The sequence below is a fragment of the Mammaliicoccus sp. N-M50 genome, from assembly GCF_022386995.1.
Classification (GTDB): Bacteria; Bacillota; Bacilli; order Staphylococcales; family Staphylococcaceae; genus Mammaliicoccus; species Mammaliicoccus sciuri_A.
Genome location: NZ_JAJNJA010000004.1, coordinates 1 through 57,671, shown reverse-complemented (window position 1 = coordinate 57,671; position 57,671 = coordinate 1). Strand labels below are relative to the sequence as shown.

The window sequence follows — 57,671 nt, the reverse complement described above, 5'->3', positions numbered from 1 at the left end:
ATATGATAGAACATGTGATACATTCATTAGAAGATAAAGGAGTGCTCGGATTAATAGAAGCACCATTGTTTGGTGTTCCATATAAACTTTATGCAATGATGAGCTATCACGAAGGTATATCATTTATTGTATTTATACTCGTAAGTTTCATTGCAAGACTTTTGAGATTTATATTAACGAGCTATCTAGCATATGTACTCAGTCATATTGTGTTTAAAAACGTTAATCGATATATCAAAATATTACTATGGTTAATCGTATGGATCATCGTCTATTGGGTATATTTTTCGATACATGCGTTTTAGTTTATGAAAATAAGACAATCAAAAAGGCACCATTCATTGATTTAAACAATGAATGGTGCCTATTTTAATTATTTTTCTTCTTCTTCACGTTCTTCTAATGATTTAGAGAAATCTGTGTCATCATCTATATAAGTCATTTTGAAATGTTTAGATGGTTCTCTACGTAATGCTTTCATAATAGAGAACATCATTAAGAATAGTATAAATGCGAATGGTAGGCCGGCTACGACAGAAGCGGTTTGTAAACTTTCTAAACCACCTGCTAATGTCATGGCAACTGAAATGGCACCAATTAATGTTCCCCAAACTAATTTATACTTGAATGGCGGTACGATTGAACCTTTATCAGACATACTTGATAAGATAAAAGTAGTTGAATCCGCACTTGTAACAAGGAACAAGAAGATTAATATTATTGCTAGAATACTTGTTGCTTCGTAAAATGGGAAGTTTGATAATAGGGAGAATAGTGCAACTGTATAATCTCCTTTAACATCTTCCGCAATAGAAGCACCTTTATTAATAACTAAATACATGGCCGTTCCACCGAAAGTGGCAATCCAACTAAATGAAATAAGTGGTGGAATAATTAACACGCCAATTACAAATTCTCTTATCGTTCTACCTCTTGATACTCTGGCTACAAATCCTCCGATAAATGGAGACCAAGCAATAACCCATGCCCAATAGAACACAGTCCATTGTTGAATCCAAGAATTGTCGCCTTCATAAGGATTTAATCTTAAACTATATTGTACAAAGTTTGTAATATAGTCACCTATTGCAACAGTAAATGTTTCAAATATAAATTGTGTCGGTCCTAAAATAAGTATAAATATAAGTAAAGCAAAACAAATAAATATGTTAGCATTACTTAGCCATTTAACACCTTTATTAAGACCTGATGCTGCTGATCCAAGAAATAGTAAAGTCATAATGACGGTGATGATAATTTTAGTCCAATTATTATTAGGAATATCAAAAACATGATGAAGTCCGCCACCAATTTGCATTATTCCTAGACCAATTGATGTTGCAATACCCATGACAGTTGCGACTATCGCTAAGATATCGATAACATTTCTGTATGGTTTCTTATAAGTTTCACCGAATACAGGTTCCATTGCTGTAGATATTAAACCGTCTCTTCTTTTTCTAAATTGGAAGTAAGCTACGATAAGCCCTGCCATTGCAAAGATAGACCATTGTGAAATGCCCCAATGGAAGAATGTATATCCCATAGCAAGTCGAGCTGATTCTAATGTAGAGCCATCTACTTCATTTGGAAGTGGTGATTTTAAGTAATGTGTCATTGGTTCAGCAACGCCCCAGAATACAATCCCGACACCGAGTCCAGCAGAGAATAACATGCCGACCCATGAAATAAATGAGAATTCTGGTTCTTCGTCGTCTCTACCGAGTTTAAATCGACCAAACCTCGTAATAGCCAATCCGATTAAAAAGATATCTAAAACGAATACGATGATTAAGAATAACCATCCTGTACTGTTCGATATAAATGTATATAATATATTAGCGTATTTACCAAAACCTTTTGGAAAAATTCCAGCAGTTAAAGTTACTAATAATATAATAGACATAGATACCCAAAATACTAATGTTGTCTTATTATTTTGCCTGTCTGTATTTTCTTTTGACTGTTTCATTAATATCCCCCTTTAAATTATGCAGTCTTAATTCTATTACCCTCATCCAAATCAAACTAACATGTGTACGATAATTACGTTTTATAAGGTTCTTAATTGCGCAATGAATGTAAAATTCGTTATGATATATATAAACAAACGGGGGGATATCAATCATGAAAGCTAAATCATTCGGTGAAATCGTCATTAAACCATTTGAAGAACATATGAGAACGGCACTATATGGTTTTGAATTAAACGAACGACAACAAATTTATTCTTCATTGCCTAAAGAAGTGTTGGATGGTGCTATCGAAGATCCTGATAGAAGACCTAATGTTGTCGTAAACGATCAAGACGACATAGTTGGTTTCTTTGTATTGCATAAGTATTATCAACACGAAGGTTATGATACACCGCATAATGTTGTATATATACGTTCATTATCAATTAATGAAAAGTATCAAGGTAATGGGTATGGCACGACTATAATGATGAATTTACCTGAGTACGTTCAACATGTGTTCCCTGATTTTGATCATTTATATTTAGTAGTAGATGCTGAAAATGAGGCAGCATGGAATTTATATGAAAGAGCTGGCTTTATGCATACAGCTACAAAAGAAGAAGGTCCATTAGGTAAAGAACGATTATATTATTTAGATTTAGATTCAAAATATGTATCTTCATTGAAACTTGTATTAAATGAAGATGATTTAGATAATGAATTTGTCGATATACATTTAATGAAAGATAATCAAAAAGTAGGTATCATCGTATTAGAAGATAAAGATCATTATTTTGATATTCGGAGTATAGAAGTTGAAGAAGACGAAAGAAAAGAAGGTATTGCAGAGAGTGCTTTAAGACAGTTAAGTACTTTTGTTAGAAGAAGGTTTGAAGATAAGAAAGAAATACACATCACTTTATTCGGTTCAAACAATAAATTGAAACCTTTATGTGAGAAAGCAAGATTTGTAGAAATACAAAAATCTGAGGACTATATTAAACTCATGAAATATATTAAGTATTAACTAACATTTGCTAAAAATCATCTTGTCAATTATAATCGTAAACTGTTATGATTATAAATATTAATGTGCGACAATAGTTCGATTGTTGAAAGGAAGAGTAAAGCATGAAATTAAAAGATTTCACAAAAGAAATGGTAGATGAGCATTCATTTATCGAAATGGCTTATATTTTATTAACAGAGAACGGTAAAGAAACAAACTTATATGATATGATAGACGAATTCAAAAGCTTAGGTAATTATAATGATTCAGAAATTGAGAACCGTATTTTACAATTCTATACGGACTTAAATACTGATGGACGCTTCTTAAGTGTGGGTGAGAATATTTGGGGACTTCGTGACTGGTATTCAGTTGATGATATCGAAGAAAAAATCGCACCAACAATTCAAAAATTCAACGTTCTAGATGAAGACGATGAAGCTGATTCAGAAATTTCATTATTAGGGGAAGAAGATAAATCTAAAGATCTTGATATTACAATTGATCAAGATGATGAAGAAGGTTTAAATGATCCTGAAGACCCTGAAGATGAAGACGTAGAAGATGAATTAGATGAAGCGGGTCTTGTTGTAGATGAAGAAGACGAAGATGAGGAAGACGAAGAAGACGAATTTTAATTGACTTTTCTTTAAAAGATGGTAATATTTTATTTGGGCTCCTTTAAATAGGACAATCGTATAAATATAGCGCTCCCTCCTTACATTTTAAATAATGTAAGTGGGAGCGTTTTTTATTTTTTAAAAAATAAATGGAGGTACAAACATGACAAAGTTCATTTTCGTAACAGGTGGCGTAGTATCGTCTCTTGGTAAAGGTATTACAGCAGCATCACTAGGGAGATTACTTAAAAATAGAGGATTAAATGTAACAATTCAAAAGTTCGACCCATACTTAAATGTTGATCCAGGTACAATGAGTCCATATCAACACGGTGAAGTTTTTGTAACTGAAGATGGTGCAGAAACAGACTTAGACTTAGGACATTATGAAAGATTTATTGATATTAACCTTAATAAATATTCAAATGTAACAGCAGGTAAAGTTTATTCTCACGTACTTAAAAAAGAAAGACGTGGAGATTTCTTAGGTGGTACTGTCCAAGTTATCCCACATATTACAAATGAAATTAAATCAAGATTATTAATGGCTGGCGAAAGTACAAATGCTGATGTTGTTATTACTGAAATTGGTGGTACAACAGGTGATATTGAATCTTTACCATTTATAGAAGCAATTAGACAAATCAAGAGTGATCTTGGTCGTGAAAACGTTATGTACATCCATTGTACGTTACTTCCATACATTAAAGCTGCTGGTGAAATGAAGACTAAACCAACACAACATAGTGTTAAAGAATTAAGAGGTTTAGGTATTCAACCAGATTTAATTGTGGTACGTACTGAATATGAAATGACTCAAGATTTAAGAGATAAAATTGCATTATTCTGTGACATTAACAAACGTGCAGTCATTGAATGTAGAGATGCTGATACGTTATATCAAATTCCATTAGCATTAAAAGAACAACATATGGATGATATCGTCATTGAAAGATTAGATTTAGAAGCTACACCAGAAGCGGAATTAACAGAGTGGAACCAATTATTAGACACTGTACGTAATTTAGAAGGTTCAGTGAAAATTGGTTTAGTAGGTAAATATGTTAGTTTACAAGATGCATACTTGTCAGTTGCAGAAGCTTTAAAACATGCTGGTTATGATTTTAAATCAGATGTTGAAATTAAGTGGATTGACTCTGAAAAATTAAACGAAACAAACTATCAAAAAGAACTTGCAGACGTAGATGGTATTTTAGTACCTGGCGGATTCGGTGATAGAGGTGTAGAAGGTAAGATATTAGCCATTCAATATGCACGTGAAAACAACGTACCATACTTAGGTATTTGTTTAGGTATGCAATTAGCAACAGTTGAATTCGCTAGAAACGTAGTTGGATTAAACGATGCACATTCAGCAGAATTAGATCCAAACACACCATACCCAATTATCGATTTATTACCAGAACAAAAAGACATCGAAGATTTAGGCGGAACATTAAGATTAGGTGTTTACCCATGTAAAATTGAAGAAGGAACAATTGCACATAAAGTCTATGGTGAATTAGAAGTAGACGAAAGACACCGTCACCGTTATGAATTTAATAACGAATATCGCGAAAGATTAGAAGAAAAAGGCATGAAATTCTCAGGAACAAGCCCAGATGGTAGATTAGTAGAAATCGTAGAATTAGAAAATCACCCATGGTTTGTAGCATGTCAATTCCATCCAGAATTCTTATCTAGACCAACACGTCCACAAAAATTATTCAGAGGATTTGTAGAAGCAAGTATTCAAAATAAATAATATATATATAAAGCGCCCTTTATCCTAATACTTTTTCAAGTATTTAAGATAGAGGGCGCTTTTTTGTATAAATATGTGTGGGATATAAAGTGCTGCGTTGTGAACACTTCTGGGCAAACTTGTTCATAACGGGTGGCGTTGTGAACACTTTTCGCCAAACTTGTTTATAACGAGTGTGTTGTGAACACTTCTGGGCAAACTTGTTTATAACGGGTGCGGTAATTACAAAACTCAACGGAATTGTAACTAAGGAGGCCCATAGTAACAAAAGTCGGCAGAATTGTAACTATGGAAGCCTAAAATTACAAAACTCATAAGAAGTGTAACTAAAACCTCCATTATCCACCAACACGTAAAATTCAGACCCGTTATCTTCTATTACTAGATTTCTTCATTTAAATCTTGTGTAATCTCATGCATTTCAGCAAACATGATATAATATATATAATTTAAAGCCATAAGATGAGGGGTAATAATTTTACTGTAATCAGCGGTTGGAACGATTGCTCTTGGTGTTGATAAGTCAATATAATGCATGAGTGATTCGTGTGACTTATTGTCTTTATCTTTGTTGGCTATTACGACAAAATCTATATCGTGGTCGTTTAATTTTGTAATCCATTCGTTGAGTTCTTCAGTAAAGGAAGTATCGGCTAATAATACGCGGTCAGTAGAATCGATCTTTTCGATTTCATCTAAAGTATTGAGTGTTTCTGCATGTGGTAAGCTTTCGTTACTGTCAGTCATAAATGTTTGGAAATGTTTGATTTCATCGAAAGTTTTGATGCGTATTTTGCCTTCACCGTTTGCTGCTTGCATAAGCAGTTGTGATGCAATTTCAATTTCTTCAATTTGGGCATCTATTTTACTAAATATGCCGTTTAATTGTGTATTAAAAATTTTAAGCAATTTGTATTCTCCTTATTAACGTCATTAAATTTATTTTATATAAAAAGTGGGGTATCTTCAATGGATGTACTTATTATAGATGATGAAAAGAATATTAGACAATTACTAAAAGAAATTATGGAATTAAATCAATTCAATGTAGATACTGCTAAAAATGGAGCGGAGGGAATTGAATTATTTCATAAAAATACTTATAAATTGATTTTTATAGATAAAAGAATGCCTGGAATTTCTGGTGAAGAAGTATTTGCCGAAATTAGAAAATCTGATAAAAATATTCCAGTTTATATCATTTCAGCATTTCAATCATCTACCGAGTTAGAAGTTTTAAAAAAAGGAAATATTACTGGCGTGCTAATGAAGCCGTTTACAATTGAAGAAGTTATGAAAATTGTAAGAAAACATTTAGGATAGGGCTTTCAAAAGGTGCATATATTCACAAAGTTTGATATAATAATCTTGTAAATAATTCGTGCCTTGCACATTAGGAGGAAACTCAATGCCTTTAGTTTCAATGAAAGAAATGTTAATTAAAGCAAAAGAAAATGGTTATGCTGTTGGTCAATACAACATCAATAACTTAGAATTTACACAAGCTATTCTTCAAGCTTCACAAGAAGAAAATGCACCAGTTATCCTTGGTGTATCTGAAGGAGCTGGACGTTATATCGGTGGTTTCAAAACTGTCGTTAAAATCGTTGAAGGTTTAATTGAAGATTACAACATTACAATTCCAGTTGCTATTCACCTTGACCACGGTTCAAGTTTCGAAAAATGTAAAGAAGCTATCGATGCTGGATTCACTTCAGTAATGATCGATGCATCTCATCACCCATTCGAAGAAAACATCGAAATTACTTCTAAAGTAGTTGAATATGCTCATGCTAACGGTGTTTCTGTTGAAGCTGAATTAGGAACTGTTGGTGGACAAGAAGATGACGTAGTTGCAGAAGGCGTTATCTATGCTGATCCTAAAGAATGTCAAGAATTAGTTGAAAGAACTGGTATTGATACTTTAGCACCTGCATTAGGTTCAGTACACGGACCTTACAAAGGTGAACCAAACTTAGGTTTCAAAGAAATGGAAGAAATCGGTGCTTCAACTGGTTTACCATTAGTATTACACGGTGGTACTGGTATCCCAACTCACGATATCAAAAAAGCTATCACTTTCGGTACAGCTAAAATCAACGTTAACACTGAAAACCAAATCGCATCTGCTAAAGCAGTTCGTGAAGTGTTAAACAACGACAGCGAAGTTTACGATCCACGTAAATACTTAGGACCTGCTCGTGAAGCAATTAAAGCAACTGTTAAAGGTAAAATCCAAGAATTTGGTACTTCTAACCAAGCTTAATTTTATTTAAATTCAAACTACTACAAGCATCGTGCTTGTAGTAGTTTTTTCTGTTTTTAAAGATAAATTGAATATTTATTCAATACGTTTACTCAATTTATTTTAATGTCAAAAATTTAAAATTTGATACTTCTTTCGTAGTAAATTATGTCATTTCTATTTACTTTTTATGTTTTTGCGTTTATCTTATTGAATAGTATATAATGGAAATAATTATCTATTCATGTTGAGAGAGTATGAATTCTCTAAGACGATGAAGTAAAGGAGTAAACATATGTCTCAAGAAGTTATAAAAATAAATGGTGGCAAAAAATTAAATGGTAAAGTGCAAATAAGCGGTGCTAAAAATAGTGCAGTTGCACTTATTCCAGCAAGTTTAATGGCGAATGATGTTGTGACATTAGATGGACTACCAGATATTTCAGATGTCAAAACTTTAATGAGCCTACTTGGTGATTTAAATATTAAAACAGAATTAAATGGTGATCAGCTTGTCGTTGATTCAAGCGATGCGGTGAATCTACCTTTACCTAATAATAAAGTACAATCTTTAAGAGCATCTTATTATATGATGGGTGCTATGCTCGGACGTTTTAAAAAATGTGTGATTGGTTTACCTGGTGGCTGTCCTTTAGGCCCTAGACCAATTGACCAACATATTAAAGGTTTTGAAGCACTAGGTGCAAAAGTAACAAACGAACAAGGTGCCATGTATTTAATTGCTGAAGAATTAGTTGGTGCTAAAATATTTATGGATGTTGTGAGTGTTGGTGCAACAATCAATATAATGTTGGCAGCTTCTTTAGCAAAAGGTAAAACAGTAATAGAAAACGCAGCGAAAGAACCTGAAATTGTTGATGTTGCGACATTATTAAATAATATGGGTGCTAAAATTAGAGGTGCAGGTACAGATACATTGAAAATTGAAGGTGTAGAATCCTTGCACGGTACGAAACATACAATTATTCCTGATAGAATAGAAGCAGGTACATACATGTGTGCAGCAGCAGCCATGGGTGAAGAAGTGTACATCGAAAATATCATTCCTTTACATTTAGAACCATTAATCGCTAAATTAAGAGAAATGGGCACTGAAATCGATTTAGGTGAAGATTCAGTTGTTATTAAAGGTAAAGACGAATATAAACCAGTTGATATACAAACTGCAGTTTATCCTGGTTTTGCAACAGATTTACAACAACCATTTACACCTTTATTATTAAAAGCAAATGGTCAAAGTAAAATAACAGAAACGATTTATCCTGCAAGATTTAAACACGTTGATGAATTAATCAGAATGGGTGCAAATGTGAATTTAGAAAATGGCACAGCTATTTATTATCCATCTCAATTGACAGGTGCAAGTGTAGCAGCAAGTGATTTAAGAGCAGGTGCATCTTTATTAATTGCTGGATTAATGTCTGAAGGCGTTACAACGGTTTATAATGTGAAGCATATTCATAGAGGATACAGCGGTATTGTTGAAAAATTAAAAGCACTAGGTGCTGATATTTGGACTGAAACCGTATAACAAGTATAAATTATATACTTTGTATATAAAGTGTAGTATAATGGCAATATAGAAGTTAAAGAGGTGAGTAACATGGAAGTATGTCCTTATTTGGAAGAAACTTTTAAAGTAATAGGACGCAGTTGGAATGGTTTAATACTTAATTATTTATCACGTTGTGATGAACGTTCGGCTCACTTTTCTGATATGAAAAGAGACTTAAGACGTATTACACCTAGAGCATTATCTCTTAAATTAACTGAATTAAGTGATTGGGGTTTAGTTGAAAAGAAAGTTGTTACAACAACGCCTCTATCAGTTGAATATCATTTAACAACTAAAGGATACGAATTAGCACAAGCGCTTGTACCATTAGAAGAGTGGGCACAAAAAAATGTGGAATTGCAAGAGAATCATTCCTAAATGAATTGAATATTATAAAGTACCCGTCAATGCGATGAAAATCATTTCGTTGGCGGGTATTTTATTTGTTTAAAATTTAAAATATTCAATTCTCAAACAGATTATTTTAATTATGACTATCATCCATACTATAATAACCAATGTAACAAATATAAAGGAGTAGATAATTCATGAGACAAGATATCAAGCAATATATAAATGGCGAATGGGTTGAAAGTCATAGTGGACAAACATTAGATGTTATTAACCCTGCTACAGAAGAAATAATGGGTAAAATTGCTGCAGGTAACAAACAAGATGTTGATGACGCTGTAGCTGCCGCTAAAAAAGTGTACGTGAAATTTAGAAATACTTCTTTAGAAGAAAGAAAAGCTTTATTAGAACGAATTGCAGATGAATATGAAAATAGAAAAGAAGATTTAATAGATGTAATGACGGATGAGCTTGGCTCACCAATTGAAAAATCAGAATCTGTTCATTATCAAATGGGCTTAAATCATTATAGAGAAGCAAGTAAAGCGATCGATTCAATTCAATTTGAAGAACGTCGTGGTGATGATTTAGTTATTAAAGAAGCTATCGGTGTTTCTGGATTAGTAACACCATGGAATTTCCCAACTAACCAAACATCATTAAAATTAGCTGGTGCATTTGCTGCAGGTTCACCTGTAGTCTTAAAACCATCTGAAGAAACACCATTTGCAGCGATTATTTTAGCTGAAATATTTGAAAAAGCTGGCGTGCCTAAAGGTGTGTTCAACTTAGTAAATGGTGATGGCCAAAGTGTTGGTGATCCATTAAGTTCACATCCTGATGTACGTATGATGTCATTTACGGGTTCAGGACCAACTGGTAGAAAAATTATGGAAAACTCAGCTAAAGACTTCAAAAAAGTATCATTAGAGCTAGGTGGAAAATCACCATTAGTAGTGTTAGATGACGTTGATATCGAAGAAGCAGCTAAAGGTGCAGTTGCTAAATTCGTACAAAATACTGGTCAAGTTTGTACAGCAGGTACACGTACATTAGTACCAGAAAGTATTAAAGATGAATTTATCGCAGCAGCTAAAAAAGCAATTGAAAATGTTAAAGTTGGTAACCCTAGAGAAGCTGGCCAAGATGCAGGTCCAGTTGTATCTAAAAAACAATTTGATACAGTTCAAAGCTATATTCAAAAAGGTATCGATGAAGGTGCAACATTATTACATGGTGGTGTTGGTAAACCAGACGGTCTTGAAAAAGGTTACTTCGTTAAACCAACATTATTTACTGATGTAACTAATGATATGACAATTGCTCAAGAAGAAATCTTCGGTCCTGTAGGTACAATTATTACTTATAAAGACTTAGATGAAGCAATTGAAATTGCTAATGATACAATTTATGGTTTAGCAGCATATGTATATGGTAAAGATTTAGAACGTGTAAGAGAAGTTGCTAAAGCATTAGAAGCAGGTACTGTAGAAATTAATGACGCAGGTAGAAAACCTAATTTACCATTTGGTGGTTATAAACAATCAGGTATTGGTAGAGAATGGGGCGACTACGGAATTGAAGAATTCTTAGAAATTAAAGCAATTCCAGGTTATTTTAAAGAATAGTAAAAATACAAAATACAATATATTTTTAAGACTGAAACATTTCGATGTTTCAGTCTTTTTATATGATAGTTATAATTGAATAAAAAAGTGAAATATTTTAACATAATTTATATATAACTTATTTTGTCATCTTCATAAAAAAATGCTATAGTTTAAAGGCAGATTATAAATCTGATAAAAATGAATGAGATTTTTAAGAAATGGGTGTCATAAATATGGCTGAAAGAGTTAGAACAAGTCCTCAGTATGAATCGTTTCACGAATTATACAAGAACTATACAACTAAAGAATTAACATCAAAGGCAAAAGAACTAAGAATAACAAATTATAGTAAATTAAATAAAAAAGAACTTGTCTTAGCAATTATGGAAGCTCAAATGGAAAAAGACGGCAACTATTATATGGAAGGTATCTTAGATGATATTCAACCTGATGGTTATGGCTTTTTACGTACTGTTAACTATTCTAAAGGTGAAAAAGATATTTATATATCTGCTAGCCAAATTAGACGCTTTGAAATTAAAAAAGGTGATAAAGTAACTGGTAAAGTTAGAAAACCTAAAGAAAATGAAAAGTATTACGGATTGTTACAAGTTGATTTTGTAAATGATCAAAATGCAGAAGAAGTTAAAAAAAGACCACACTTTCAAGCGTTAACTCCTCTATACCCACAACAACGTATCCAATTAGAAACTACAAGTAAAAATTATTCAACTAGAATCATGGATTTAATTACGCCAATAGGTCTAGGACAGCGTGGAATGATTGTAGCACCACCTAAAGCTGGTAAGACATCATTACTTAAAGAAATTGCAAATGCTATTGCAATTAACCAACCAAAAGCGAAATTATTTGTATTATTAATTGGGGAACGTCCAGAAGAAGTAACGGATATTGAACGTTCTGTTGAACAAGCTGAAGTCGTTAACTCAACATTTGATGAGCCGCCAGAACATCATGTTAAAGTGGCTGAATTACTACTTGAAAGAGCTAAACGTCTTGTTGAAATCGGTGAAGACGTCATTATCTTAATGGATTCATTAACAAGATTAGCTAGAGCATATAACTTAGTTGTACCACCAAGTGGTAGAACATTATCAGGTGGTTTAGATCCAGCATCACTTCATAGACCTAAACATTTCTTCGGAGCTGCTAGAAATATTGAAGCGGGTGGAAGTTTAACAATATTAGCGACTGCATTAGTTGAAACAGGTTCTCGTATGGACGATATGATTTATGAAGAATTTAAAGGTACAGGTAACATGGAACTTCATTTAGATCGTAAATTGTCTGAGAAGAGAGTATTCCCTGCAATTGATATTAGAAGAAGTTCAACACGTAAAGAAGAATTGCTATTAGATAAAGAAGAACTTGAAATGATTTGGCAACTACGTAATTTATTTACTGATTCAAATGATTTCTCTGAAAGATTTATTAGAAAGTTAAAACGCACGGATTCTAACGAAGAATTCTTTGAAGTCTTAAGAAAATCTATGGTCGATAGTGCCAAGACTGGTAAACCAATTATATAAATTTAAGGTTGCATTTTAATTCTTCAACATATATAATATGTAAGTATTGAGTGAATAAGTCACAAATAAACTCTGTTCCAGATGGTTCAGGGCAAAGGAGCTGAAAAAATGAAACAAGGAATTCATCCAGAGTATAATAAAGTTATCTTTTTAGATACAACTACAGACTTCAAATTCTTAAGTGGTTCAACACGTACTTCAAATGAAACTATGGAATGGGAAGATGGAAACGAATACCCAGTTATCCGTTTAGATATCTCTTCAGATTCACATCCATTCTATACAGGACGTCAAAAATTCGCATCTGCGGATGGTCGTGTGGAACGCTTCAACAAAAAATTTGGTTTCAAATCAAACAACTAATTATGAAGCGAATCAAGCATCCTTTTATAAAGGGTGCTTTTTTTTGTAAAAATTAATAAATAAGTAAAAATAATATGATATAATTAAGCGATTATGTTGAAAAAGGTGGATAAGTAATATGTACGAAAATTACCATTCCGGATGGATAGAATGTATTTGCGGAAGTATGTTTAGTGGTAAGTCAGAAGAGCTTATTAGACGTCTGAGAAGAGGTTTATATGCGAAACAAAATGTAAAAGTATTTAAGCCATCTATTGATAATCGATATAGTGAAGAAGCTGTAGTATCTCATAATGGAAATCAGCTTGATGCAATCAGCATAGAACATTCTAGTCAAATATTAAAATATGATTTACAAGGCATCGATATTATTGGAATAGATGAAGTCCAATTTTTTGATAATGAAATCGTAAGCGTAGCACAAAAGTTAGCAGAAGAAGGCTATCGTGTTGTTGTAGCTGGATTAGATATGGACTTTAAAGGTGTGCCATTTGAACCAATGCCTGAAATGATGGCAGTTGCAGAAATTGTAACAAAATTACAAGCGGTATGTGCAGTATGTGGATCTCCATCAAGTCGAACACAAAGACTTATAAATGGTGAACCAGCACATATTGATGACCCGATTATATTAGTTGGGGCAGACGAAAGTTATGAACCAAGATGTAGAGATCATCATATAATTAGAACTGAAATAAGGAGTGATATAAATGTTTGATCAATTAGAAATTGTTGAAAATAGATATGAACAATTAAATGAATTACTTAGTGATCCAGATGTCGTTTCGGATACAGACAAGCTAAGAAAATATTCAAAAGAACAATCTGACTTACAAAAGACAGTTGATGTATATAGAACTTATAAATCTGTTAAAGGTGACATTGAAGATGCTAAATTAATGCTAAACGAAACAACAGATAAAGAAGAACAAGATATGTTGAAAGAAGAAATTAACAGTCTTACTAAACGTGTACCTGAATTAGAATCTGAATTAAAATTCCTACTTATTCCTAAAGACCCTAACGATGATAAGAACGTTATTATGGAAATTCGTGGTGCAGCAGGTGGAGATGAAGCAGCTATTTTCGCAGGTGACTTATTCAGAATGTATTCAAGATTTGCTGAAGCACATGGCTACAAAATTGACGTCGTTGAAGAGAATATTAGTGACCATGGTGGCTACAAAGAAGTCAGCTTTTCAATTCAAGGAAACGGTGCATTCAGTAAACTTAAATATGAAAATGGTGCACACCGTGTACAACGTGTACCAGAAACTGAATCTGGCGGACGTATTCATACTTCTACAGCAACAGTTGCAGTATTACCTGAAGCTGAAGATGTTGAAATTGATATTAGAACTGAAGATTTAAAAATTGAAACTTACCGTTCTAGTGGTTCTGGTGGTCAGCACGTCAATACGACAGACTCAGCTGTACGTATCACGCATTTACCAACTGGTATTGTTGCGACATCATCTGAAAAATCTCAAATTAAGAACCGTGAAAAAGCGTTTAAAGTATTGAAAGCCAGAGTTTACGATATGATGGTTCAAGAAGAAAATGCTAAATACGCTGAAAAAAGAAAGTCTGCTGTTGGTACAGGAGATCGTTCAGAAAGAATTAGAACGTATAACTATCCTCAAAACAGAGTAACTGACCATCGTATTGGATTAACTTTACAAAAGTTAGATCAAATTATGGAAGGTAAAGTTGACGAAATTATCGATGCATTAACGTTGCATGAACAAACGGAAAAATTGGAAGAATTAAATAATGGCCAATTATAATTTTCAACAGTTACTAAATGAAACTTATGATGGATTATCAGCACGAGGGTTTGAAACCTCTCGTGCTGATTGGTTATTAGAGGATATTTCAGGCATGTCTAGAACACAAATTGCCATGAATTTAAATCAAAATGTACCTGCTAATATTTTGGGAGCTTATTTAAAAAGTAGAGAACGTATGTATGAAGGTGAGCCTGTACAATATATTGCAGGTTTTGCAGAATTTTATGGTAGAAAGTTTGAAGTGAACCAACATGTTTTAATACCTAGACCTGAAACAGAAGAACTTGTCTATCAAACATTACAAATGATTCAGAACGAGCAAGTAGTCGTATGTGATATAGGAACGGGTACAGGAGCTATCGCAATTACATTGAAAAAAGAGCGACCTGATTTATCTGTTATCGCAACTGATATTAGTGAAGAAGCATTATCAATTGCCGAAATAAATGCATCAATACTTGAAGCACCGATAGAATTTCTACAAGGTAAATCTTTAGAACCACTGATTAAAGAAAATATTAAAGTGGATGTACTCGTCTCAAATCCACCGTACATTTCATATGCAGAACAAAAAGGAATGTCTAATACAGTCTTAAATTATGAACCACATTTGGCTCTATTTGCAGAAGATGATGGCTTAGCGATCTATAAAGATATTATTCTAAATTTAGAACACGTTATGTCGGATAATGGACTCGTCATTTTTGAAATTGGCCATTTACAAGGTGAACTATTAAAAGACTTTATTGAAACCCATTTGAATGTTGAACATGTAAAAATCATTCAAGATATAAATCAAAACAATCGTATGATACAATTTAATTTGAATAATCAATAGAAGTTATGCACATTTAACGGGAGTTATCCACGTTGTGTGGATAACTTTTGTTTTAATACAATAAATGCTTTAAAGAAGGGAAGAAATGCATTGGAAACAAATGTTTGGGATGTGCGTAAGTATGTTCATAACTTACAAAGTTATCCACAAATTGATGAGATTATTGCAGGATATCATCAAAATAAACTGATTGCTTTACCAACTGAAACGGTATATGGATTAGGCGCTAATGCAAAAGATGAAGAAGCGGTTAAAGAAATATATGTAGCAAAAGGTAGACCGTCTGATAATCCACTTATCGTACATATACATGATAAATCTCAATTAAAAGACTTCACCCAAAATATATCTCAAGAAACTGAAATTTTAATGGATGCTTTTTGGCCAGGACCAATTTCATTTATTGTGCCTTACAAGTCAGGATTTTTAAGTGAACGTGTTACGGGTGGATTACAATCTGTTGCTGTACGCATGCCAAGTCATCATGTCGGTAGAGCAGTTCTACAATTAACGAATTTACCAATTGCGGCTCCAAGTGCAAACATTAGTGGACGTCCTTCGCCAACTAAATTTGAACATGTTAAACATGACTTGGATGGAAGAATATATGGCATCATTCAAGCAGAAGATATTGATGAAGGTATAGAAAGTACTGTAATAGATTGTACAAGTTATCCATTTAAAATTGCACGACCTGGTTCTATAACAATAGAGATGATTAATAAAGTTCTGCCAAACAGTGTTATTAATGAAAAGTTAGATTTGGAAAAACCAATTGCACCAGGTATGAAATATAAACATTATGCACCTTCGCAACCTGTAACATTAATAGAAGGTGGTATTACAAAACAAATGAGTTTGTCAGATAATACTTCTAAAAAGATAGCAGTAATAGGTCCTAAAAGTATTGAGCCATTAATCTCAGAACAAATGACTTTTATACCGCTTGGTAGAGATATTGCAGATATAAAAGGTGCACATCACGATTTGTATGATGCTTTGCGAATAGCAGATCAACTGACAAACATTGATGAAATTTATATAAGTGGCTACGAAAGAAATGACGATACAATCGCATTAATGAATAGAATTGATAAAGCAAGTGGTCACAATATTAAAGGAGAAGATGAATTGTGAAAATAGTTTTCGTATGTACAGGCAACACTTGTAGAAGTCCATTGGCTGAAGCGATAGCCAAAGATATTAAACCTGAATTTAATATTCAATCTAGAGGCATTTCAGCTTTTGATGGGACACCAATATCTCCACAATCAATGGAAATCATCTTTAAAAATGATTTGCCCATTCCTGATACTGCTAAACAATTTTCTGAGCAAGATTTAGATGCTGATATTATCTTAACTATGACTGAATCTCATAAAATGATTTTAGAATCGCAATATACACATCACAACATTCATTCAATAAAACAGTACGTAAGAGGCGAAAAGGGAGATGTCTCAGATCCCTTCGGACAATCTCAAGTCATTTATCAAAATACTTACGAAGAACTTCGAGCACTAATTGAAGATTTATTACAAAGTAATTAAGAATTCAAATAATTTGCAGAATTGCTATAACAGACATAGAAAATAAGTTATAATATTATAGTATAAACAAATTGGGAGGTGGGAAGATGAAAGTAGCTATTGCAGCAGACCATGGTGGCTATGAATACAAAGAAGCAATCAAACAATTACTTGATGAAATGAACATTGAATATAAAGATTTTGGTACACATAAAGGTGAATCAGTAGATTATCCAGATTATGCAAGACCAGTATCTGAAAGTGTTGCAGATGGAACGTTTGATAAAGGAATTTTGATATGTGGAACTGGAATTGGTATGTCTATCGCTTCAAATAAAGTAAAGGGGATTCGTTGTGCACTTGTGCATGATGTTTTTACTGCTGAAGTGACGAGACAACATAACGATTCTAATGTATTAGCAATGGGCCAACGTGTTATAGGTGAAGGTTTAGCACTTCTCATCGTCAAGACTTGGTTGACAAGTGAATTCGAAGGCGGTAGGCACCAAAGACGTATAGACAAGATTGAAGGCGGTTGTTCATGAAAGAAGATTTAAAACAATTGTTGAATGAACTAAAGTCTATTGATTTTTTTAACAATCAAGAACTATGCATCATTGGGTGTTCAACTTCAGAAGTTAAAGGTTCAAAGATAGGTTCAGATGGTTCGATTGATGTTGCTAAGGTTATATATGAAAGTCTTGATTTTATACATAAAGAGACAGGTGTTCACTTTGCGTTTCAAGGTTGCGAACATATTAACCGTGCTATAACAATCGAGCGAGAAATATTTGATCCTTATACAATGACTGAAGTTTCTGTTGTACCAAAAGCCAATGCTGGAGGTAGTTTGTCAACTTATGCATATCAACACATGAAAGACCCAATAGTTGTTGAACACATTCAATGCGATAAAGGTATTGATATTGGTCAAACACTAATTGGTATGCATTTAAAGCACGTCGCAGTACCTGTATCAATTGAAACTAAGCGCATTGGAGAAGCTATTGTTACAATAGCTAAGAGTCGTCCTAAATTAATAGGCGGCGAAAGAGCAAAGTATTAAATTCTTAAAAGTGAGGGATTGTACATGTCATTAATTAAAAAGCAAGACGAAGAACTTTTCAAAGCAATGGAAAAAGAGTTTGATAGACAAAATAATAATATCGAACTTATAGCATCAGAGAACTTTGTTTCTGAAACAGTAATGGAAGCACAAGGTTCTGTATTAACTAACAAATATGCAGAAGGTTACCCAGGTCGTCGTTATTATGGTGGCTGTGAATACGTTGATATCGTTGAAGATTTAGCGCGTGATAGAGCTAAACAACTTTTCGGTGGAGAACACGTAAATGTACAACCTCATTCAGGATCACAAGCAAATATGGCTGTATATTTTGTAGCTTTAGAACCGGGTGATACTGTACTTGGAATGAACTTAAGTCATGGTGGACATTTAACTCATGGAGCAAAAGTTAACTTCAGTGGTAAGTTATACAACTTTGTAGAGTATGGTGTTTCTGAAGAAAATGAACAAATTGACTATGAAGAAATCTTGAGAGTTGCAAAAGAAGCACAACCTAAATTAATCGTAGCAGGTGCTTCAGCTTATCCAAGACAAATTGATTTTAAGAAATTCAAAGAAATAGCAGATGAAGTTGGCGCTAAATTAATGGTTGATATGGCTCATATCGCTGGTTTAGTTGCAGCAGGTTTACATCAAAACCCTGTTGATTATGCTGACTTTGTAACAACGACAACACACAAAACATTAAGAGGACCAAGAGGCGGTATGATTTTCTGTAAAGAAGAATATGCTAAAGAAATTGATAAAACAATTTTCCCTGGTATTCAAGGTGGTCCATTAATGCATGTTATCGCTGGTAAGGCAGTTTCATTTGGTGAAGCATTACAACCAGAATTTAAGGAATATCAAAAACAAGTAATTAAGAATGCTCAAAAATTAGCAGCAACTCTAGAAGACGAAGGTTTAAGAATTGTATCAGGCGGTACTGATAATCATCTTATCTGTGTAGATGTTAAAGGTTCTCTTGGCATTACTGGTAAATTAGCTGAGAATGCTTTAGATGAAGTTGGTATTACATGTAATAAGAATACAATTCCATTTGATCAAGAAAAACCTTTCGTAACAAGTGGTATTCGTTTAGGTACACCAGCAGTTACATCTCGCGGATTTGATGAGGAAGCAGTTGAGGAAGTAGGTAGAATAATAGCACTTGTGCTTAAAAATCCAGAAGATGAACAAACATTAAAAGAAGCACATGAACGCGTATTATCACTAACTTCTAAGTTTCCACTTTACAACAAATAAATATTTATTGGAGGCTAGACTTATGGGTAAAGTACACGTTTTTGATCATCCATTAATTCAGCATAAGTTGAGTTATATTCGTGATCGTAAAACTGGCACTAAAGAGTTTAGAGAGCTTGTCGATGAAGTCGGTATGCTTATGGCGTATGAAGTTACGAGAGATTTTGAAACACAAGATGTTGAAATCGAAACACCCGTAACTAAAATGAACGCTCAAAGATTATCTGGTAAGAAATTAGCACTTATTCCTATTTTACGTGCTGGCCTTGGAATGACAGATGGTATTATGAAACTCGTTCCAGCTGCTAGAGTAGGACATGTAGGGTTATATCGTGATCCAGAAACTTTAGAAGCGGTAGAATATTTTGTGAAATTACCACAAGATATTGAAGAAAGAGAAATTATTGTAGTAGATCCTATGCTTGCTACAGGTGCATCAGCAATCGAAGCGATTCAATCATTGAAGAATCGTGGAGCAAATAAAATACGTTTTATGGGCTTAATTGCTGCACCTGAAGGGGTTAAAGCATTACAAGAAGCACATGAAGACGTAGATATTTATATTGCTGCATTAGACGAAAAATTAGATGACCATGCATACATTACACCTGGTTTAGGTGATGCAGGTGATCGATTATTTGGCACTAAATAGATAATAGGAGGATTTTATTACAATGAAGAAAATTATGACGATATTTGGTACGCGACCTGAAGCTATTAAAATGGCACCTTTAGTTTTAGAATTAAAAAATGATCCGGAGTTACAACCAATTGTTGTTGTAACAGCGCAACATAGAGAGATGCTAGACTCAGTTCTAGAAACATTTGATATTACACCAGATTATGATTTAAATATTATGAAACAAGGGCAAACACTTTCAGAAGTAACATCAAGAGTATTAGGTGGACTTGAAAGTGTTATTCAAGAAGCTAAGCCAGATATGATATTGGTACATGGAGATACAACAACTACTTTTGCAGGCAGTTTAGCAGCATTCTACAATGAAGTTGCAATTGGCCATGTAGAAGCAGGGTTAAGAACTTGGAACAAATATTCTCCATTCCCAGAAGAAATGAATCGACAAATGACGGGGGTCCTTGCTGATTTACACTTCTCACCAACTGATCAGTCTAAACATAATTTACTTCAGGAAAATAAAAAAGACGAATCTATTGTTGTGACAGGTAATACAGCTATAGATGCGTTATCAACTACTGTAACTGACGATTATGAAAGTGAAATTATTAAACGTCACGAAGGTAAACGCATCGTGCTATTAACTGCGCATAGACGTGAAAACATTGGTAAACCGATGGAGAACATTTTTAAAGCTGTTAGACAAATTGTTGAAGAGCATGAAGATGTTGTTGTCGTTTATCCAATGCACAAAAATCCTAAGGTTAGAGAAATTGCTAACCAAATATTGAGTGATCATGATCGTATAGAATTGATCGAACCTTTAGAAGTTATAGATTTCCATAACTTTGCAGCTAATTCTCACTTGATCTTAACAGATTCAGGTGGTGTTCAAGAGGAGGCTCCTTCATTAGGTAAACCAGTACTTGTCTTAAGAGATACGACTGAGAGACCTGAAGGCGTTGAAGCTGGAACATTGAAACTTGTAGGTGTCGAAGAAGAGAACATCTATAACGAAACTAAAGCGTTATTAAATGATCAATCATTATATGAAAAAATGAGTATCGCTCAAAACCCTTATGGGGATGGTCTTGCTTCTAAGAGAATATGTGAAAATATTAAATATTATTTTGATATCTTGAAAGAAGCACCGGAACCATTTAGAACAAAATAATTAAAGTGGTGGTTTGTGTCAATTCTGTGACAAAAAAATGACAAAAATTTGTTTTCTATTTTTGTCATAGCATTGACACTATAAGTCCACTATATTATCATGAAAATTGTGTGATGAAACGGTTTTCAAAGATATGCCACTTATCTAAGGAGTTTCAGCTGAATGTTTGATATAAAGGGCTTTTTTAAGTCTTATTTACAGTATTTTATTTTCTTTATTATTATTCTAGTTGTAGTGTATTTCTTCTTGAAACATGAGTTCGTTTTAGGACTTATTATTGGAACAATAGCATCAGCTGTTAACTTGTTTTCATGGGAAGTTTACCTCAATCGTGCTAAAAATGCTGAATCATTACAATTATCAACAGGAAACTGGGTCAGATATCTTGTGACAATCGTTGCTTGCTGTTTTTGGCTTAAATATCCACTAATCGTTGATATTATCGGGATTTTATTTGGTTTGATGATAGCATATGTATTAATTATGTTTAAATCACTGAAAAGTCTCGATTAAATAATTAAAATTGTGAAAAGAGGTGAAGATATGGAACACGAATCACCTATGTGGTCCATCAATTTGGGAGGATTTGATTTAGTTTTCAATCTTTCAAGTATGTTAATGTTGTTAGTTTCTGCAGTTATCGTCTTTGTAGTAGCTGTTGTCTGTACTAGGAATCTAAAAATTAGACCTACTGGTAAACAGAACTTTATTGAATGGGTATTTGACTTTGTAAAAGGTATTATCCAAAGCAATATGGCATGGAAAGACGGAGGAAGATTTCACTTCTTGGCGGTTACACTTATATTCTTCATATTTGTATCAAATATGCTAGGATTACCGTTCTCAATTGTTGTAGGACATACACTATGGTGGAAATCACCTACAGCAGATCCAACAGTAACATTAACGTTAGCAACATTGATGGTTCTTTTAACACATTACTATGGTGTTAAAATGCGTGGTACTGGCGCGTACTTGAAATCATTTGTACAACCAGTAGCATTTATGGTGCCATTCAAAATTGTTGAAGAATTTGCTTCAACATTAACGCTTGGTCTACGTTTATACGGTAATATATTCGCAGGTGAAGTATTACTTGGATTATTAGCAACATTAGCAGCTGGAGGCGTTTTAGGCGCGTTCGGAGCAGTTTTACCAGCGATAGTATGGCAAGGATTCTCAATATTTATTGGTTCAATTCAGGCATACATATTCGTAATGTTATCAATGGTTTATATGTCCCATAAAGTGGCAGACGATCATTAATATATAATTTAAAAAAACAATTAATATTTTTATTTCTAGGAGGAAAATTATAATGAGTTTAGGTGTATTAGCAGCAGCAATCGCGATTGGTTTAGCAGCATTAGGAGCAGGTATCGGTAACGGTCTTATCGTATCAAGAACAGTAGAAGGTGTTGCACGTCAACCAGAAGCACGTGGTCCATTAATGACAATCATGTTTATCGGTGTTGGTTTAGTTGAAGCCCTTCCTATCATTGCAGTAGTAGTAGCATTCATGGTAATGAATCGATAAGCTAAAATATTTTTAGAACAGGCGGAGTCTATCTAAAAAGGATTTCGCCATTCATTTATGAGATGTTATTCATCTTTAATTGCAGTGAAAGGAGTGTAGTTGGCAGTGGATCAAAACGTATTAGTTTTAGGAGCAGCAGGTGGCGGTGTCGAATGGGGAACAGTCTTATTTACATTGATCACATTTATTATCCTGCTTGCCTTATTAAAAAAGTTTGCTTGGGGACCATTAAAATCAATTATGGATGAGCGTGAGAACGCTATTAATAAAGATATTGATGATGCTCATGAAGCAAAAGTAAACGCTAAGAAATTAGAAGAAGAAAATAGAAATCTATTAAGAAAAACTCAAGAAGAAGTACAAACAATTCTTGATGATGCGAAACATCAAGCTAAAGTACAACAAGAGCAAATTATTAATGATGCAAATGTTAAAGCAAATGGCTTAGTACAATCAGCTCAAGCAGAAATTCAACAAGAGAAACAAAGAGCTATTGCAGATATTAATAATAGAGTTTCAGAACTTTCTGTATTAATTGCTTCTAAAGTAATCAATAAAGAAATCTCTGAACAAGATCAAAAAGACCTTGTTGAAAAATACATTAAAGAGGCAGGGGATAAATAATGGCGAATATTAGTCAGAAATATGCCCAAGCCTTATATGATGTAGCTGAAGCACAAGATTTAACAGACAGCGTCTTAGATGAACTTACTCAAGTAGCAGAAAGTGTTAAAGAACAAATTAGTGATTTAAAAGCAATTGATAACAATCCTAAATTAGCAAAAAACGACAGACAACAATTTGTTGACAATGTATTTAAAGGTGCTTCTAAACCTTTGTTAAACACATTATACCTACTTGCTAATAACAGTAAATTGTCACTAATTCCAGAAATTCATAAAGATTTTAGCAAAATATACAATCAGGTACATAGCCAAGATTTAATGAAAGTTGAATCTGTGTATCCTTTATCTAATGAAGAATTAGACGAAATTGGTAAAGCATTTATTAAAAGAACAGGTTTGAAAAAACTTATTTTAGAAAATCAAGTTAATGATTCTTTAATTGGTGGTATTCGTGTTTCCATAGGTACAAAAGTATACGATGGTTCCATTCAGAATGACTTAAATCAATTAGCAAAATCATTTCAACAAATGAAATAATATTAAGGAGTGACATAGATGGCCATTAAAGCTGAAGAAATCAGTGCTTTATTACGCTCTCAAATTGAAAACTATGAGTCAGAAATGTCAGTTACCGATGTTGGTACAGTTATCCAAGTCGGCGATGGTATTGCATTAGCTCATGGCTTAAATGACGTTATGGCTGGCGAACTATTAGAGTTCCATACTGGCGTTTTAGGGTTAGCACAAAACTTAGAAGAAAATAATGTAGGTATCGTAATTTTAGGACCTGCAGAAGGTATTAAAGAAGGCGACGAAGTTAAAAGAACTGGTCGTATTATGGAAGTACCTGTAGGGGAAGAATTAATTGGTCGTGTTGTAAATCCATTAGGTCAACCATTGGATGGACAAGGTCCAATCAATACATCTAAGACTCGTCCTGTAGAATCACCTGCAACAGGTGTTATGGATCGTAAATCAGTTGATGAACCATTACAAACTGGTATTAAAGCGATTGACGCATTAGTACCTATTGGACGTGGACAACGTGAGTTAATCATCGGTGACCGCCAAACAGGTAAAACAACAGTTGCGATTGATACAATTCTTAACCAAAAAGACGAAGATATGATTTGTATCTACGTTGCAATTGGTCAAAAAGAATCTACAGTTCGTACAGCGGTAGAAACTTTACGTAGACATGGTGCTTTAGATTATACAATCGTTGTATCTGCGTCAGCAGCTCAACCAGCGCCATTATTATACATTGCACCTTATGCTGGTGTAAGTATGGCTGAAGAATTCATGTTTAACGGTAAACATGTATTAATCGTTTATGATGATTTAACAAAACAAGCAGCAGCTTACCGTGAGTTATCATTATTACTTCGTCGTCCGCCAGGTCGTGAAGCTTACCCAGGTGACGTATTCTACTTACACAGTCGTTTATTAGAACGTGCTGCTAAATTAAATGATGACTTAGGTGGCGGTTCTATTACTGCTTTACCATTTGTTGAAACTCAAGCAGGGGACATCTCAGCATACGTTCCAACAAACGTTATCTCAATTACTGACGGACAAATATTCTTACAATCAGACTTATTCTTCTCTGGTGTAAGACCTGCGATTAACGCTGGTTTATCTGTATCACGTGTTGGTGGTTCAGCACAAATTAAAGCGATGAAAAAAGTAGCAGGTACTTTACGTCTAGATTTAGCATCATACCGTGAGTTAGAATCATTCGCTCAATTTGGTTCAGATTTAGACCAAGCTACGAAAGCTAAATTAGAACGTGGTAAACGTACAGTAGAAGTACTTAAACAAGATCAAAACAAACCATTGACTGTAGATCGTCAAGTTGTTATTTTATACGCTTTAACTAAAGGTCATTTAGATGATATTCCAGTTGAAGATATTACACGATTCGAAGATGAATTCTTAAATTGGATTGATGCAAATGCAAGCGATCTATTTAAAGAAATTCGTGAAACAAAACAATTACCATCTGATGATAAATTTGTTTCAGCAATCGATGCATTCAAAAAAGTATTTAATAAATCTCATGTAGAGTAATATTAAGCTTTAAATAAAAGGTGGTGAAATTGTGGCTTCACTAAGAGAAATCAAAGGTAGAATTACTTCTACTCAAAAGACTAGTCAAATTACAAAAGCAATGAATATGGTTTCAAACTCTAAATTGCGTAAAGCAGAAGAGAATACGAAAGCATTTCAACCATATATGGATAAGATTCAAGATGCTGTAACAGCTATTGCTTCTAAGAGTACAGATGTTAATCATCCAATGCTTAAAACAAGACCTGTAAAACGTTCTGGTTACTTAGTTATTACTTGTGATAAAGGACTTGCAGGACCATATAGTGCTAACATTTTGAAAAATGTCGTTAACGATATTAAAGAAAAACATAACAACAATAGTGACGAATACGGCATTATTGTTGTCGGACGAGTAGGCCGAGACTTCTTCAAAGCTAGAGGATATAACATCATTGAAGAGTATGTAGGTTTACCTGACCAACCAACATTTAAAAATGTACAAGCTTTAACTGAAAAAGCTGTAGACTTGTTTAATGAAGAATTTTATGATGAGTTAACAATTTACTACAGTCATTTCGTGAGTGTGCTTGAACAACAAGTTAAATCTAAAAAAATCTTACCATTATCTGATGAAGATACTGGAAAAGGTTCTAGTATGATGGCTGGTTATGAATTTGAACCAGATAAAGAAACGATTTTAAAAGTTATCTTACCGCAATACGCAATTAGTTTAATTTATGGTGCATTATTAGATGGTAAAGCTAGTGAACATGCATCAAGAATGACAGCTATGAAGAATGCAACAGATAACGCTTCAGAATTAATTGATGAATTATCATTACAATATAACAGAGCTCGTCAAGCTGCAATTACTCAACAAATTACTGAGATTGTAGGCGGAGCAGCTGCACTCGAATAATGATTAGGAGGAATTTACATGGGATTAGGCCGAGTAACGCAAATTACAGGGCCAGTTATTGATGTACGCTTCCCACATGGTGAATTGCCAGAACTTAATAATGCTTTAACTCTTAAAGTTGAACGTCCAGACGGATCAAGCTTTGACTTAGCATTAGAAGTTGCATTACACCTTGGTGATGATGTTGTACGTTCTATAGCAATGGCATCAACTGATGGTGTTAAACGTGGACAAGAAGTTACTGATACAGGTAGACCTATTTCAGTACCAGTTGGTGATGCTACATTAGGTCGTGTTTTCAATGTATTAGGTGAAAAAATTGATTTAGGTGAAGAAATTGATGATAGCGTACGTCGCGATCCAATTCATCGTTTAGCACCTAAATTCGAAGATTTATCTACAAAAGTAGAAATTCTTGAAACTGGTATTAAAGTAGTAGACTTATTAGCACCTTATATCAAAGGTGGTAAAATCGGTTTATTCGGTGGTGCCGGAGTAGGTAAAACAGTACTTATTCAAGAGTTAATTAATAACATCGCTCAAGAACATGGTGGTATTTCTGTATTCGCAGGAGTAGGTGAACGTACACGTGAAGGAAATGACTTATACTATGAAATGAGCGATTCAGGTGTTATTAAGAAAACAGCGATGGTATTCGGTCAAATGAACGAGCCACCTGGTGCGCGTGCTAGAGTTGCACTATCTGGTTTAACAATGGCAGAATACTTCCGTGATGAGCAAGGTCAAGACGTGTTATTGTTCATCGATAACATCTTCCGTTTTACACAAGCAGGTTCAGAGGTATCAGCATTATTAGGCCGTATGCCATCTGCCGTTGGTTACCAACCAACTCTTGCTACTGAAATGGGACAATTACAAGAACGTATTACATCAACTAATAAAGGATCAGTTACATCTATCCAAGCAGTATTCGTACCTGCCGATGACTATACTGACCCAGCGCCAGCAACAGCTTTCGCTCACTTAGATGCTACTACTAACTTGGAACGTAAATTAACGGAAATGGGTATTTATCCAGCCGTTGACCCATTAGCTTCAACATCACGTGCTTTAACTCCAGAAATTGTTGGAGATGAACACTATGATGTTGCGCGTCGTGTACAACAAACGTTACAAAAATATAGAGAGTTACAAGATATCATTGCCATACTTGGTATGGATGAATTATCTGATGAAGATAAGAAAACAGTTGAACGTGCTCGTCGTATTCAATTCTTCTTATCTCAAAACTTCCATGTAGCTGAACAATTTACTGGTCAAAAAGGTTCATACGTACCAGTTAGTCAAACTGTACAAGATTTCAAAGCTATTCTAGAAGGACAATATGACCATATCCCAGAAGATGCTTTCCGTTTAGTCGGTGGTATTGAAGCAGTTCTTGAAAATGCTAAAAACATGGGTGTAGAGGTCTAATAATAATTAGGAGGAATGGAAAATGAATACATTTACCTTAGATGTTGTCACTCCTAATGGATCTGTTTACTCAGCAAAAGAAGTAGAACTTGTTGTTTTACATACTGAAACTGGTGAAATGGGTGTAATGGCTGGACATATTCCAACTGTTGCAGCTTTGAAAACAGGATACGTTAAAGTAAACAAAGCAAGTGGTACGGAGTATTTAGCTGTTTCCGAAGGATTTGTTGAAGTAAGAACTAATAAAGTTACAGTTCTAGTTCAAGCGGCTGAAACTGCCGATGAAATAGATAAAGACCGTGCGATTAATTCTAAAGAGCGTGCTGAAGAACGATTGAAAATGAATCGTGATGAAGTAGACTTTAGACGTGCTGAACGTGCACTTCATCGTGCAATTAATCGAATTGAAGTGGCTAAATTTAGATAAAATACAAGAGTCTGGGACATAACGTAATGTCTCAGACTCTTTTAGTATCTTGGCAGTAGATGTCTGAATTGAAAATGCGCTTGTATCAAGCTTTTTTCAACTCTAGTCATCCTTGCCGGGGCGGGACGACGAAATCTTTTTATCTAAATTAGATTTCTGTCCCGCTCCCTTATATTTTTAGAAGGAGTTGTTAATATGGAATATTATGGTCAATTAGGTATTATCGGACTTTTACTACATGTCATCTGTGTATGTTTAGCATTCTGGGCACTCCAAGGCGTAAGATTAGAACAAATTTTTAAGAAAAATCATGTTGCGCAAGCTCAAACATTTATTATCATCTTATCTATCATATTAGGTACGGCTGTAAGTCGTTTTATTTTAGATATACTCCAATATTCGCTACAATTAAGATTGCTATTCTAATAATAAGAAAAAATTACATAAATATATGAAAAAAGAACAAAAAAGTAGTATAATATTTTGGTGATGTTTATGAATCAAGAAAAATGTGTATTAAATAAATATATACATTTGTAAAATAAATAAAAGTGAAGTTTTTTGGAGGATAATTATATGGATAAAATCGTCGTGAAAGGCGGAGCAAGTCTTAATGGCACAGTTGTAGTCGAAGGGGCAAAAAACGCAGTATTACCAATATTAACAGCTACACTTTTACCAAGTGTTGGTCAAAGTGTATTAACGAATGTACCTAAATTAAGTGATGTAGATACAATTAACACAGTACTTACGCATTTAAATGCAGATATAGAATATGATGCAGATCATAACACTGTAAAAATAGATGCATCAAATACATTAAAAATTGAAGCACCATATGAATACGTAAGTAAGATGAGAGCGAGTATTTTAGTTATGGGTCCTTTATTAGCAAGAGAAGGTCATGCTAGAGTCGCTTTACCTGGTGGTTGTGCAATTGGTTCAAGACCGATTGAACAACATTTAAAAGGATTCGAAGCTTTAGGTGCAGAAATCGAACTACATAACGGATTTATTGAAGCAACAACGCCTAATGGCTTAAAAGGGGCTAAAATTTATTTAGATTTCCCTAGTGTAGGTGCTACTCAAAATATTATGATGGCAGCAGTACTTGCAGAAGGAAAAACTGAAATTCAAAACGTAGCAAGAGAACCAGAAATTGTAGATTTAGCTAACTATCTAAATGAAATGGGTGCACAAGTACACGGTGCTGGCACAGATACAATTAGAATCACAGGTGTTAGTCAATTACACGGTGCAGAACATGCTATTATTCCAGATAGAATTGAAGCTGGTACATTTATGATTGCAGCAGCGATTACTAGAGGGAATGTCAATGTTATTGGTGCAATAAGAGAACATATGACAAGCTTAGTGTCTAAATTAGAAGAAGCTGGTGTTCAAATTACGGATATCGAAGATGGATTAAATATTCAAGTACCTGGTGAAATTAAAGCTATTGATGTTAAAACAATGCCACATCCTGGATTCCCTACAGATATGCAATCTCAAATAATGGCTCTATTATTAACAGCTAATGGTACTAGTAAAGTAACTGAAACAGTATTTGAAAACAGATTTATGCATGTAGAAGAATTTAAACGTATGAATGCAGATATTTTCATCAACGGTAGAAGTGCAATGATTACAGGTAACAGTAAATTACAAGGTGCAGATGTAAAAGCTACAGATTTAAGAGCTGGTGCATCATTGATTCTTGCTGGACTTGTGTCTGACGGATATACAAACGTTACAGAACTTAAACATTTAGATAGAGGTTATGTTGATTTTCATGGTAAACTTAAAGCATTAGGTGCAGATGTTGAACGCATCAATGATAATGGCAAGTTAAACGATAAAGCGAGGGTTTAGTATGGCTGAAACACAATCATCAAGATCTGACGATAAAAAAAGAAAGTCAACTTATCAATCTATTAAAGAGAAACTTCAAAGAAATAGAGTAGAAACAATTCAAGGAGTGGAAGTAGAGCATCGTGTCATTCCATTATGGATTAAATTACTTATATTATTAGTATTAATGATTTTATTATTTATTGTTGGAACTATGATTGGATACGGTATACTTCATAATCCATTTGGGGTGTTTAATCCCGAAACTTGGCAACACATCTTTGATTTAACTGGAAGGAGCTCATAATGGAAACTATTTATGACTTTAACGAAATTAAAAAAATTATACCTCACCGTTACCCATTTTTATTATTAGATAGAATAGTAGAATTAGAAGACGGTAAACGTTGTGTAGGTATTAAACAAGTAGCAGGTAACGAACCATTTTTCCAAGGACATTTTCCTGATTATGCAGTAATGCCAGGTGTATTAATCGTAGAAGCATTAGCACAAACAGGTGCAGTTGCAATGTTACGCTTAGAAGAAAACCAAGGTAAACTAGCAATGTTTGCAGGAATTGATAAATGTCGATTCAAAAAACAAGTTACACCAGGTGACACTCTAAGACTTGAAGTAGAAATAAACAAAATAAAAGGTCCAATAGGAAAAGGAACAGCAAAAGCAACAGTAGATGGAGAAGTTGCATGTAGTTGTGAAATTAGCTTTGCTATTGTAGATCAATAAATAGAAAAGAGAAAACAGTCGCCTGTTTTCTCTTTTTTTCTGCTTATAAATGGGATTTGATTTTGTTAGGGACAGAATTCCGAGAAATGTCTCTAAGAGAGCGCCCACCTAACTACCAGAATTCAGAATAATGATAGTTACAGCATTCTGATTACCACTATTCAGAATAATGGAAGATACAGTATTCTAACTACCAGAATTCAGAATAGTGGTAGTTACAGAGTTCTAATTACCAGAATTCGGAATAGTGGTAGTTACAGCGTTCTAATTACCAGAATTCGGAATAGTGGTAGTTACAACGTTCTAATTACCAGAATTCGAAATAATGGAAGTTAGCGGATTCTAACTACCAGAATTCAGAAAAATGGAAGTTAGCGAGCTCTAACTACCACAATTCGAAATAATGGTAGTTACAGGATTCTAATTACCAGAATTCAGAATAGTGGTAGTTACAGAGTTCTAATTACCAGAATTCGGAATAGTGGTAGTTACAGCGTTCTAATTACCAGAATTCGGAATAGTGGTAGTTACAACGTTCTAATTACCAGAATTCGAAATAATGGAAGTTAGCGGATTCTAACTACCAGAATTCAGAAAAATGGAAGTTAGCGAGCTCTAACTACCACAATTCGAAATAATGGTAGTTACAGGATTCTAACTACCACAATTCAGAATAATGGAAGATACAGTATTCTAACTACCAGAATTCAGAATAATGGAAGTTACAGCGTTCTAATTACCAGAATTCGAAATAATGGAAGTTAGCGCATTCTAATTACCAGAATTCAGAAAAATGGAAGTTAGCGGATTCTAATTACCATAATTCAGAATAATGGAAGTTACAACGTTCTAATTACCAGAATTCGAAATAATGGAAGTTACACACCCAAATACACACCTAACAAAAAATCTAGGACCACAAACTGTCCTAGATTTTTCTTTATATATTGCTTTTTTCGTCTTTTAATTTTGGTTTAGATTGCATCAATCTATTAAATGATGTTTTAAGCTCATCTCCTGATAAGCCTTCATCTATGAGTTGCTCTAATAATCGTTCTGCATATACTTGTCGTAATGTATAGATATGACATTCAAATACGACGGATATTTTATCTTCTAGTTGTTCTATGTATTTGATGGTTGCATCAAATAATGCTGGGTCGTTTGAAGGTCTTGTTATAACGACACGTGTATCTAGTAAGGTTTGGTTATCGTGATATTCTTTCATTTGTTCATAATGAATATCTGAAATTAAGATCTCTAATAGCCATCCTGTACCACTATTTTCTTTATTTATAATGATACCATCTAATAATTCATACTCTGTAATCTGTTCATCATCTACAATTTGAAAGCGTACGGCTTTAAATGTTTTCATAAACATCCCCCTTATCGTTAAATCTACGAATGTTTAACTTTGTTATCTATTATAAAGCACTTTTGCATGAAATAACAATAATCATAAAATAAAGTGAAGAATAAGTGTTTATTTTATGATTTATCGGACTTTGACTGAAAAAATTGACTCATTATATTATAAGTATAAGGAGGTGAGAATATGTTAAATAAATCTGTATTAGTTGGACGTTTAACTAAGGACCCTGCATATTATAAGAAAGGCGAAATTATCATTTCTACATTTTGTTTAGCTGTTGAACGCGGATATAAGACTAAAGATGGCACGATTGCTGTTGATTTTATTGTATGTAAAGCATTCGGTAAACTTGCACATAATATTCATGAATATACTAAGAAGGGACAGCTTGTTGCATTAACTGGGCAAATTCAATCAAGAGCATATGTTAAAGATGATAAGAAACACTATATAACAGAAATTATATGTGAAACGATTAAATTCTTAAATATGCCTGCATCAAGTAAATCAACGATCCCTCAAACGAAAGAGGAAATGAGTGAATTAATTAGTGAAAGTGCTGAAAGTTATGCTAGTGACCTTTCATCTAAAGTAGCAAAAGAAAAATTACGAGCTGAAGCATTAGCTAAAGAAAATGGTGAAAATAACTTAGATGAAAAGTTATATAGCGAATATCATAATGTCGTTGACGTTATTAAAGAAACTGAACAACAAACTCCTGATGCTGATGCATCAAAAGTAACAACCTCGTAGCATTAAACTTCAATAAAAACTGTTTATAGAAATACTTCCGAAAATAAATATTCTTGATTCTAAATTCCGAAACTTGCTGTCTTGCTGTAGGGCAGCAAGTATACATAATTACAAGTAATTGTTTAAAAAATTACATGAATATGACAAATTGTCTGATAATTAATTTTGTTCAATCTTTATAAATCCCTTTGTTAAGGTGTTTTAATGATTAATATTCAGAATATTGTCTGAAAATTAACGTAATCTAACTGTAATATTAGCTGTAATTTTTTCATATAGCTGTAACCTATGACATAAAAATAAGTGGTATAGTTTAAACAGTAAAAATCATATAAAAAGTGAAAACCTTACAGGAGGAAACATTCAATCATGAAAAAATTATTAGCAGTTTCAACTGCGGCAGTTGCAGTTACTACAGGGGTAACAGCTACAGCCGATGCAGCAACACATACAGTAAAATCTGGTGATACTTTAGGTAGTATTTCACAACAATACGGTACTTCAGTAAGTGCTATTAAAGCAGAAAATGGTTTAAAATCTAACTTAATCTTCCCTAACCAAGTAATCAAGGTTAACGAGAAAAGTTCAGAATCAACTACAGAATACACTGTAGTAGCAGGAGATACTTTAGGTAAAATCGCAGCTAAATACGATGTAACTGTATCTCAATTAAAAGCATGGAACAACTTATCTTCAGATCTAATCATTGTTGGACAAACTTTATCATTACAAGCTCCAGCTCAATCAGCTGAGCCAGCTAAAGCGCCTGTAGCACAACAAGCGCCAGTTCAACAAACTCAAGAACAAGTTGCAGCTCCAGCTCAACAACAAAGCTACCAAGCGCCTGTTCAATCTTACCAAGCGCCAGCACAACAAACATATAAAGCACCAGCTCAACAATCATACCAAGCACCAGCTCAAAAAGTTAGAACTACTCAAACTTCAACAGCTAGCACTGGTGGATCTACTAAAGCTCAATTCTTAGCTGCTGGTGGTTCAGAAGCTATGTGGAATGCAATTGTATTACCAGAATCAAGCGGTAATCCAAATGCAGTAAGTCCAAATGGTTACCAAGGTCTTGGTCAAACTAAAGAATCTTGGGGTACTGGTTCAGTAGCTACACAAACTAAAGGTATGTTAAACTACGCTAAAAGCCGTTACGGTTCAGAATCAGCTGCTATTGCTTTCCGTCAAGCTAACGGATGGTGGTAAGCCATACACTTTAATCTAAAGTGGTTATAAATTAATTTATCCAATCGCCTAGGAAATATCCTAGGCGATTTTTTAATTTGACCACAATACGTCTATTTGATAATCTTAAATAAACTGAATATATGAGTGACTGCTAGGGGCGCCATTTGGCTGAGATGAATTAATTCAGTCCCTTAACACCTGATTTGGATAATGCCAACGTAGGAAAGTGGTCGATGAACGTTTTTACAACTATTAATTGACCTCTTTCTTATGAAAGAGGTCATTTTTTATGAAGTTATCAATAATAGAATTATAAATATAAATTTGAGGTGGATTACAATGAAAAAACCGAATATAGCATTAACGATTGCTGGAACGGACCCAAGTGGTGGAGCAGGTATTATGGCAGATTTGAAATCATTTCATGCATCAGGCGTTTATGGAATGGCAGTTGCTACTAGTATCGTTTCTCAAAACAGCCTAGGTGTACAAGATGTTTACCATTTACCTGTTGAAGTTATTGAAAGCCAGTTAAGAAGTGTCTTTGATGACGAAGTACCACATGCTATCAAAACAGGTATGATCGCATCAGAAGAAATGATGCAAACGATTAAACCATTTATTGAACAATCTGGTAAGCCGTATGTTATTGACCCAGTCATGGTTGCTAAAAGTGGTGATGCGCTAATGGATGATGAAGGGAAAGGGAAACTTAAAGAAATATTATTACCATTAGCTACAGTTGTTACACCTAATATTCCAGAAGCAGAAGATATTACTGGATTTAAAATTCAAACTGAAGAAGAAATTAAAAAAGCTGGTGCATTTTTCTTAAATGAAATTGGATCTAAAGGTGTAGTTATAAAAGGTGGGCATCTGGAAGGTGATGCAATCGACTATTTATTTACTGAAAATGGTGTGAAAAGCTGGAAAAGTGAAAGATTCAATACGAAGCATACACATGGAACAGGTTGTACATTTAGTGCAGTAATAACAGCAGAATTAGCTAAAGGTCATACAATTGAAGAAGCGGTAGAAGTAGCTAAAAGATTTATTACGTTAGCTATTCAATATACACCTGAAATAGGCAAAGGTAGAGGTCCAGTGAACCACTTTGCATACCAAAAGATAGAGGGATTAGATTATGAGTAAATTAACAAATATTAGAGAAAATAGTCCATTAATCGTATGTTATACAAATGATGTCGTTAAAAACTTTACAGCAAATGGTTTAATTTCATTAGGTGCAAGTCCAGCAATGAGTGAAGAACCTGAAGAAGCAGAAGAATTTTCAAAAGCAGCAGGTGCTTTTCTTCTTAACATAGGCACGATTACGACTGACAAAGCCTATGATATGAAACAATATGCTGAAATTATGCATAGAAATGGTGTTCCAGTAGTTCTAGATCCAGTTGCTGTTGGTGCATCACAATTAAGAAAGACTTTTTGTACGACATTATTAAATGATGAAGTAGTTGATGTTATAAGAGGCAATGCATCAGAAATATTAGCGCTTATAGAAGAAGATACAATTATGAAAGGTACAGATAGTGATGATACGCTTGATGCTGTTAAAATTGCGAAAAAAGCACATCAACAATTAAAGCTACCGATTATCATAACTGGTAAAGTCGATGTCATTGCATGTCATAATAAAATCATCGAATTGCACAATGGTAGTGAGATGTTAACGAAAGTAACTGGTGGAGGTTGTTTATTAGGTGGGGTAATAGCTGCATTCTTATCTCATGAAAATACCATCACAATAGACTTATTAGAAGAAGCGTTATCAACATATAATATTGCAAGTGAGTTGGCATATCAACAACCTGGTGCACATTTACCAGGTACATTCCAAATTTCGTTTATAGATCAACTGAATGTTATAACAGAAGACATTGTTAAAGAGAAAAAGATTGTGAAAGAAGTGAACTAAATGTTTGATCCAAAAACGTTAAAAGTATATTTTATAGCAGGCAGTCAAGATATTGCTGACGGTAATCTTATAAGAGTTGTTGAAGAAGCTTTAAAGGCAGGCATCACGATGTTTCAGTTTCGTGAAAAAGGTGAGACGAGTAAAAAAGGGGCAGAAAAAGAAGCCCTTGCGCAATCATTATTTGAGCTTTGCAAGCAATATCAAGTTCCATTTATCGTCAATGATGATGTAGATTTAGCAATTAAATTAAATGCTGATGGTATTCATGTTGGACAAGATGACCGAAATGTATCTGAGTTTAAAGATAAGTTTAAAGATAAAATCATTGGCTTAAGTGTTGCAAATAAAAGTGAATATGATCAATCTGATATATCTGACGTGGATTATATTGGAACCGGACCTATACATTCTACAAATTCTAAAGCTGATGCAGGAGAAGAAGGTGGGTATCAACAGATTGAAAATATGAGAAAAATCAATCAAGATATTCCTATCGTTGCAATCGGCGGCATTACTGAAGTTGATGTACAACCACTTATTAAAGCTGGCGCAAATGGTGTAAGTGTTATCTCTGCTATAGCGAAAAGTCAAAATATTGAACAAACTGTGAAGGGCTTTCATAAACAGTATAAAAATATTTGATAAAATTAATATATTGATTTATGTTGTCGCTATTCTATGATAGAATGAGTTTTATGTGAGTATATCAATAGAGGTGGAAAAATGAAGAAAAAAGCTTTATGGCCATTATTATTTGGTGTAATGGTTGTGCTAGCTGGTTGTGATTATTCTAAACCTGAGAATAGGGATGGATTCTTTTATAATACATTCGTAAAACCAATGGATAGTGTTATTCATTGGCTTGGTACAAATTTGAATCACGATTATGGTCTAGCTATTATCGTTATAACATTAATTGTTCGTTTTGCGTTATTCCCATTTATGATGAAGACGTATAAGAATCAAAAGTTAATGCGTGAAAAAATGAAACTTGCTAAACCTGAAATGGAAGCAATTCAAGAAAAAGTTAAACGTGCTCGTACTCAAGAAGAAAAAATGGCAGCCAATCAAGAAATGATGGCATTATACAAAAAACATGGTATTAATCCAATGAACATGGGTTGTTTACCAATCGTTATACAAATGCCAATCGTCATGGGATTATTCTATGTATTAAAATATCCTACTGAAGGCGGAATCACAGAATATCCGAATTTCTTATGGTTTAATTTAACTGAACCTGATTTAATTATTACGATCATTGCAGGTATCATTTATGCATTACAAGCATTCGTTTCTATGAAGTATGCGAATGTTCCAGATGAACAGAAAAATATGATGAGAATGATGATGTTTATTTCTCCAATTATGATTATTTGGATGTCATACATTTCAGCATCTGCATTAGGTTTATACTGGGCAGTCGGTGGTGCATTCTTAGTTGTTCAAACATGGTTAGGTAATGTCTTCTATAACAACAAAGTTGAAGAAGAAATGAAACCAATCATTGAAGCACATGAAAGAAATCAACAAGAAGCTAACAAAGAGAAGAAACCAGCTAAACTCGTTTCTAATAAAAAGAAAAAGAAATAAAACCAAAAAAACAAACTAATCATTGTGATTAGTTTGTTTTTTTAATTACATCCCATTCTTTATAAAATTGTTCTAAAAATTTTTCCATAAATAGATGACGTTCTTCAGCGATTTGTTTGCCTCGTTTAGTATTCATTAAATCTTTTAATAATAATAATTTTTCGTAAAAATGATTGATTGCCGTATTCGGTTCATCATGATATTGACCTTCTTGTAGATCTTTTAAATTACGCGGTTGTTGAGAAGAGATATGCATAGGTTCTTTAAAATGACCGGCATATTGAAAAGTTCTAGCTATTCCTATCGCGCCAATCGCATCAATACGGTCTGCATCTTGAACGATCTTTCCTGCTAAGCTTGTATGTTTACCTTCATTTTTACCACCGTTATAACTAACATACTTTAGAATATGGATAATCTCTGTTTGAATCGTTTCGCTAATATCCATGTCATTCATCCATTGATAAAGTTGTTGCCACGCTGTATCGGCATCTTTAAATAATTTCTTATCAACAGCATCGTGTAGTAAACTTGCTAATTCAACTACGAATAAATCCACTTCCTCAAACTGTGCAATATCTAGAGCATGATGTCTTACTCTTAGAATATGCTCAAAGTCATGACCAGTCGTATCGTTTTGGTGTAATGTACTAACATATGATTCTGCTTCTTTAATAATTTGTTCTTTATTCATATCTTTCTCCTTAAAAAAACAGGTAGAAAAGTTTGAACAATCATCTCTTCTACCTGTTTAGAATTTATAGTAAAGGTGATAGTAATCGTGCTATACCTTCTTTTAATTTAATCCACGTGCTTCTATTTTCATATCTTTCAACTGTTAATAATGATGAATGCGTCATATCATTCTCATAAGCTAATCGTGAATTCTTTGCGATTTCTTCGTCGTAAATAAAGGCATTAACTTCGAAGTTTAATACGAAGCTTCTATTATCCATGTTTGCAGTACCAATACTTACAACTTCATCATCTATAGCTACCATCTTCGTGTGTATAAAGCCTTTTTCATAAATATGAACTTTAACGCCTGCTTTAATTAATTCACCGACATTGGCAAATGTTGCCCAATAAACAAATGGGTGATCAGGTTTATTAGGAATCATCACATTAACATCTACTCCTGAAAGGGCAGCTATTTTTATCGCATCTAAAAATGATAAATCTGGAATGAAATATGGCGTTTGAATGTAAATATGTTTTTTAGCTTCTGATATCATTTTTAAATAACCATACTTGATTTGTTCCCATTCTTCATCGGGACCACTTGATGCAATTTGAATACCAACTTTACCGCCAGACTCAACATCAGGGAAGTATTTAGATTCATAGCGCATCTTGTCACGTGTAGATTGTGAGTTCCAGTCCAACATAAACCTAAGCTGTAATGCATTGACTGAGTCGCCTTCTAATCTTAAGTGCGTATCTCGCCAATAACCAAATTTTTTATCTAAACCTAAATATTCATCTCCGACATTAAAGCCACCTACGTAACCAACTTTTCCATCAATCACAACAATCTTTCTATGATTACGGTTGTTCATTCTAAAATTAATGAGTGGGAGTTTAGAAGGGAAGAAACTTGCTACTTCTCCACCTTGAGCTCTAAATTTCTTAAATGAAGATAAATTTAATTTACGTGAACCCATGTCGTCATATAACATTTTAACTTCTAAACCTTCTTGAAGTTTCTTTTCAAGTTCAAATAAGATCTTTTTACCTAAGTTATCCTTCTTAAAGATATAATATTGAATATGAATATATGACTCAGCTTTTCTAATATCTTCAATAAGTGCATCGAATTTATCATGTCCATCTGTAAACATTTCAACTTTGTTATCAGTTGTTAAGAAGGCTGAGTTATTGTAAAGCAACATATGAATCAGATGCTTATAATTAGAAATTTCAGGCTTATCAATTTCGAAATTATTTTCATCAATTGCTTTGATTTGTTCATTTATGATGTGCTCAAGACCTATTTTATCTTGTTCATCTAAGTTGAAAATACTCTTTCTTTGAATTTGTCTCCCAAATAGCAAGTAAAGTATAAATCCTAATATCGGAACAAATAAAAGCACTAACAACCAAGCCCAAATCGCACCAGCTTCTCTTGGTTCTAAGAATATGATAATAAATCCAAACACAACATTCAGAATAAATGCTGTAATAAGTAGCACTGATACTATGATGGAAAAATCAAATGAAAAATATGAAAAGTAGTTCATACCAATGCCTCCGTTTCTTTATCTTAAACTAGTATAATACATTTAAATTAAAATTGAAAAGGTTGTATTTGACCGTTCTAAAACATATGCATATAATGATTATGAAATGGCATCAATTAAAATATCATTTAAATATATAGGAGTGTTATAAATGAAAGAACAAATCATTAATGTTGAAGGTATGTCTTGTGGACATTGCAAACAAGCAGTTGAGGAATCAGTAGGTCAATTAATCGGTGTTAAAGAAGTTGTCGCTAGTCCGGATGATAATCAAGTACGTGTCGTATACGAAGATCCTGCAAGTATCGATAATATTGAAAATGCTATTTTCGATGCTGGATATGAAGTTGTTTAAGTTATCATTCATATAATTATTATAAAAAAATAACAAATTAAACAAAAAAATAACAATATAGGCCGAATGAACTATAGTCAAACTACTTAATTTAGAGTAGAATGAACTTAAGGTAATTAAATTGAATAAGAGGTGGTACCCATGAATCAACCTAAGTCAAAGGTAAAGAATGTGGTCAAACTTTTATCATCATTAGGCGTAAACATAACAGAAACTAAGTCACGAATAGAAATAATGCGTAGTTTGCCGAATGTCGCAACTAACAAGTTGAAATAAATTGGTAAACTAAAAAACCGCGTCCTCAAATTGAGGATGCGGTTTTTTATATGTCGGCTTTTTGGTCTGATTCAGTAAATTTCTCTTTTTCGTGGTAATAGATAGATAGTAATATACCAACACCTGCCATTAATGACCATAACGCTGATCCACCATAACTTATAAATGGTAATGGGATACCTGTGATAGGTAGTAATTGAATGGTCATACCGATATTTTGTACAACGTGGAATAGTACGAATGATAAGTATCCGATTATAAATACAACATTAAAAGGATGACGTGTCGTTGTTGCCATTCTAATTAAGTGTATGAATAACGCTAAGAAAATAATCAGTACAGCCATCGTTCCAATAAATCCAAATTCTTCACCAATGATTGAAAAAATAAAGTCAGTATGATTCTCAGGAATATAAACTTCACCGTTATTTAAACCTTTACCAAATATTTGACCAGAACCAATGGCTTTTAAGGATTCTGTTAAATGGTATCCGTCACCTGAGCTGTATGCATACGGATCTAGCCAAGAATTAATACGTCCTAATTGATACGTCTTAATACCTGAAACTTTCTCAATCACACTTGGTTTAAAAATCATTAATAAAATGATACTTGAACCAATTCCAAATAGGGCGATAAATGCTGGTGCGAGTATTCTCCATGTTACGCCTGAAACAACAACGATACCAAGAATGATCGCAATTAATACAAGTGTTGTTCCTAAATCATTTTGCAAAAGTATTAATAACATTGGTACTAAAGAAGTTAATCCAATTTTTAGTAATAAATTAAAGTCTCTTGATAATGATTTGTTGTAAGTAAATCTATTATGTTGATAGATAACGTTAGCTAGCGCAATAATTAAAATGATTTTCATAAACTCAGATGGTTGAATACTGATAGGTCCTAGTCTATACCAACTTTTAGCACCATTAATAATAGGTGTAAAGCTAGATTCAGGCAGGATTAATAGTCCAACTAATGATAAGTTTCCAATTATGTATATAACCCAAACATATTTTCTAAGTGTCTTTGGAGATATGAACATTAAGGCAATGGCTAAAATAAAACCAAGCACATAGTATAAGACTTGTTTAAGTAAAAAGTTTGTTTCATATTGTCCGCCAGACATTGCAGAATTGATTATTAAACAACTCGTTCCAAATAAGATAAGAATAATCGTAATTAATCGCCAATCTATTCTTTCTAGAAACGATTTATTTAATGTACGAGTAGAAGTTTCCATTAAAAGACTCCTTTAATTAACACTAAATTTCATAATTTTCATTATAACTTGATTGTACATAAAGTGATACATTTTTGCTATTCAGAAAAGCGTTATTTTTAAAATAGTCATGTTGATACGTGCAACAATAGCTAAAAACATGATAAAATATAGGCTAATAATCTACTTGGAGGCTTATATATGTCTAAAAAAAATATTTGCATTATATATGGTGGGAAAAGTGCAGAGCACGATGTATCAATTTTAACGGCTCAAAATGTGATCAATGCAGTTGATCTATCTAAATACATAATTGATATCATTTATATTACAAATGATGGGGATTGGATTAAAAGCGACCAATCTATCGATGGAAAAGTCGAAGATATTGAACAATTAAAATTATCAAGTGAATCATTAACACCAATATCTAAATTATTAGAAGCGAGTAATGATGGCAACGCATATAGCGCAGTATTTCCATTATTACACGGTCCAAACGGTGAAGACGGTACAATTCAAGGTTTATTTGAAGTATTGGATATTCCTTATGTTGGTAATGGTGTGCTTGCAGCATCAAGTTCAATGGATAAATTAGTGATGAAACATTTATTCGCTCACAGAGGATTACCTCAATTACCATATGTAAGTTTCTTAAAAAGTGAATACGAGAAATATGAACATAATATAGTGGAGCTTATTCAAAATAAACTTGAATATCCTGTATTCGTTAAGCCAGCAAATTTAGGTTCAAGTGTTGGTATTAGTAAATGTACGAATAAAGAAGAATTGATTTCTGGTATTGAAGAAGCATTTCAATTTGACCGTAAACTTGTTATCGAACAAGGTGTTGATGCTAGAGAAATTGAAGTAGCCGTATTAGGTAATGATTACCCAGAAACAACTTTACCTGGTGAAGTTATTAAAGATGTACAATTTTATGATTATAAATCTAAATATAAAGATGGCAAAGTTAAACTTCAAATACCTGCTGATGTAGATGAAGAAACAGCAACAACTTTAAGAAATATGGCTATTGAAGCTTTTAAAGCAACAGATTGTTCTGGATTGGTAAGAGCAGACTTCTTCTTAACAGAAGATAATACAATTTATATTAACGAAACAAATGCAATGCCAGGATTTACACAATACAGCATGTATCCATTATTATGGGAGAACATGAACTTAAGCTATACAGAGCTTATAACTAAGTTAATTGAACTTGCTATTGAACGATACGATAACAAGAAGAATATCAAATATAAAATTGACTGAGGGTAAATAGAATGAATATTAATTTACGTAAAATTAAAGAATGGATTGATTGTGACATTCAAGACGAATATCTTGATGTCGTTGTTCAAGGTACATGTATAGACTCAAGAAAAATTGCTAAATCAAATTTGTTTATACCATTTAAAGGTGAAAATGTAGATGGTCATAAATTTGTACGTCAAACACTTGACGATGGTGCAGGTGCATCATTTTGGCAAAAAGACGTACCAAATCCGCCAGAAGGACCTATTATTTTTGTTGATGACACTTTAGCAGCATTACAAAGTTTAGCTAAAGCATATTTGAAATATGTAAATCCTAAAGTTGTCGCAATTACAGGTTCAAATGGTAAAACGACAACTAAAGATATGGTTGAATGCGTGTTGAATAAATCATTTAAAGTTAAGAAGACACAAGGAAATTATAATAATGAGATTGGTTGTCCATTAACGATACTCGACTTAGATGAAGATACTGAAGTATCCATTCTAGAAATGGGTATGAGTGGTTTTGGTGAAATTAGTGAATTAACACATTTAGCTGAACCTGATGTTGCTATTATCACGAATATTGGTGAGTCTCATATGCAAGATCTAGGTTCTAGAGAAGGTATTGCAAAAGCCAAATTTGAAATTACAGAAGGTCTTAAAGATAAAGGACTATTCATATACGATGGTGATGAGCCATTACTTAAACCTTTCGTATCTGAAATGAAACATGACAAACTATCTGTAGGGGTAGCGAATGATAATGATGTGATTATCAAAACGAATCAATCATCAAGTCATGGCATCAATTTTCAATTGAATAATAGTCATTTCATTTATCATTTAAATATATTAGGTGAACACAATGTTAAAAATGCAACATATGCAATTCAAGTGGCTAAACATTTAGGTGTAACGGAAGATGTTATTCAAAGTTCTCTAGATGATCTTGTATTAACGGATATGCGCATGCAAAGAATTGAAACTGAACAATATGGTTTACTTATTAATGATGCATATAATGCAAGTCCAACAAGTATGAAAGCAGCAATTGATACACTGCATAATATGGAACAAACGGATAAGACACTTATTCTTGCGGATGTATTAGAGCTAGGCGAAATGAGTCAAGAAATGCATGAGCAAGTTGGCTATTATTTAGAACATAAAGCTATACAAACGTTAATCACATATGGTGAAGAAGCGGCTCATATATCAAATATTGCGAAAGCATATATACCTGAAACTTATCACTTTGAGCATAAAGAGGAAATCACAGACTATTTAAAAAATCAATTAAATGAAGACTCTATCACTTTGTTTAAAGGTTCTAGAGGTATGTCACTCGAAACGATTATTAACGCGCTTACATGAAAGTAGGTATCCTGTTTTTACATGGTTATACAGGTGGTCGTTATGAGTTATTACCATTAATTGAATATTTGAGTAGTCGCTATGATTTTATACTTGAAGCGCCGGAATACCCAGGACATGGCTTAAATTTATTGATTAAAGATACAAATGAAGATATGTGGTTTGAGCGAGCGAAACAATCTTATGAAATATTAAGAAAGAAAGCAGATAAGGTCATTGTTATTGGATTTTCAATGGGTGGCATTATTGCTGGTTTGTTAGCTAAAATTAAACAACCTGATCAATTAGTGTTAATTGCACCAGCTTTTGAAAATATCAATATACAATACTTGGTTAAGTCTCCATATGCATTTATCAATAATATGAGATATGCAGATTTGAAGATTCTTGATTTTATGGTGAGACGTACAATCAAAATAAACTATAAATCATTTGTGGCATTTAAAAAATTACAGCAAAGTGCGCTATATGTTCCAGAACAAATAGCAGCGAAAACGTTAATCATACATGGCACAATAGATGGTCTCGTTCCAATAGAGAAATCGAGAAACTTAGTGAAGAGAATAAAGCATGCACGTCTAGTTGAAATTGATAAAGGACCACATGAAATATGTTTATCAAAAGTAAATTATAAAGTTTTTTATGAAGTTGAAAAATTTATATTTAAAAATAAATAAAGAAGTGAAACTGTACTAAATCCCTTTTTAGTGCAGTTTTATTATGTTTTTGTTTATGAAAATTAAATGTAAACGACGATTTAATCGCATTGCGCTATTGGTAAAAGGGTGGTAGTATATAGAAGTTGAATAAAAAAGACGAGATGAATTAACTATATAAAAGGAGAATTATTTTGCAAAAATTTAAAGAATTAGGTATTTCTGAAGCTACCTTAAATGCTTTGGACAAAATGGGATTTACTGAACCAACGCCAATACAAATCGAAAGTATTCCATATACATTACAAGGTACGGACGTGCTAGGACAAGCACAAACTGGAACAGGAAAAACTGGTGCATTTGGTATTCCATTAATTGATAAAGTAGCAGATAAACAAGGTGTACAAGCATTGATTCTTGCACCAACACGTGAATTAGCAAACCAAGTGGCAGAGCAATTACGTAGTTTCAGTAAAGGACAAAATGTAAGTGTCGTAACTGTATTCGGTGGTATGCCAATAGACAGACAAATCAAATCACTTAAAAAAGGTCCACAAATCGTAGTAGGTACACCAGGACGTGTGATTGACCACTTAAATAGAAGAACATTAAAAACAGAATCAATTTCTACATTGATCTTAGATGAAGCAGATGAAATGATGAACATGGGCTTTATAGATGATATGAGATTTATAATGTCTAAACTTCCATCTGAAAATCGTCAAACATTACTATTCTCAGCAACAATGCCAAAAGCTATTCAAGAATTAGTTCAAAAATTCATGAAGAGTCCAAAAATTGTTAAAACAATGTCTAACGAATTGTCAGATCCACAAATTGATGAATTCTACACAATCGTTAAAGAATTAGAAAAATTCGAGACATTTACGAATTTATTAGATGTTCAAAATCCTGAATTAGCAATTGTATTCGGTCGTACGAAACGTCGTGTTGACGAATTAACAAGTGCTTTAATCACTAAAGGATACCGCGCTGAAGGTTTACACGGTGACATTACACAAGCTAAACGTTTAGAAGTATTGAAAAAATTCAAAAATGATCAAATCGATATTTTAGTAGCTACAGATGTTGCAGCTCGTGGATTAGATATTTCTGGCGTAAGTCACGTGTATAACTTTGATATCCCTCAAGATACTGAAAGTTATACACACCGTATTGGTCGTACAGGTAGAGCAGGTAAACAAGGTGTTGCCGTTACATTTGTAAATCCAATCGAAATGGATTATATCCGTCAAATCGAAAAAGCTAATAAACGTCAAATGAGCGCTTTACGTCCACCAACACCAGGTGAGGTTATGAAAGCTAAAGAATCAGATGTTAAAGATAAAGTTAAAGGTTGGGTAGAAAGTCCAATCGAAGGCCGTATTGAAAAAATTGCTGAATCATTAATTAAAGAATACGGTGACCAAAAATTAGTTGCTGCATTATTACAAGAGTTAATTACTTCTAACAACGATGCAGAAATTCAATTAACATTTGAAAAACCATTATCTAAAAAATCTAATCATAGAGGCAAACAAGGTAACCGTGGTGGTAACTCACGTGGTAAATCTAGAACTAGATTTGATGGTAAAAACAACAAACGTCGCGGTAATGATAAAAACAATCAATTTGACCGTAACAAAGGTAAAAACAATAAACCAAACAAACAACGTTCAAAAAAACAATTCTCAGGTAGAACATTTGCTGAGCATTCAAAATAAAAACTAAACAAGAAGTGTGTGTAATCTCTAAGGTTACGCACACTTTTTTTATGATATAATACACGTAAATTGAACGATAGAGGAGATTATATGTATAAACCAATACTCGAACACAAAATGCCAAAACAGTCTATAAAATATGAGTATGTAAATCATATTATAAATGTCATAGTTATCTTAGTTTTGTACATTGTATTTGTATTTTTATGGCATGAATATGATTGGTGGACATTTCTCATTTATATTGTGACACCGATTGCGCTGTTGATCATTGCGATAGGATTTATAAGCCCGATCATACGACTTAAAAAAACATCGTTCGAAATTGGAGAACGGTATATTGAAGTACAAAGTGGGCTTTATTATCAAAAACGATTTGTACAACCTTATGACAGAATACAATATGTAACGATAAAGCACGGACCAATTTCAAGATTGTTTAATATTTACTTTGTCGTTGTTGTAACAGCAGGTAATTTAGAAGTGTTACCAATGGTCAACCGAGAGATAGCTGACCAAACGAGATTAAATATCATGACTAAGGTTAAAGAGGTGACTGATGATGTTTGATCCTCAAAAATTACATCCAATATCTTATGTTAGTGGCTTTTTAGCCAGTTTAAAAGAAAATGTATTTCCATTAATAATCGCTGTGTTTATTGTTGTAACACGCGGACTTGATAATTTTTGGGACCTTACATTTCCAATTGTTCTATTAATTTTTTCATTTATAAGTAGTATTTTTAAAGCAATTAAGATTTACAATACACGTTATTGGATTGAGAATGATCAATTGATTATGACTTGGGGTGTCTTTTCAAAAAATCGTAAAGAGTTAAATATTGAAAGGATTCAGTCTGTTGATACTTCTCAAAATATTGTACATCAGTTGTTAGGTGGCGTGAGTTTAAGTATTAAAACTCCGAGTGATGGTATTGAATTAGATACAATTACGAAGTCTCAAAGTGATAGTCTTTCAAAATATTTAAAAGAAAGAAAATATGCTATTAAAAATAAAGAGCAAAGCGAAAATGAGTTAAACGAGGAAGATGGAACGTCGTCTGATTCTGATCAATATGATGTTATTAATGAAAAAGAAGAAGTTGTGTTCTTTAGATTATCAACTAAAGATTTATTGAAGATGAGTTTTACAAGTGGTGGCATTTTGATTGTATTTGCAGCACTTGGCTCATTACTTGGATTTTTCACACAAATAATCGATATCGAGGATTACATCAGTCCACTGATTAATCAAGTTGTTAATTTAACATTTGTTATCATATCAATTACACTTTTATTTATTATATTGAGTTATGTCATTGGATCTCTCATTGTATTTATTAAAAATTATAAATATCAATTAACATTTGATGGGGAACTTTTAACGGTTAAATATGGTTTGTTAACTGTTCAAAAGCGTACCGTTCCAATTAGAAGAATACAAGCATTAAAAGAAGAAGAATCTATATTCAGAAGAGTGATCGGATACACTAAAATATCAGCGATTATTACTTCAGATGGACATTTTGAAAATGGAGAAGATACTGATGTCGGTACTGTGACAATTTTGCCATTTATGAAGAAGAAAGAAGCATATCAATTACTTGAAGATATTATTCCGCAATTTCAGTTTCATTCCGTTAAAAAAGGCTTACCTAAACAAGGTATTCGTAGAAGAGTGTTCATCCCTACCATTATTTTATTGTTAATTGTGATACCTATCCAAATATATTTATGGTCTTATACTTGGATGATCGGATTAGTAATATTCTTGGTTATGCTATTATATGCAAGTATCATTACGTTGAAATCTGGATATAAAATTTATGACGACTCAATTGTCATACTGAATGCAACACCGTTTGAATATACAACAATTTGGGCGAATAGAAATAAGATTTTAACTTTTGAATTACATGAAAATCCAATTATTAAACGTAAAGATATTGCACATTTCACAATTCAAATAGCATATGGAAATGGTATGTTGTCCAAAGGATTAAGATTTATTAATAAACAAGATACGTTAAATATTTATAAATGGTATAAAGATAAAGGAGGTCACATAGATGCTTCCTAGATATAGAATGGATAAAAAGGGAATGGTCGTTGAACGTATTGGATCGCTCATTACAATTTCAATACTCATCATTATATTAATTGTTATGGCAGTAATTTTTAATTTATGGTGGACGACAGCTTCAAAATGGTTTCTGCTTATTCCAGTCGTGCTCATCTTGGTAATAGCTATATATGGTTTAATCATCCAGCCTTATTACATGTATAGAAATTTCAGGTATGAAATAAATGATGATGAAATAAACATTAAATCAGGTATTTTTATGATTAGAGAAACAACGATACCTATGGGTAGAATTCAAAATGTTGATCTATATGAAGGATTCATAATGAGAAAGTTTAACCTGGCTAATATTACGTTGTCCACAGCTGGAGGAAATCGAACGATTCAATATTTAAATAAAGATAAGGCAAATCGTATTAAACACGCGATACAAAATAGAATTGAAAAATGATTTTAATCAGTGAAAATGAAGGTGTTAACGATGATTCAAGGAGTCGGCATAGATTTAGTCGAAATAGAACGTATACAAGATTGGTATACGAAACGACCAGAAATGGTTAATAAAATTTTAACAAAAGATGAAATAAATATTTTTAACAAAATCAAATTAGAATCAAGAAAAGTCGAATTCATCGCTGGTAGATTTGCTGTGAAGGAAGCATTTAGCAAAGCGATGGGTACAGGTATTGGTAAAAAATACGGCTTTCATTCGATTAATTGTTTACCAGATGAAAATGGAAAACCAGAAATCATTTGTGAAGGGTACCGTGTTCATCCGTCCATTACACACACAAAACATTATGCAGAAGCCATTGTGATTATAGAAAATATTAAGCAAGATTGATTTCTATATGATAAAATACAAATATTATAAGAGGAGGTGCCTTGCTGTTGTCCGAAAAATATTATAGGCCAACTTATATCAACGTCGATTTAAAGGCAATACTAGAAAATTATCAAGCAGTAGGAAGACTTCATCCAAATAAGAAAATTATGGCAGTCGTTAAAGCAAATGGGTACGGATTAGGAAGTGTACCAATTGCAACATATTTAATGAATGAAGGTGTAGACTTCTTTGCAGTTGCGACATTAGATGAAGCAATTGAATTAAGAATGCATGGTATTAAAGCTAAAATATTAGTACTCGGCGTTATTAATACTAAAGATATTAATAAAGCTGTTCAACATAGAGTTGCATTAACCGTTCCATCAGAACAATGGTTAGATGATGCAATAGAATCAATAGATGATGATTCTGATAAACCTTTATGGATGCACGTAAAAATAGATACAGGCATGGGTAGAATTGGATTGAAGGATGTTGAAACTTACCAACATGTCGTTCATAAAATAGATCAGCATGAACGCCTTATATTTGAAGGTGTGTATACGCACTTTGCTTCTGCAGATGAACCAAATGATTTTTCTAAAAAGCAATATGAATTATTTGAAGAATTTGTAGAGTCTTCTCAAACACCTGAATATATACATGCTCAAAATTCAGCAGGTGCCTTAAGATATGATGCATCTATTTGTACAGCTGTTAGATTTGGTATTTCATTATATGGATATTATCCATCAAAATATATTCAAGAAATTTCTAATTTAAAATTAAAGCCTTCTGCGCAATTAGTAACAGAAGTCGTTCAAACTAAATATTTAGAACCAGGAGAAACAGTGAGTTATGGTGCAACATTTACTGCTGGTGAACGTATTAAAGTAGCCACATTACCAATAGGTTATGCAGATGGTTACTTAAGAAAGATGCAAGATACGCTCGTGAATGTAAATGGTGTGAATTGTCCTGTCATAGGTAGAGTATGTATGGATCAAACGATGATTAAAGTACCAGATGATGTTCAAACAGGTGATAAAGTCATTCTCATGGATAATGATGTTGATTCGGAACAATCAGCAGAAAAAATTGCTGAAGCACAGGATACCATTAATTATGAAGTACTTTGTAACTTGAAAAAGAGATTACCACGTATCTATCATGATGGTGAAAATGTTGAAATTACGAACGAATTATTAAAATAGCATAGTCAAATAGAGTTACATTTGTTATGATATTAATAACTTAATCAACAAAATTTACATTTATTTTATCTGGAGGTATTTGTTATGACATCTTTAACGCAAAATCGTACACAAAGTTTAGAACAAACACTGAAAGAAGGCTATCGTTCAATGGCCGATTTAAATCTCTCCCTTGCATCTGAAGCATACTATTGTGAATGTGAAGCTTGTGATTCAAATGAATCGCATATAGCCTCTCAGCAAGGTGAATAAATGAGAAGAGGAGATGTATATCTCGCAGATCTTTCACCAGTTACAGGTTCTGAACAAGGGGGAACAAGACCAGTCGTTATTATCCAGAATGATACAGGTAATCGATACAGCCCGACTGTGATTGTTGCAGCAATTACTGGTAAGATAAATAAAGCCAAAATTCCCACTCATGTAGAAATTGAGGCAGCGAAATATAAATTAGACAGAGATTCCGTAATTTTGCTTGAACAAATCAGAACTATTGATAAAAAACGCTTAAAAGAAAAATTAACATATTTATCTGATGCAAAGATGAAAGAGGTTGATACTGCTATTGCAATCAGCCTCAATCTAACTTTGCAACAAAAATTTGATACATTAGGTAATACATAATGAAATTGTTTTAAAAGAATCAATATTACTTTAAAACGTCTTCCGCTTTAGGATTAACCTAAAGCTTTTTTAGTATATTTGAAACGAGGTGACTTCGTGTCAGAACAAAAGAAACAACAGTATCTTCAATTATTACTTGATTATGTTCAAACAAATGATGACGAAATTTTATCATCTTGCCAAACATTTTCAACTGAAGCCATTGAAGATAATGTTTCACCAGAGGAGATAGTACAATTACATGTAAATATTATGGAACAGGAACAAGAACTGACTAAAGAACAAATCATTCGTTCATTTGATGTTCTTTTAGAAGTCATGATAGGCTATGGCTTTACATACCGAGATTACAAGAAGTTATTAAATAAAATTAAAATTCATGATAAAGAAATGGAAGTTGCGTCTAGCTTGCAACAAACGATGCTAAAGCCTCAAATCCCTCAATTTGATAGTATTCAAATTGGGGCAATTTCTGTTCCAGCACAAAAAGTAAGTGGAGATTATTTTAATTTAATTGATCATAATGACGGAACTATGAGTTTTGCAGTAGCAGATGTTATCGGTAAAGGGATACCGGCAGCATTAGCGATGAGTATGATTAAATTTGGTATGGACTCTTACGGTCATTCGCAATTGCCGAGTGACGGTTTGAAACGTTTGAATCGAGTTGTGGAAAAGAACGTTAATCAAAATATGTTTGTGACAATGTTCTATGGACTATATGAAGAAATTAATAACATGCTTTATTATAGTTCTGCAGGACATGAGCCTGGATACATATATAGAAGTCAGACTGGAGAATTTGAAGAAATGTCTGAACGAGGTATTGTGCTCGGTGTTAATAAACATACACGTTATAAACAAAGTGAAATAAAAATAGAATTACAAGATATGATTATCGTGTTTACTGACGGTGTAACAGAATTGCGCAATCAACAAAATGAATTTATCAAAACGACAGATTTATTAAGTATGATTGATGAGTACAAACAACTACATCCGCAAGACATTGTCCAAATCTTATATGAAGAACTAGTCAAACTACAGAATCCAAATAAAAGAGATGATTTAACGATATTAATTGTTAAAAGAGTTAAATAGTTGTAAGTTAAAAATATTTAAGATGTGTTAAATAAGATTAAACATTTTAAAAACGGGTAAAAATAAATGATGAAAGTCTAATACATTTAGGGGTGTAACAAGGAATGAATCTTAACATTGAAACTACTGAACATGAAAACTACTATGAAATTAAAGTTGGCGGAGAATTGGATGTGTACACTGCGCCTCAACTTCAAGACGTATTACAACCGATTAGACAAAAAGGAACACATGATATACATGTTAATTTGGAGAACGTAAGTTATATGGATTCTACTGGTTTAGGTTTATTTGTTGGCACATTAAAATCACTCAATGAACATGATAAATCACTATATGTGCTTGGTGTATCTGACAGAATTGAGAGATTATTTGATATTACAGGACTTAAAGAATTAATGCATGTCAACAAAGGAACGGAGGTATAATGAGATGACATCTAACTATGATTATATAGAGATGAGATTCCCTGCAGCTCCAGAATATGTTGGACTTGTCAGATTAACATTATCTGGCGTGTTTAATAGAGCTGGTGCTTCATATGAAGATATTGAAGATTCAAAAATTGCAGTGTCAGAAGCGGTAACAAATGCAGTGAAACACGCATATAGTGATAAAGTTGAAGGTGAAATATTAATAGGTTACCTTGTATTTGAAGATAAAATAGAAATCATTGTATCAGATTCGGGTAAAAGCTTTAATTATGAAGAAGCTAAAAAAGTGCTTGGACCTTACCAAGAAAGTGATAATATCAATTTCTTGAGACAAGGTGGATTAGGACTATTTCTTATTGAGTCATTAATGGATGAAGTAAGTGTCCAAAAAGATGCTGGTGTTACAATAAGTATGACAAAGTATTTATCTAAAGAGCAGGTGCAAACACATGACGGAAGAGTCCAAAGTTTATAATGAAGTTTCTCCAGAAGACATTAATGCTTGGATAGCAGATTACCAAGAAAATGATAATAGTGAAGCTCAAGAAAAGCTAGTATTACATTATCAGAAATTAGTAGAATCTTTAGCATATAAATATTCTAAAGGCCAAGCACATCATGAAGATCTTGTTCAAGTTGGTATGGTTGGTTTATTAGGTGCTATAAAAAGATTCGATGTTTCATTTGAAAGAAAGTTTGAAGCATTTTTAGTTCCAACAGTAATTGGTGAGATAAAGAGATATTTAAGAGATAAAACTTGGAGTGTACATGTACCTAGACGAATTAAAGAAATTGGCCCTAAAATAAAAAAGGCAAATGAAGAATTGACTAATGAATTAGGAAGATCACCTAAAATTATTGAAATTGCGAATAGATTAGAAGTAACTGAAGAAGATGTTCTAGAAGCAATGGAAATGGGTCAAAGTTATAATGCCTTAAGTGTTGACCATTCTATCGAAGCGGATAAAGACGGATCTACCGTTACCTTGTTAGATATTATGGGAGAATCTGAAGAAGGTTATGATTTAACAGAAAAAAGAATGATATTAGAAAAAATTCTGCCTATTTTAACGGATAGAGAAAGAGAAATAATTCAATACACCTTTATTACGGGCTTAAGTCAAAAAGAGACTGGCGAAAAAATAGGTCTCAGTCAAATGCATGTTTCAAGACTTCAAAGAACAGCAATAAAGAAATTAAAAGAAGCTGCAATGAAATAAATAATATATTAAGAGAGCCAGAAACATTTCAAATGTTTCTGGCTCTTTTCAAAATCAAAAATGGTTATATTCTATTTATGTTAAAATGGAATATAACTATTTTTAGGAGGCAATTATGAATCAAGAACTAATAGAAATCATAAAGAAAAATCATCCTTTTACAGAAAAACAAATTAAAACTGTACTAGAATTACTAGAAGATAAGAATACAGTGCCTTTTATAGCAAGATATAGAAAAGAATTAACTGGTGGACTTGATGAAGTTGAAATTAAACAAATTGAAAATGAATATACATATGCACTTAACTTGCATAATAGAAAAGAAGAAGTCATCAGATTAATTGATGAACAAGGTTTATTAACAGAAGACTTAAAAAATGATATTTTAAAACAAACTAAATTACAAAGAATAGAAGATTTATATCGACCATTTAAGAAAAAGAAAAAAACAAGAGCTACAGAAGCAAAACGTAAAGGTTTAGAACCTTTAGCTAAATGGATACTTGAAGGTACTTCTAATATTGATTTAGTTGAAGAAGCTTCAAAATATATTACTGAAGAAGTTACATCTCATGAAGATGCCATTAAAGGTGCACAAGATATTATAGCTGAAATGATTTCAGATGAGCCTAAATACCGTAAATACATTTTAAATAGTGTTGAAAGACAAGGTAAATTAGTGACTGAGAAGAAAAAGAAAGCTGAAGATGAGAAAAATATCTTTGAAATGTACTATACATATGAAGAACCGATTAAGAAAATAGTACCTCATAGAGTGCTAGCTATTAACCGTGGAGAATCAGAAGGTATATTGAAAGTAGGATTCGAAATAGATACAGCGTCATTAGAAAGTTATTTAACAACTCAATTTGTGAAAAAAGAACATAAACATATTGAAGTCATTAATGAAGCTATTCAAGATAGCTTGAAAAGATTAATCTTACCCTCTATTGAAAGAGAGATTAGAAGTGAATTAACACAAAAAGCTGAAGAACATGCAATTGAGATCTTCTCTGAGAATTTAAAAAACCTTTTATTGCAAGCACCATTAAAAGGTAAAAAAATACTAGGACTAGATCCAGCATACAGAACGGGTTGTAAGTTAGCAGTTATTAATGAATATGGTTCGTTTGTTGATAAAAATGTGATATATCCTCATCCTCCAGTATCTAAAACTGATCAAGCGGAAAAGATATTTGTAGATATGATCAAGAAACACAACATTGAATTAGTTGCGATTGGTAACGGAACAGCAAGTAGAGAATCAGAACAATTTGTAGCTGAAATGATTAAAAAGCACAACTTACCTTGCCAATTTGTGATCGTTAATGAGGCGGGGGCTTCTGTCTATTCAGCTTCAGATATAGCTAGAGAAGAATTTCCTGATTTTAAAGTTGAAGAGAGAAGTGCTGTATCTATAGGTAGACGTGTACAAGATCCATTAAGTGAACTTGTTAAAATAGATCCTAAATCAATCGGTGTTGGTCAATATCAACATGATGTAAATCAAAAAGCACTAAGTGAAACTTTAAAATTCGTCGTGGAAACTGCCGTTAACCAAGTTGGTGTTGATGTGAACACAGCATCTCCATCATTACTAAGCTATGTGTCTGGTCTTAGCAATACAGTTGCAAATAACATTATTAAATTTAGAGAAGAAAAAGGTGTTATTACACATCATTCAGAAATAGCTAAAGTTCCAAGATTAGGGAATAAAACATTTGAACAAAGTATCGGATTTTTAAGAATATTAGATGGAACTGAACCACTTGATAAAACAGCTATTCACCCGGAAAGTTATGAAGCGGCTTATGCGTTGATTCAATATGTTGGTTTACAAAAAGAAGATATTGGTTCTGATATATTAAAAGAAAAACTAAATAAATTAGATATACAAGATACAAGTGAAACCTTAAATATAGGTATACCAACGCTAGAAGATATCATTGCTTCTTTAATAGCACCATTAAGAGATCCACGAGATGAATTCGAAACACCAATTTTAAAATCAGATGTTCTTTCTATGGAAGACTTAAAACCAAATATGGCTTTAAGTGGTACAGTACGAAATGTTGTCGACTTTGGTGCGTTTGTAGATATAGGTGTTAAACAAGATGGTCTTGTTCATATATCTAAATTATCTAAAGGATATGTTAAGCATCCTATGAATATTGTAAGTGTAGGAGATATAGTTGATGTTTGGGTATTAGATGTAAACCAAGAAAAACAAAAAGTGTCATTAACTATGATAGACCCTAATGGACAATAAGGCACTTCAAGAACTTGTGTCTAATATATCAACGGAATATTTTAATAAGCCTTTTAAACACAATGCAATATTTAACAAAAGGTTAAGAACAACTGGTGGAAGGTATTTATTAAGTAGTCATGATATAGAAATTAATCCGAAGCAATATGAACATTTTGGTGTTGAGGCACTTATAGATATAATTAAACATGAACTTTGTCATTATCATTTACATTTAGAAGGTAAAGGATACCAGCATAAAGACAAAGCATTCAAAGATTTAAGTAACGAAGTAGGTGCACCGCGATTTTGTAAAGCCGTTCAAAGTTATGAAGAACGTGCTAACTATTTATATCAATGTGGGCAATGTAAAACAGAATTCAAACGTATTAAACGTGTTAATACACGTAAATATAGATGTGGACGATGTGGTGGAAAGTTAAAAAATATAACATAAAGAATAATTGGGAAAGTACTACACTAAAAATATGCGAGTGTAGTACTTTTTATTTAAATTTTTAATAAAAAAGCATTGACGAAATAATAGATCCGGCGTATTATAGTTAATGTTGCTTGAACGAAACGTAACAAATATTAAGACAAGTTATTCGATGTAAAATTACATTAAAAAGTTAATCATTTGTATTGACTTTGTAAACTTAATGTAATATACTTAATGACAGTCACTTAAATAACAAATTGATTGAGTACTGCAAACCATGCGCGGTCGTGGCGGAATGGCAGACGCGCTAGGTTGAGGGCCTAGTGGGAGAAATCCCGTGGAGGTTCAAATCCTCTCGGCCGCACCATTCATCAATTTTAATATAGCTAAGCGGGTGTAGTTTAGTGGTAAAACCTCAGCCTTCCAAGCTGATGTTGTCGGTTCGATTCCGATCACCCGCTCCAAATTATTTTATAATGAACATTGAAAACTGAATGACAATATGTCAACGTTAATTCCAATAATTGAGTACTGAAAGTACTTCAGAGTGATTGGCTTAACCAATCAAAAATGAGCTTA

At 33.1% G+C, this 57,671-nt stretch carries 64 protein-coding genes, 2 tRNA genes, 1 pseudogene and 1 riboswitch (1 of these 68 running past the window's edge); of the genes and pseudogenes, 61 read left to right on the top strand and 6 right to left on the bottom strand.

From position 1 onward, the window contains the following. Positions 1-305 carry the 3' portion of a YqaA family protein gene (locus LQ622_RS07590; protein WP_126477258.1) on the top strand. The gene continues 232 nt to the left of window position 1, outside the view, so only the last 305 of its 537 coding nucleotides appear in the window; its start codon lies beyond the left edge, outside the window; the stop codon is at positions 303-305. 68 nt (positions 306-373) lie between these two features. Here LQ622_RS07590 and LQ622_RS07585 read toward each other — a convergent pair whose 3' ends face one another. Continuing rightward, positions 374-1,972, bottom strand: a complete 1,599-nt coding sequence (locus tag LQ622_RS07585) for a BCCT family transporter (protein WP_126477259.1) — start codon at positions 1,970-1,972, stop codon at positions 374-376. Positions 1,973-2,124: 152 nt separating this feature from the next. On the opposite strand from LQ622_RS07585, the gene LQ622_RS07580 reads away from it, so the two are divergent. The 3 genes from LQ622_RS07580 to LQ622_RS07570 all read left to right on the top strand — a co-directional run bounded on the left by LQ622_RS07580 (position 2,125) and on the right by LQ622_RS07570 (position 5,352). Then, positions 2,125-2,985, top strand: a complete 861-nt coding sequence (locus LQ622_RS07580) for a GNAT family N-acetyltransferase (protein WP_239762133.1) — start codon at positions 2,125-2,127, stop codon at positions 2,983-2,985. Positions 2,986-3,089: 104 nt separating this feature from the next. Next, on the top strand, positions 3,090-3,605 hold the full coding sequence (gene rpoE, locus LQ622_RS07575) for a DNA-directed RNA polymerase subunit delta (RefSeq protein ID WP_037589792.1): 516 nt from the start codon (positions 3,090-3,092) through the stop codon (positions 3,603-3,605). 145 nt (positions 3,606-3,750) lie between these two features. Beyond that, entirely contained in the window at positions 3,751-5,352 is a 1,602-nt protein-coding gene (locus LQ622_RS07570) for a CTP synthase (protein ID WP_239774901.1), read from the top strand. A gap of 381 nt (positions 5,353-5,733) precedes the next feature. On the opposite strand, the gene LQ622_RS07565 is transcribed toward LQ622_RS07570, so the two are convergent. Continuing rightward, on the bottom strand, positions 5,734-6,261 hold the full coding sequence (locus LQ622_RS07565; RefSeq protein ID WP_239774899.1) for a DUF2529 family protein: 528 nt from the start codon (positions 6,259-6,261) through the stop codon (positions 5,734-5,736). Positions 6,262-6,321: 60 nt separating this feature from the next. Here LQ622_RS07565 and LQ622_RS07560 point away from each other — a divergent pair, with 60 nt between their 5' ends. The 30 genes from LQ622_RS07560 (at position 6,322) to fabZ (ending at position 30,937) form a co-directional block, all read left to right on the top strand. Then, on the top strand, positions 6,322-6,675 hold the full coding sequence (locus LQ622_RS07560; protein ID WP_025904461.1) for a response regulator: 354 nt from the start codon (positions 6,322-6,324) through the stop codon (positions 6,673-6,675). A gap of 85 nt (positions 6,676-6,760) precedes the next feature. Continuing rightward, positions 6,761-7,618 (top strand): class IIb fructose-bisphosphate aldolase FdaB, encoded by an 858-nt coding sequence (fdaB, locus tag LQ622_RS07555; protein WP_025904462.1) that lies wholly within the window; start codon positions 6,761-6,763, stop codon positions 7,616-7,618. A gap of 274 nt (positions 7,619-7,892) precedes the next feature. Beyond that, positions 7,893-9,149, top strand: coding sequence for a UDP-N-acetylglucosamine 1-carboxyvinyltransferase (locus tag LQ622_RS07550; protein WP_037589788.1), 1,257 nt, complete (start codon positions 7,893-7,895; stop codon positions 9,147-9,149). 72 nt (positions 9,150-9,221) lie between these two features. Continuing rightward, positions 9,222-9,551: a winged helix-turn-helix transcriptional regulator gene (locus LQ622_RS07545; protein ID WP_025904464.1), complete on the top strand. Its 330-nt coding sequence runs from the start codon at positions 9,222-9,224 to the stop codon at positions 9,549-9,551. A 170-nt stretch (positions 9,552-9,721) separates the two neighbouring features. Continuing rightward, positions 9,722-11,152 (top strand): aldehyde dehydrogenase family protein, encoded by a 1,431-nt coding sequence (locus LQ622_RS07540; RefSeq protein WP_239774897.1) that lies wholly within the window; start codon positions 9,722-9,724, stop codon positions 11,150-11,152. 215 nt (positions 11,153-11,367) lie between these two features. Next, on the top strand, positions 11,368-12,684 hold the full coding sequence (rho, locus tag LQ622_RS07535; protein WP_025904466.1) for a transcription termination factor Rho: 1,317 nt from the start codon (positions 11,368-11,370) through the stop codon (positions 12,682-12,684). A gap of 108 nt (positions 12,685-12,792) precedes the next feature. After that, complete coding sequence (locus tag LQ622_RS07530; protein ID WP_025904467.1) at positions 12,793-13,047, top strand: type B 50S ribosomal protein L31; 255 nt, start codon at positions 12,793-12,795, stop codon at positions 13,045-13,047. Positions 13,048-13,165: 118 nt separating this feature from the next. Beyond that, positions 13,166-13,765, top strand: a complete 600-nt coding sequence (locus LQ622_RS07525; RefSeq protein ID WP_025904468.1) for a thymidine kinase — start codon at positions 13,166-13,168, stop codon at positions 13,763-13,765. Next, positions 13,758-14,834 carry a peptide chain release factor 1 gene (prfA, locus tag LQ622_RS07520; protein ID WP_037589786.1) on the top strand — a complete coding sequence of 359 codons (1,077 nt, stop codon included), beginning with the start codon at positions 13,758-13,760 and terminating at the stop codon, positions 14,832-14,834. The genes LQ622_RS07525 and prfA overlap by 8 nt, the downstream gene beginning before the upstream one ends. After that, positions 14,821-15,675 carry a peptide chain release factor N(5)-glutamine methyltransferase gene (gene prmC, locus LQ622_RS07515; protein WP_239774895.1) on the top strand — a complete coding sequence of 285 codons (855 nt, stop codon included), beginning with the start codon at positions 14,821-14,823 and terminating at the stop codon, positions 15,673-15,675. The genes prfA and prmC overlap by 14 nt, the downstream gene beginning before the upstream one ends. Before the next feature lie 90 nt (positions 15,676-15,765). Continuing rightward, complete coding sequence (locus LQ622_RS07510) at positions 15,766-16,812, top strand: L-threonylcarbamoyladenylate synthase (protein ID WP_239774893.1); 1,047 nt, start codon at positions 15,766-15,768, stop codon at positions 16,810-16,812. Then, positions 16,809-17,225, top strand: coding sequence for a low molecular weight protein arginine phosphatase (locus tag LQ622_RS07505; protein ID WP_239774891.1), 417 nt, complete (start codon positions 16,809-16,811; stop codon positions 17,223-17,225). The genes LQ622_RS07510 and LQ622_RS07505 overlap by 4 nt, the downstream gene beginning before the upstream one ends. Positions 17,226-17,311: 86 nt before the next feature. Continuing rightward, on the top strand, positions 17,312-17,749 hold the full coding sequence (gene rpiB, locus LQ622_RS07500; protein WP_025904473.1) for a ribose 5-phosphate isomerase B: 438 nt from the start codon (positions 17,312-17,314) through the stop codon (positions 17,747-17,749). Further along, positions 17,746-18,270 (top strand): TIGR01440 family protein, encoded by a 525-nt coding sequence (locus tag LQ622_RS07495; protein ID WP_239774887.1) that lies wholly within the window; start codon positions 17,746-17,748, stop codon positions 18,268-18,270. Before rpiB ends, LQ622_RS07495 begins: the two co-directional genes overlap by 4 nt. A 24-nt stretch (positions 18,271-18,294) precedes the next feature. Then, entirely contained in the window at positions 18,295-19,536 is a 1,242-nt protein-coding gene (locus tag LQ622_RS07490; protein ID WP_025904475.1) for a serine hydroxymethyltransferase, read from the top strand. Between the two features lie 22 nt (positions 19,537-19,558). Beyond that, positions 19,559-20,188 carry a uracil phosphoribosyltransferase gene (upp, locus tag LQ622_RS07485; RefSeq protein ID WP_025904476.1) on the top strand — a complete coding sequence of 210 codons (630 nt, stop codon included), beginning with the start codon at positions 19,559-19,561 and terminating at the stop codon, positions 20,186-20,188. Positions 20,189-20,210: 22 nt separating this feature from the next. Beyond that, positions 20,211-21,347 (top strand): non-hydrolyzing UDP-N-acetylglucosamine 2-epimerase, encoded by a 1,137-nt coding sequence (gene wecB, locus LQ622_RS07480; protein WP_037589782.1) that lies wholly within the window; start codon positions 20,211-20,213, stop codon positions 21,345-21,347. A 162-nt stretch (positions 21,348-21,509) separates the two neighbouring features. Next, on the top strand, positions 21,510-21,860 hold the full coding sequence (locus LQ622_RS07475) for an ATP synthase subunit I (protein WP_025904478.1): 351 nt from the start codon (positions 21,510-21,512) through the stop codon (positions 21,858-21,860). 30 nt (positions 21,861-21,890) lie between these two features. Beyond that, entirely contained in the window at positions 21,891-22,613 is a 723-nt protein-coding gene (gene atpB / locus LQ622_RS07470) for a F0F1 ATP synthase subunit A (protein WP_049320104.1), read from the top strand. 52 nt (positions 22,614-22,665) lie between these two features. Beyond that, the gene (gene atpE, locus LQ622_RS07465) at positions 22,666-22,884 is read left to right on the top strand and encodes a F0F1 ATP synthase subunit C (protein WP_016998905.1); all 219 of its coding nucleotides are present in this window, start codon (positions 22,666-22,668) and stop codon (positions 22,882-22,884) included. Positions 22,885-22,983: 99 nt separating this feature from the next. Continuing rightward, positions 22,984-23,508, top strand: coding sequence for a F0F1 ATP synthase subunit B (locus LQ622_RS07460; protein WP_048540915.1), 525 nt, complete (start codon positions 22,984-22,986; stop codon positions 23,506-23,508). Then, positions 23,508-24,047 (top strand): F0F1 ATP synthase subunit delta, encoded by a 540-nt coding sequence (locus tag LQ622_RS07455; protein ID WP_025904481.1) that lies wholly within the window; start codon positions 23,508-23,510, stop codon positions 24,045-24,047. The genes LQ622_RS07460 and LQ622_RS07455 overlap by 1 nt, the downstream gene beginning before the upstream one ends. Positions 24,048-24,065: 18 nt before the next feature. Further along, the gene (gene atpA, locus LQ622_RS07450; protein WP_025904482.1) at positions 24,066-25,580 is read left to right on the top strand and encodes a F0F1 ATP synthase subunit alpha; all 1,515 of its coding nucleotides are present in this window, start codon (positions 24,066-24,068) and stop codon (positions 25,578-25,580) included. A gap of 31 nt (positions 25,581-25,611) precedes the next feature. Next, positions 25,612-26,481, top strand: a complete 870-nt coding sequence (atpG, locus tag LQ622_RS07445; RefSeq protein ID WP_025904483.1) for an ATP synthase F1 subunit gamma — start codon at positions 25,612-25,614, stop codon at positions 26,479-26,481. A gap of 18 nt (positions 26,482-26,499) precedes the next feature. Next, a complete protein-coding gene (gene atpD / locus LQ622_RS07440) occupies positions 26,500-27,915 on the top strand; it encodes a F0F1 ATP synthase subunit beta (RefSeq protein ID WP_048540911.1) in 1,416 nt (471 codons plus the stop codon). A gap of 22 nt (positions 27,916-27,937) precedes the next feature. Beyond that, positions 27,938-28,342 carry a F0F1 ATP synthase subunit epsilon gene (locus tag LQ622_RS07435; protein ID WP_025904485.1) on the top strand — a complete coding sequence of 135 codons (405 nt, stop codon included), beginning with the start codon at positions 27,938-27,940 and terminating at the stop codon, positions 28,340-28,342. 195 nt (positions 28,343-28,537) lie between these two features. Next, the gene (locus LQ622_RS07430; RefSeq protein WP_025904486.1) at positions 28,538-28,768 is read left to right on the top strand and encodes a DUF1146 family protein; all 231 of its coding nucleotides are present in this window, start codon (positions 28,538-28,540) and stop codon (positions 28,766-28,768) included. A gap of 150 nt (positions 28,769-28,918) precedes the next feature. Next, positions 28,919-30,214, top strand: a complete 1,296-nt coding sequence (murA, locus tag LQ622_RS07425) for a UDP-N-acetylglucosamine 1-carboxyvinyltransferase (RefSeq protein ID WP_025904487.1) — start codon at positions 28,919-28,921, stop codon at positions 30,212-30,214. 1 nt (position 30,215) lies between these two features. Then, positions 30,216-30,500, top strand: coding sequence for a DNA-directed RNA polymerase subunit beta (locus tag LQ622_RS07420; protein ID WP_025904488.1), 285 nt, complete (start codon positions 30,216-30,218; stop codon positions 30,498-30,500). Then, on the top strand, positions 30,500-30,937 hold the full coding sequence (gene fabZ, locus LQ622_RS07415) for a 3-hydroxyacyl-ACP dehydratase FabZ (protein WP_025904489.1): 438 nt from the start codon (positions 30,500-30,502) through the stop codon (positions 30,935-30,937). The genes LQ622_RS07420 and fabZ overlap by 1 nt, the downstream gene beginning before the upstream one ends. Before the next feature lie 940 nt (positions 30,938-31,877). Here the strand turns inward: fabZ and LQ622_RS07410 are convergent. After that, the gene (locus LQ622_RS07410; protein ID WP_025904490.1) at positions 31,878-32,315 is read right to left on the bottom strand and encodes a YwpF-like family protein; all 438 of its coding nucleotides are present in this window, start codon (positions 32,313-32,315) and stop codon (positions 31,878-31,880) included. A gap of 180 nt (positions 32,316-32,495) precedes the next feature. Here LQ622_RS07410 and LQ622_RS07405 point away from each other — a divergent pair, with 180 nt between their 5' ends. The 6 genes and pseudogenes from LQ622_RS07405 (at position 32,496) to yidC (ending at position 37,788) form a co-directional block, all read left to right on the top strand. After that, positions 32,496-33,065: a single-stranded DNA-binding protein gene (locus tag LQ622_RS07405; RefSeq protein ID WP_037589776.1), complete on the top strand. Its 570-nt coding sequence runs from the start codon at positions 32,496-32,498 to the stop codon at positions 33,063-33,065. A 939-nt stretch (positions 33,066-34,004) separates the two neighbouring features. Beyond that, positions 34,005-34,277: pseudogene (locus tag LQ622_RS15155) on the top strand (aggregation-promoting factor C-terminal-like domain-containing protein); the annotation flags it as partial. A 125-nt stretch (positions 34,278-34,402) separates the two neighbouring features. Beyond that, positions 34,403-34,501: riboswitch (TPP riboswitch) on the top strand. A 97-nt stretch (positions 34,502-34,598) separates the two neighbouring features. Beyond that, entirely contained in the window at positions 34,599-35,411 is an 813-nt protein-coding gene (gene thiD / locus LQ622_RS07395; protein WP_025904493.1) for a bifunctional hydroxymethylpyrimidine kinase/phosphomethylpyrimidine kinase, read from the top strand. Next, positions 35,404-36,195: a hydroxyethylthiazole kinase gene (thiM, locus tag LQ622_RS07390; protein WP_191836448.1), complete on the top strand. Its 792-nt coding sequence runs from the start codon at positions 35,404-35,406 to the stop codon at positions 36,193-36,195. Before thiD ends, thiM begins: the two co-directional genes overlap by 8 nt. Next, positions 36,196-36,837 (top strand): thiamine phosphate synthase, encoded by a 642-nt coding sequence (gene thiE / locus LQ622_RS07385; RefSeq protein ID WP_191836447.1) that lies wholly within the window; start codon positions 36,196-36,198, stop codon positions 36,835-36,837. 81 nt (positions 36,838-36,918) lie between these two features. Beyond that, entirely contained in the window at positions 36,919-37,788 is an 870-nt protein-coding gene (yidC, locus tag LQ622_RS07380) for a membrane protein insertase YidC (protein WP_025904496.1), read from the top strand. A 28-nt stretch (positions 37,789-37,816) separates the two neighbouring features. Here yidC and LQ622_RS07375 read toward each other — a convergent pair whose 3' ends face one another. Next, the gene (locus LQ622_RS07375; RefSeq protein WP_239774885.1) at positions 37,817-38,482 is read right to left on the bottom strand and encodes an HD domain-containing protein; all 666 of its coding nucleotides are present in this window, start codon (positions 38,480-38,482) and stop codon (positions 37,817-37,819) included. 64 nt (positions 38,483-38,546) lie between these two features. Beyond that, positions 38,547-40,028 carry a cardiolipin synthase gene (gene cls / locus LQ622_RS07370; protein ID WP_049320116.1) on the bottom strand — a complete coding sequence of 494 codons (1,482 nt, stop codon included), beginning with the start codon at positions 40,026-40,028 and terminating at the stop codon, positions 38,547-38,549. Positions 40,029-40,179: 151 nt separating this feature from the next. Here cls and LQ622_RS07365 point away from each other — a divergent pair, with 151 nt between their 5' ends. Both LQ622_RS07365 and LQ622_RS07360 read left to right on the top strand, forming a co-directional pair. Then, on the top strand, positions 40,180-40,383 hold the full coding sequence (locus LQ622_RS07365; RefSeq protein ID WP_025904499.1) for a copper ion binding protein: 204 nt from the start codon (positions 40,180-40,182) through the stop codon (positions 40,381-40,383). Between the two features lie 141 nt (positions 40,384-40,524). Further along, positions 40,525-40,659: an Lmo0850 family protein gene (locus tag LQ622_RS07360; protein WP_224658879.1), complete on the top strand. Its 135-nt coding sequence runs from the start codon at positions 40,525-40,527 to the stop codon at positions 40,657-40,659. A 46-nt stretch (positions 40,660-40,705) separates the two neighbouring features. Here LQ622_RS07360 and LQ622_RS07355 read toward each other — a convergent pair whose 3' ends face one another. Further along, entirely contained in the window at positions 40,706-41,905 is a 1,200-nt protein-coding gene (locus LQ622_RS07355; RefSeq protein WP_191836444.1) for an FtsW/RodA/SpoVE family cell cycle protein, read from the bottom strand. A gap of 180 nt (positions 41,906-42,085) precedes the next feature. Between LQ622_RS07355 and LQ622_RS07350 the strand changes: the two genes are divergently transcribed. The 19 genes from LQ622_RS07350 to LQ622_RS07260 all read left to right on the top strand — a co-directional run bounded on the left by LQ622_RS07350 (position 42,086) and on the right by LQ622_RS07260 (position 57,556). Continuing rightward, on the top strand, positions 42,086-43,159 hold the full coding sequence (locus tag LQ622_RS07350; RefSeq protein WP_037589765.1) for a D-alanine--D-alanine ligase: 1,074 nt from the start codon (positions 42,086-42,088) through the stop codon (positions 43,157-43,159). Between the two features lie 11 nt (positions 43,160-43,170). Then, positions 43,171-44,520, top strand: coding sequence for a UDP-N-acetylmuramoyl-tripeptide--D-alanyl-D-alanine ligase (locus LQ622_RS07345; protein ID WP_126477269.1), 1,350 nt, complete (start codon positions 43,171-43,173; stop codon positions 44,518-44,520). Beyond that, on the top strand, positions 44,517-45,197 hold the full coding sequence (locus tag LQ622_RS07340) for an alpha/beta hydrolase (protein ID WP_126477270.1): 681 nt from the start codon (positions 44,517-44,519) through the stop codon (positions 45,195-45,197). Before LQ622_RS07345 ends, LQ622_RS07340 begins: the two co-directional genes overlap by 4 nt. A 173-nt stretch (positions 45,198-45,370) precedes the next feature. Beyond that, positions 45,371-46,900 (top strand): degradosome RNA helicase CshA, encoded by a 1,530-nt coding sequence (cshA, locus tag LQ622_RS07335; protein WP_239762114.1) that lies wholly within the window; start codon positions 45,371-45,373, stop codon positions 46,898-46,900. 90 nt (positions 46,901-46,990) lie between these two features. Continuing rightward, on the top strand, positions 46,991-47,470 hold the full coding sequence (locus tag LQ622_RS07330) for a PH domain-containing protein (RefSeq protein WP_239762115.1): 480 nt from the start codon (positions 46,991-46,993) through the stop codon (positions 47,468-47,470). Further along, the gene (locus tag LQ622_RS07325) at positions 47,460-48,980 is read left to right on the top strand and encodes a PH domain-containing protein (protein WP_239774882.1); all 1,521 of its coding nucleotides are present in this window, start codon (positions 47,460-47,462) and stop codon (positions 48,978-48,980) included. Before LQ622_RS07330 ends, LQ622_RS07325 begins: the two co-directional genes overlap by 11 nt. Beyond that, positions 48,970-49,434, top strand: coding sequence for a PH domain-containing protein (locus tag LQ622_RS07320; RefSeq protein ID WP_159315399.1), 465 nt, complete (start codon positions 48,970-48,972; stop codon positions 49,432-49,434). The genes LQ622_RS07325 and LQ622_RS07320 overlap by 11 nt, the downstream gene beginning before the upstream one ends. A 30-nt stretch (positions 49,435-49,464) precedes the next feature. Then, positions 49,465-49,827 (top strand): holo-ACP synthase, encoded by a 363-nt coding sequence (acpS, locus tag LQ622_RS07315; RefSeq protein WP_239762117.1) that lies wholly within the window; start codon positions 49,465-49,467, stop codon positions 49,825-49,827. Positions 49,828-49,874: 47 nt separating this feature from the next. Continuing rightward, positions 49,875-51,023 carry an alanine racemase gene (gene alr / locus LQ622_RS07310; RefSeq protein WP_239774880.1) on the top strand — a complete coding sequence of 383 codons (1,149 nt, stop codon included), beginning with the start codon at positions 49,875-49,877 and terminating at the stop codon, positions 51,021-51,023. A gap of 84 nt (positions 51,024-51,107) precedes the next feature. After that, positions 51,108-51,275, top strand: coding sequence for a type II toxin-antitoxin system antitoxin MazE (mazE, locus tag LQ622_RS07305; protein ID WP_025904510.1), 168 nt, complete (start codon positions 51,108-51,110; stop codon positions 51,273-51,275). After that, positions 51,276-51,647, top strand: a complete 372-nt coding sequence (locus LQ622_RS07300) for a type II toxin-antitoxin system PemK/MazF family toxin (protein WP_025904511.1) — start codon at positions 51,276-51,278, stop codon at positions 51,645-51,647. Positions 51,648-51,743: 96 nt separating this feature from the next. Beyond that, entirely contained in the window at positions 51,744-52,748 is a 1,005-nt protein-coding gene (locus tag LQ622_RS07295; RefSeq protein ID WP_037589756.1) for a PP2C family protein-serine/threonine phosphatase, read from the top strand. A gap of 104 nt (positions 52,749-52,852) precedes the next feature. Next, positions 52,853-53,176 carry an anti-sigma factor antagonist gene (locus LQ622_RS07290; RefSeq protein ID WP_025904513.1) on the top strand — a complete coding sequence of 108 codons (324 nt, stop codon included), beginning with the start codon at positions 52,853-52,855 and terminating at the stop codon, positions 53,174-53,176. 4 nt (positions 53,177-53,180) lie between these two features. After that, positions 53,181-53,657 (top strand): anti-sigma B factor RsbW, encoded by a 477-nt coding sequence (rsbW, locus tag LQ622_RS07285; RefSeq protein ID WP_025904514.1) that lies wholly within the window; start codon positions 53,181-53,183, stop codon positions 53,655-53,657. Next, positions 53,632-54,402, top strand: a complete 771-nt coding sequence (gene sigB, locus LQ622_RS07280) for an RNA polymerase sigma factor SigB (RefSeq protein WP_037589755.1) — start codon at positions 53,632-53,634, stop codon at positions 54,400-54,402. The genes rsbW and sigB overlap by 26 nt, the downstream gene beginning before the upstream one ends. Before the next feature lie 115 nt (positions 54,403-54,517). Beyond that, on the top strand, positions 54,518-56,671 hold the full coding sequence (locus LQ622_RS07275) for a Tex family protein (protein ID WP_196307901.1): 2,154 nt from the start codon (positions 54,518-54,520) through the stop codon (positions 56,669-56,671). Beyond that, positions 56,661-57,107: a SprT family protein gene (locus LQ622_RS07270; protein WP_239762119.1), complete on the top strand. Its 447-nt coding sequence runs from the start codon at positions 56,661-56,663 to the stop codon at positions 57,105-57,107. The genes LQ622_RS07275 and LQ622_RS07270 overlap by 11 nt, the downstream gene beginning before the upstream one ends. 266 nt (positions 57,108-57,373) lie before the next feature. Beyond that, a tRNA-Leu gene (locus LQ622_RS07265) sits at positions 57,374-57,459 on the top strand. Between the two features lie 23 nt (positions 57,460-57,482). After that, positions 57,483-57,556 (top strand) — tRNA-Gly (locus LQ622_RS07260). Positions 57,557-57,671 lie beyond the last annotated feature (115 nt).

Coding starts and splice junctions, on each gene's coding strand:
- LQ622_RS07585 (WP_126477259.1), bottom strand. CDS start 1,972: ATGAAACAGTCAAAAGAAAATACAGACAGGCAAAATAATAAGACAACA.
- rpoE (WP_037589792.1), top strand. CDS start 3,090: ATGAAATTAAAAGATTTCACAAAAGAAATGGTAGATGAGCATTCATTT.
- LQ622_RS07570 (WP_239774901.1), top strand. CDS start 3,751: ATGACAAAGTTCATTTTCGTAACAGGTGGCGTAGTATCGTCTCTTGGT.
- LQ622_RS07560 (WP_025904461.1), top strand. CDS start 6,322: ATGGATGTACTTATTATAGATGATGAAAAGAATATTAGACAATTACTA.
- fdaB (WP_025904462.1), top strand. CDS start 6,761: ATGCCTTTAGTTTCAATGAAAGAAATGTTAATTAAAGCAAAAGAAAAT.
- LQ622_RS07550 (WP_037589788.1), top strand. CDS start 7,893: ATGTCTCAAGAAGTTATAAAAATAAATGGTGGCAAAAAATTAAATGGT.
- LQ622_RS07545 (WP_025904464.1), top strand. CDS start 9,222: ATGGAAGTATGTCCTTATTTGGAAGAAACTTTTAAAGTAATAGGACGC.
- LQ622_RS07540 (WP_239774897.1), top strand. CDS start 9,722: ATGAGACAAGATATCAAGCAATATATAAATGGCGAATGGGTTGAAAGT.
- rho (WP_025904466.1), top strand. CDS start 11,368: ATGGCTGAAAGAGTTAGAACAAGTCCTCAGTATGAATCGTTTCACGAA.
- LQ622_RS07530 (WP_025904467.1), top strand. CDS start 12,793: ATGAAACAAGGAATTCATCCAGAGTATAATAAAGTTATCTTTTTAGAT.
- LQ622_RS07525 (WP_025904468.1), top strand. CDS start 13,166: ATGTACGAAAATTACCATTCCGGATGGATAGAATGTATTTGCGGAAGT.
- prfA (WP_037589786.1), top strand. CDS start 13,758: ATGTTTGATCAATTAGAAATTGTTGAAAATAGATATGAACAATTAAAT.
- prmC (WP_239774895.1), top strand. CDS start 14,821: ATGGCCAATTATAATTTTCAACAGTTACTAAATGAAACTTATGATGGA.
- rpiB (WP_025904473.1), top strand. CDS start 17,312: ATGAAAGTAGCTATTGCAGCAGACCATGGTGGCTATGAATACAAAGAA.
- LQ622_RS07495 (WP_239774887.1), top strand. CDS start 17,746: ATGAAAGAAGATTTAAAACAATTGTTGAATGAACTAAAGTCTATTGAT.
- LQ622_RS07490 (WP_025904475.1), top strand. CDS start 18,295: ATGTCATTAATTAAAAAGCAAGACGAAGAACTTTTCAAAGCAATGGAA.
- upp (WP_025904476.1), top strand. CDS start 19,559: ATGGGTAAAGTACACGTTTTTGATCATCCATTAATTCAGCATAAGTTG.
- wecB (WP_037589782.1), top strand. CDS start 20,211: ATGAAGAAAATTATGACGATATTTGGTACGCGACCTGAAGCTATTAAA.
- LQ622_RS07475 (WP_025904478.1), top strand. CDS start 21,510: ATGTTTGATATAAAGGGCTTTTTTAAGTCTTATTTACAGTATTTTATT.
- atpB (WP_049320104.1), top strand. CDS start 21,891: ATGGAACACGAATCACCTATGTGGTCCATCAATTTGGGAGGATTTGAT.
- atpE (WP_016998905.1), top strand. CDS start 22,666: ATGAGTTTAGGTGTATTAGCAGCAGCAATCGCGATTGGTTTAGCAGCA.
- LQ622_RS07455 (WP_025904481.1), top strand. CDS start 23,508: ATGGCGAATATTAGTCAGAAATATGCCCAAGCCTTATATGATGTAGCT.
- atpA (WP_025904482.1), top strand. CDS start 24,066: ATGGCCATTAAAGCTGAAGAAATCAGTGCTTTATTACGCTCTCAAATT.
- atpD (WP_048540911.1), top strand. CDS start 26,500: ATGGGATTAGGCCGAGTAACGCAAATTACAGGGCCAGTTATTGATGTA.
- LQ622_RS07435 (WP_025904485.1), top strand. CDS start 27,938: ATGAATACATTTACCTTAGATGTTGTCACTCCTAATGGATCTGTTTAC.
- LQ622_RS07430 (WP_025904486.1), top strand. CDS start 28,538: ATGGAATATTATGGTCAATTAGGTATTATCGGACTTTTACTACATGTC.
- murA (WP_025904487.1), top strand. CDS start 28,919: ATGGATAAAATCGTCGTGAAAGGCGGAGCAAGTCTTAATGGCACAGTT.
- LQ622_RS07420 (WP_025904488.1), top strand. CDS start 30,216: ATGGCTGAAACACAATCATCAAGATCTGACGATAAAAAAAGAAAGTCA.
- fabZ (WP_025904489.1), top strand. CDS start 30,500: ATGGAAACTATTTATGACTTTAACGAAATTAAAAAAATTATACCTCAC.
- LQ622_RS07410 (WP_025904490.1), bottom strand. CDS start 32,315: ATGAAAACATTTAAAGCCGTACGCTTTCAAATTGTAGATGATGAACAG.
- LQ622_RS07405 (WP_037589776.1), top strand. CDS start 32,496: ATGTTAAATAAATCTGTATTAGTTGGACGTTTAACTAAGGACCCTGCA.
- thiD (WP_025904493.1), top strand. CDS start 34,599: ATGAAAAAACCGAATATAGCATTAACGATTGCTGGAACGGACCCAAGT.
- thiM (WP_191836448.1), top strand. CDS start 35,404: ATGAGTAAATTAACAAATATTAGAGAAAATAGTCCATTAATCGTATGT.
- thiE (WP_191836447.1), top strand. CDS start 36,196: ATGTTTGATCCAAAAACGTTAAAAGTATATTTTATAGCAGGCAGTCAA.
- yidC (WP_025904496.1), top strand. CDS start 36,919: ATGAAGAAAAAAGCTTTATGGCCATTATTATTTGGTGTAATGGTTGTG.
- LQ622_RS07375 (WP_239774885.1), bottom strand. CDS start 38,482: ATGAATAAAGAACAAATTATTAAAGAAGCAGAATCATATGTTAGTACA.
- cls (WP_049320116.1), bottom strand. CDS start 40,028: ATGAACTACTTTTCATATTTTTCATTTGATTTTTCCATCATAGTATCA.
- LQ622_RS07365 (WP_025904499.1), top strand. CDS start 40,180: ATGAAAGAACAAATCATTAATGTTGAAGGTATGTCTTGTGGACATTGC.
- LQ622_RS07360 (WP_224658879.1), top strand. CDS start 40,525: ATGAATCAACCTAAGTCAAAGGTAAAGAATGTGGTCAAACTTTTATCA.
- LQ622_RS07355 (WP_191836444.1), bottom strand. CDS start 41,905: ATGGAAACTTCTACTCGTACATTAAATAAATCGTTTCTAGAAAGAATA.
- LQ622_RS07350 (WP_037589765.1), top strand. CDS start 42,086: ATGTCTAAAAAAAATATTTGCATTATATATGGTGGGAAAAGTGCAGAG.
- LQ622_RS07345 (WP_126477269.1), top strand. CDS start 43,171: ATGAATATTAATTTACGTAAAATTAAAGAATGGATTGATTGTGACATT.
- LQ622_RS07340 (WP_126477270.1), top strand. CDS start 44,517: ATGAAAGTAGGTATCCTGTTTTTACATGGTTATACAGGTGGTCGTTAT.
- LQ622_RS07330 (WP_239762115.1), top strand. CDS start 46,991: ATGTATAAACCAATACTCGAACACAAAATGCCAAAACAGTCTATAAAA.
- LQ622_RS07325 (WP_239774882.1), top strand. CDS start 47,460: ATGATGTTTGATCCTCAAAAATTACATCCAATATCTTATGTTAGTGGC.
- LQ622_RS07320 (WP_159315399.1), top strand. CDS start 48,970: ATGCTTCCTAGATATAGAATGGATAAAAAGGGAATGGTCGTTGAACGT.
- acpS (WP_239762117.1), top strand. CDS start 49,465: ATGATTCAAGGAGTCGGCATAGATTTAGTCGAAATAGAACGTATACAA.
- mazE (WP_025904510.1), top strand. CDS start 51,108: ATGACATCTTTAACGCAAAATCGTACACAAAGTTTAGAACAAACACTG.
- LQ622_RS07300 (WP_025904511.1), top strand. CDS start 51,276: ATGAGAAGAGGAGATGTATATCTCGCAGATCTTTCACCAGTTACAGGT.
- LQ622_RS07290 (WP_025904513.1), top strand. CDS start 52,853: ATGAATCTTAACATTGAAACTACTGAACATGAAAACTACTATGAAATT.
- rsbW (WP_025904514.1), top strand. CDS start 53,181: ATGACATCTAACTATGATTATATAGAGATGAGATTCCCTGCAGCTCCA.
- sigB (WP_037589755.1), top strand. CDS start 53,632: ATGACGGAAGAGTCCAAAGTTTATAATGAAGTTTCTCCAGAAGACATT.
- LQ622_RS07275 (WP_196307901.1), top strand. CDS start 54,518: ATGAATCAAGAACTAATAGAAATCATAAAGAAAAATCATCCTTTTACA.
- LQ622_RS07270 (WP_239762119.1), top strand. CDS start 56,661: ATGGACAATAAGGCACTTCAAGAACTTGTGTCTAATATATCAACGGAA.